Genomic DNA, 57,671 nt, shown 5'->3' with positions numbered 1-57,671 from the left:
TTTCATTATCGTCTTCCTTTTCGTCGCTTGCAACCTGCTTTTCTTTTAATTCATATTTGGATTTTTATAATTTATATTAATATTATATTCAATTTGTCTAATAATTTTATCATTTTTACTTTCATCACTAAATTTCCTATTTCTAAATAAGGTTACCGCTAATTAACAGTTCAAGTTCATGGTCACATTGTGCTACAGTATTAATATCATGTTTTAAAAAGGAGGCAACATTTATGGATTCAGTAACCGTCCAGTCCAGCTGGTGGTCAGATCTTTCTATTTTCTTTTTGGGGATGTGTGCTTTGTTAAACTTATACGCCACACAACCCGTGCTAGAACAGCTTGCCACACAGTATCGTGTGTCGATTAGTCTCGCAACCTTAACGATCAGTGCCACCACATTTGGCGTGGCAATCACCGCACCCTTTGCCGGTTCAATATCCGATCGCTACGGTCGCCGGAAATTAATGTTGTGGGCCATTTTAGCAATGGCACTAGCAACCGTTATTTGCATGTTCAGTCCTAATTTTACCTTGCTTCTGTTAGGACGCTTACTGCAAGGCATTGCGACTCCCTTTGTGTTCGCGGTTGCTGTGGCTTACATTACAGAAACTTTTGCACCCAAGGATGCTGTTCGTCTAAATAGCCTCTACGTTGCCGGAACTGCCTTTGGCGGTTTCTCTGGCCGGTTCTTTGCAGGACTTTTCTTTGATACTTTTCATTCAATTCCCGCTATTTTTCTACCAATGGTCATCATTTTAGTTCTGGCTTACCTCATGACCCTGCGCTGGTTACCGCAAGACGACCAATTCGTTCCCAGTGACTCTGTCTGGCAGAGTATTGCCGGTATTGGCAGTCACCTGCTCGACTGGCGCCTGCTATTGACCTGTTTTGTGGGGATGAGCTTGCTTTTTCAGCAAGTGGCAACCTTTACCTACGGCTCACTGCGTCTGCAAGCTGCCCCCATTAATTTAAGTACTATGGCTGTTGGCTTCGTGTTCATCGTCTTCTTAGTCCCTTCGATACTGACGCCATTTATTGGCCGGTTAATTTTAAAGGTAGGCGTCAACACAACGTTTCTTTTGACCTGTACCCTCGGTATTCTCGGCCTATTGGTGGCGCTGATTCCTAATCTATGGACAATGATCTTGGGCTTAACCTGTTCCTGCGTCTCGGTTTTTGCCGGCCAATCCTGCACCTTAGAATTCGTCGGTCAGCACGTTAAGCAAAATAAATCGGCAGCTATCGGCTTATACCTCATGTCTTACTATTTAGGGGGTACGTTAGGCGGTATCGTGCCAGGCCCAGCCTACGCCCATTTTGGCTGGATCAGTACGGTAGGCATCATCTGTGTGATCTCATTGATTGCGCTAGTCGGCGCCCAATTAAGTTGGCACGGTAAGCCTAATCAATAAAAAAGCGCCCATTGCTTTACTATTCCTTAACGATTACTTTAGAAAGTAGCATGGAAAAATTCACATTTTTATCACAATTTTTGTTTATGATTTGAACATAGTCAATTAGAAATTAGTTGGCTTCCCTTTAAAACAGATAACGATATTTTGATTTTTCCTCCTCCCCAAATCAGGATAAACCACAGATTAATACGCTATCACTCCCCTCGACCTCACCACACCCCCTAATGTGGTGGGGTCATTTTTTGTAAACAGAGTGTAAAAGCCAGCGTTTAGATAGTGGAGTAGAAGCCCCGTTAACCCAATTTCCAAGTTCGGGAAATTGGGTTAACGGGGCTTCTATGCAACTATCTGCTGGCTTGAACACATTTCAGCTATGTAAAATTATAATTATCCACAAAAAAATCCAGCCATCCACCGATGACCGGATTATTTATTGACATAAGAAAAGGCAGGCCCGCCGACCTTCTGAATGCACGAATGCACCGATCTTTGGAATCCCGCCATGGTTTGGCACCGCTTGATAGTATCGCATGGTTAGCGGGTTGTGTCAAGGTGTTTAGGAACTTAGTGGCTCATACAGTTTACATAGCCTAATCGGGCTACAGCAGACAGAGAGCTGTAGCTAAGGCCGGGAAATGTAAACCCCAAACCCAGGGTTTCCATTTCCCGGCCTTAGCTTTCGCTCTCTAACCGTCTGCTTACGCACCTTGGCTATTTGGATCCGCCCCATACGCAATCGATGAGAACTTGTTATACGATTTTACAAACAATAATTTAACCGTGCCTCGAGGGCCCGACCGGTTCTTTTCAATAATGACTTCAACTTCACCGACATCCTGTTCATCGTCGTTGCCGCCTCCACCGCTATCATCACTATCATCATCACGCTCATAATAGTCGTCCCGGTAAAGAAACGACACAATATCGGCATCTTGTTCGATTGAACCAGATTCACGGATATCTGATAGCACTGGCCGCTTATCTTGACGCTGTTCCACGCCACGCGACAATTGCGACAGCGCAATGACTGGTACATGCAGTTCCTTCGCCAGTTTTTTCAGCTGCCGCGAAATTGCGGAAACTTCTTGTTGCCGGTTTTCCGCACCGGTACTTTCCACCAGTTGCAGATAATCCACCACAACTAAGCCTAAATTACCGTTCTGCTCTTTAGACAGCCGCCGACATTTTGCCCGAATTTCAGACATTTTAATCCCAGCTGTGTCATCAATGAAAATTTTTGCTTTTGATAGACTGCCCATCGCAACGATTAAATTCTGCCATTCGCCTTCTTCAAGCTGGCCGGTCCTCAAGTGATTGGCATTAATACTACCTTCCGCACACAGCATCCGGTTAACCAGCGATTCGGCACTCATTTCGAGACTGAAGATTGCCACGGCCTTATCCGTTTTGGTTCCCACGTTTTGCGCAATATTTAAGGCAAAAGCCGTTTTACCAACCGCTGGGCGGGCAGCTAAAATCATCAGTTCATCGTCATGCAGACCCGTGGTCATCTTATCTAGATCCGGATACCCAGTGGATAAGCCGGTCACGGTATCGCCCTTCTGTGATAGCCGGTCGATCTCTTCAAAAGTCGAATTTAACACATCTTTGATCGCTTTAAATCCCGCCCGATTGCGAGACTCATTGACGTTCATGATAGACTGTTCAGCCTGATCTAACAGTTCATCAACTGGGGCATCTTCTGAATAGCCGTCCGTCACGATCTTAGTCGCTGTCTGAATCAGCCGGCGTAAAACAGCCTTTTGCGCTACGATCTTCGCATAGTAGCCAACGTTAGCTGCGGTTGGCACAGACGCCGCCAGCTCGGCAATATAGGGCATACCGCCAATGTCTTCCAGTTGATTTTGCCGCTTTAATTCATCCGACACTGTTACCACGTCAATGGCTTCATCCCGGTCATTTAAATTGACCATTGTCTGAAAAATCAGGCCATGTGCACGACGATAGAAATCATCCGCGGTCAGCTGTTCCATTGCGTCCACTAGGGCATCGCCGTTTAAAAAGATGGCCCCAAGTACCGCTTTTTCCGCCTCAATATTTTGTGGCGGCGTTTGATCTCTCAACCCTTCACTCATGATTCATTACTCCTTGCTATGATAAACGAAGGGGTCGGGGCAAACTCAATTTGCCGACGACCCCTAGAAAAAATGGACTTCAAATTACTTTTCTGAGATGTGAACCCGAATACGGGCAGTCACATCTTGATGTAATTTAACGGGCACGTTGACGAAGCCCATAACTTTAATTGGTTCGCGTAATTCGATCTTGCGCTTATCCAATTTGATACCGTACTGTTTGTCCAAAGCCTGGGCAATCTGCTTGCTAGGAATGGAACCAAACAACCGGCCGTCAGTACCGGCCTTCGCCGTTAATTGGACGATGGTTTCGTGATCTTCCAAAACTTTCTTAACGGACTCTGCTTCCTGGCGTTCTTCTTCTTCGCGCTTAGCTTCAGCTTTTTGTTGACCCTTAAGCTGACTCATTGCACTGGCTGTCGCAGGCTTGGCTTTCCCCTGCTTGATTAAAAAATTTTGGGCATAGCCGTCTGAAACATTCTTAATTTCGCCGCGATTACCTTTGCCGCGAACATCTTGCAAAAAGATAACTTTCACAATAAGTCCTCCTTATTCGGCACGCCGAGTAATTCCCGAAATGCCAAGCTTTATCGCTCCCATAAACGGGAACTTTCATTAAATAACTTTACCATAAATCGTGCCCTATTGGACATTTGTATTGCGATTTAATCTCTCATTACTGAATTTACGTAGCGGGAGTCGCTTCTTCGGCAGTCTGAGCGTTTAAAATATCGACCAGCTGCGCTTTAACTTCCGCTACCGTGCTATCAGCAATTTGTGTAGCACCGCTTGATAGATGACCGCCGCCACCCATCTTTTCCATAATGATCTGAACGTTAATTTCACCCATGCTGCGTGCTGAAATCCCGATCCGGCCATCATCACGTTTGGTGATCACAAATGAGGCATCCACACCGGACATATTGAGCAGATCATCCGCTGCCTGAGCTGCTGTCACTGAGTCATAAACTTCGTCTTCTTCACCGGCAATAATCGCTAAGTCTTCGTGGACAAACGTGACCAGCTCAATCAAGTGATTCCGTTGCAGGTAACTATCCACGTTTTCCTTCATAAACTGCTGCATCTGAACCGAATCGGCACCTGCTGAACGTAAGTAGCTGGCAGCGTCAAAGGTTCGTGAACCGGTCCGCAATGAGAATGACTTGGTATCAATAAAAATCCCCGTCAGCATCGCGGTAGCTTCGATTTTATTGATTGGTTCGCTTTCTTGAGACTGATACTCAAACATTTCGGTGATCAGCTCACACGTTGAACTAGCGTAGGGTTCAATGTAGACCAGCATCGGATTTTCAGGGAACTCCTCGCCACGACGGTGATGATCAATGATCATTACCCGGTTAGTCAGCTGATGATATAGTTCTGGTGAAATTGATAATGACGGTTTGGAATGATCCACCATCACTAACAAACTCTGCTTGGTGATTTTAGTCAATGCCTCTTCCGGTGTAATAATGGCATCGTTGATTTCAGGATAGTCTTTGATTGCATCTAGGAGTTTTTGGACATCGCTGTGAATATCGTGACGATCTAAAATAATGTAGCACTGCTTCTGGTTCATCTGCGCGATCCGCCGAATCCCCATACAAGCCCCAATCGAGTCCATATCAGGCTGTTGGTGTCCCTGAACGAAGATGGTATCTGACTGGTTCATTAACTCCTGTAGAGCCTGAGAGATCATCCGTGCCCGAACCCGTGTTCGTTTCTCCATTGGGTTGGTCTTGCCACCATAGAACCGGGCTTCTTCATCCTGTGCCCGGACAACTACCTGATCACCGCCACGGCCAAGTGCTAGGTCCAGATTACTCTGGGCCTGATCAGCTAATTTTGGTAGCTCAGCACCGCCATACGCGATCCCAATACTTAACGTCAGTGGGAAATTTTGCTTGGAAGTACTCTCACGAATCACATCCAAAATACTAAACTTATCATTTTCCACAGCCTGCATGGCTTGGGCGTACATAAAGACCAGATAGTGATCATCATCCAGCCGTTTGAGATACATTCCAAACCGCTGTGCCCAAGTTGACAGTTCGTTAGTCACGTAGTTTCTGAGGTTAGAAACTTCCTGATCCGTCATGGACTGCGTTACTTCATCGTAGTTATCCAAAAAGACCTGGCCAATGGCAATTCGTTCGTTTTCGTAGCGCTGTTCGATCTGAGTGAAATGAGTGACTTCGATCATGTAAACCGCCCGGAAATCTTTTTGAACTAAAAATGAAAATTGGCGACCATTCCAGGTCACCGTTTGCGGCTGTTTATCATTCACATGGTCTTGAATTAACTTTTCCAGCTCCGGATCAACATCGTTCATCCGCTTACTCAAGACAGCCTGATCACCAAAATATTGCTGTAAATACGGGTTGACCCATTCGATAGCATCATTGTCGCCAAAAATCATGACCCCCACTGGCATATCGATCAAAGCCTCTTGCTCACCACGATTAATGCGAAATGACAGGTCAGCAATGTAACGGTTCATATCCTCGCTAATTTCATTCATGGTATTAAACGCAAAGACTAAACTGGTGAGTACTGCCACTAACGCTAATAACCCTAAGATCCATGAGAACAAAAAGGCCAGAACGATCCCTGCAATTGATAGCGCGATCATGAATAGTGACAGACCGCGAAGACGTCTATTTCTTAAAAATTCGGGTAAATTAGCCCTTGAAAATAAACCGTTCATCTTCAAACTCCCCTACTTTTTGTCGACGATAATAGTAGTTATATTTTAGCACAAATAGGCATCAGGTGCGGTCATCAGTCTCATGAAGTCCGTTTAGTTTAGCTATACCCCTGATTTAACCGCTATTAAAATAAAAAATGACCATTTTAAAAAAATAACTTACGAAGCAGACTTTTTTCTGGTAATGTAACCCATTGTGCAAAAAAAGTTTTCTGAAAGCGAGGAATTTATTCAATGGAACAACAAGCAACAATGGCCGCTTCTCGGCCTCGAGTTACCGTCAAGCACCCAGCATTAGCCATGGTTAGTATGCTAATCGGTGCCTTTGTCGGTATGTTTAGTGAAACGTCGTTAAATATCGCATTACCTAGTCTGATGTCTAGTCTAGATGTTAATACCGCAACCGTGCAATGGTTAGTGACCAGCTACATGTTAGTGATTGGGGTCGTCTTACCGTTAAATAGTTTAATTACCAAGTGGTTCACCACGCGGCAAGTCGTTATTTTTGGCCTGTTAGATTTTCTAGTCGGTGCCATTATCGCAGCCTTAGCACCAAGTTTTCCGATCTTATTATTCGGTCGGATGATTCAAGGGATTGCCACTGGTTTGATCCTGCCGTTAATGTTCACGGTTGCCATGCAGGTCTTCTCACCAGCTAAAATTGGCGCTGCCATGGGTGCCTGCGCCATGGTCATCATGTTTGCGCCCGCTATCGGACCAACACTGACTGGCTTGATCTTAGCCAAACTTTCCTGGCACTGGATTTTCTGGGCCTTTGTACCTTTCTTAGTGATTGCTTTGATTTTTGCCCTGACATCCTTGGAAAACGTGGGTCAACTCAGCAAGCCCAAAATTGATGTCCTCTCCATTTTAACTAGTGTTGTAGGCTTTGCCAGTGTCGTTACAGCCGTTAGCTTCGCTAGTTCACGCGGCTGGGGATCACCGCTTGTTTTAGGCTTATTACTGTTAGGTATCATCGTTTTAGCAATTTATGCTTACCGTCAGGTTCATATTAAGGAACCTATCTTAAACCTGAAGATTTTCGCCAATCCGGCCTTTCGGGCTGGTGCACTGATGGTGATGTTGGACTTTGGGGTTATTCTTTCTGCCATGTATATTTTACCAATGTACCTGCAAAAAGGCTTGTTACTGCCCGTTGCCATGACCGGGATCATTATGTTGCCAGGTGGTATCGTCAATGCCTTAGTTTCGGCTTTTTCAGGTCGTTTATTTGATAATTTCGGTGCAAAATGGTTAACGCGGTTAGGTTTTCTTATCGCCATTATCGGTGCTGTCATGCTGCTCATGACCGGTATTCATACCGCCGTTGCATTCGTCATTGCCGCCCACGTCATCTTAATGATTGGCTGTCCCTTGGCAATGTCACCAGCGCAAACGCACGCTTTAAATGCCTTAGCTGGTCCAACCTCTGGTGATGGTAGTACTATCATGAACACCATGCAGCAAATTGTTGGTGCCATCTCCACAGCTTTAGCCACTAGTCTGTTAGGTATCGGCCAAGCTGCTAGTCATTTAGGCGCTCAGGGTGCCTTTACGGCTGGTGTGCACGTTGCCATCTACTTACCACTGGTTTTCGCCGTCATCGCGTTAATTATTGCGTTTACGACACGTTCTTTTAAGGCAGCTCGTTAATTAAATGAATCAGTTAGCAAAAAGACGTCTTCGTCAGGTCATTTTGACCAACGAAGACGTCTTTTTTAGTTTTTGAGCTATTTATTAATCCTGTTCGTGTTTGCGACGTGCAAGACCAAACCAACTTAAAATGCTCAATAATAAAGCCCCAATGAACGTTGGCTTTGCTGAAGAATCATCATTGGTTTGGGGTAATGTTACCGTAGCCGCCTGATTAGACTGTTTAGACTGTTTAGTCGTCATTGTTGGTTGGTAAATTTCGTGACTGGGTGTTGCAGCAATTGCCGCCGAGTTGTTGGCTTCTTTTTGCGCAACTGGTCCAGCTTGCTCACCCGTTTGAGCTGTTGCATGGCCTTTTTCAGTTGTTCTCTGCTGCTCAGCATCACCCTTATTCGCAGTTCCTTGATTCATAGTTGTAGTACTTGTCCGTGGCTGTTTTATACCATTCTCATGACCCAATGCCGTTGTGTCATTTGGGATGCTAGGTGTCACTATATTCGTAGTATGGTGTCTAGATAGTGTAGGTAATTTAGGTCCAATTGATGGTACTCCTGTAGTATCACTAGGCTGTGAAGGCTTAGTAACCGGTGGCACTGTTTCTATATTGGGATTGGACTGTGTGGGAATGTTAGGCGCAATCGGTGGCTCCACCGTACCTGTATTGTGATTAGGCTTTGTAGTTGTGTCGGGTTTCGTCGGTGTTGATTTAACAGTAAAAATCAATTCATTTGTTCCATATTTACCAGAACCATTTGAACTAAAACGAAAAACAATATTATGAGCTAATATCGGACCATCACGATTCGTTAAAGTATCTGTTGCGGCATTATAAAACCATACAGAATCAGTAAATGTTAATTTATCTCCTAGGTTAAAACCAGTAGTATTACCAGCTCTTAACGCTTGTTCAATCGCCGACTTAACATTTCGAATCTGGTTAACCTTTACATCTTTTGTATCTATTGGTACGTAAATGATAGCTTGCTGACCACTTAAATATTGGTCTGAAACCATTGACTTAGCACTTGTTATCTTACTGATATCATTGCCATCAAAGGCATACGATCCAATATTAGGGATATTTTGACCAAATATTAGTGCATTAATTCTATTATTTGCAAAAGCGTTCATACCAATGCTGGTAACCGAATCGGGAATATTAACAATACCACTAATATGGTTAAGTGAATTCGAATTCGTAAGCTTACGCGAAAAAGCATCCACCCCAATTGTTTGAACCTTATTTCCTAAGGTTAATCCACTAATATCATTATTTGCAAAAGCTCGGTCACCAATGTTGGTAACTGAATCGGGAATCTCAATAGTTCCCCTAATCTGATTGCCTGAAAAAGCATCAGTGCCAATTCTTTGAACACTTTTGCCTAAAGTTAAATCACTAATATTATTGTTTGCAAAAGCTCTCTCATCAATTCTAGTAACTGAATCTGGAATGATGATACTACTAATATGGTTAAATGAATTTTGATTTTTAAGGGCATCCGAGCTGTTGATACTTCTAAGATATTGAAATAACCTTTGATGTTCAAGATCATGTGCAAAAGCATCCTGACCAATTATTTTAACATTTTTACCTAAGGTTAAGTCACTAATATTATCGTCTGCGAAAGCTCTTATACCAATGTTGATAACTGAATCTGGAATAGCGACAAGACCGCTGATTGGATTAATTGAAAAGGCATCGTCACCAATTGTTTCAACTCCGCTACCAAGATCTAATTTCTGAATATTATTTTGCGTAAACGCCTTTTCACCAATACGAGTTACTGTATCAGGAATTGTGACCGTACCACTAATTCGATTAAGTGAAAAAGCATCTTGACCAATTATTTGAACTTTTTTACCAAGCTTGACTGCACTAATTTGGTTTTGCGTAAATGCATCGTTACCAATTGATGTAACTGTATCAGGAATAGTAACAGTACCACTGATATTAATATTTTTATTATTAAAGGCATAATTACCAATTGCCGTCACTGGTTTACCATTGTAAGTATTTGGCAAAGTAAGGTTATTTATTGTTCCAACCTTAAACGTAGGATCAAGATATTTTTGCAACTCACCGGTATATCCTGTAATGGTGTATGTTCCATTACCATTAGAATCATAGCTATAATCCGTTAACTGTGTGAATGTCAGTTTGCCATTTGAATCCGTACTTGGTATCCAATAATTACCAGCCGCATCTTTTGTAATTACTTTAGTATCATGATCAAAAGCATTCTGACCAATTGAATTGACATTTTGGCCAAGTATTGCTGTACTAATTTGGTTGTTTGCAAAAGCGTTCATACCGATACTGGTAACCGAATCGGGAATGGTGACAGTACCATTAATATGGTTATTTGAATTTGGCTTTTTCAGGTTACGTGAAAAAGCATCGTCACCAATGGTTTGAACGCTATTACCTAAGGTTAAGCCACTAATATTATTATTTGCAAAGGCTCTAGCACCTATATTAGTAACCGTATTCGGAATGACAACAGTACCACTAATTTGATTACCTGAAAAAGCATCTGCCCCAATCGTTGTAACACCTGTACCAAGCACTACTGTATTAATTTTATTGTTTGTAAAAGCATTTATACCAATACTGGTAACTGAATTAGGAATTACGACCGTACTAATTGCATTGTTTGAATTTGAATCATTGGGATTACGCGAAAAGGCATCATCACCAATGGTTTGAACACCTGTACCCAAATTTAACGTCGTAATAGCATTATTCGCAAAAGCATCATTATCAATATGGATAATTGAATTAGGAATTGTGACAGTCCCACTGATGTTATGACGATTAAAAGCATTAGCTCCAATTTCTGTAACTTTGCCATTCTTATGAGTACTTGGCAAGGTAATATCTTTTGAATCACCGCTATACCCTGAAATAGTATAGTTACCGTCGTTAGGAGTATAAGCATAACCTGCAGAGTCCACATCCTTTGGTACCTCTGCGGCTAGTGTCTCTACTGTCATTTTATCTCCTGTTTTTTTATCGGTTAGCTGCGTTTTTACAGCTAAATTACTTGCCAAACTCCGATTTAAAGCGGGGCTTTTTACATCAGTGGCCACCTGTTGAGGCTGCTGAGTCTCAGTAGATTTAATCTTTTCCTGATCAGCTGGTTTTGATGCATCAGCTACTGGTTTTGCTGACTTATTTAGCTGACTACTAGAATTACTTTCAGTAACATTTTTAGTATTGGTCATCGTTGGATCCCCATCTTGCGATTGATCAATGCCCTTTGTTACTTCCGGCGTAACTGCCTTACTAGCTTGCGTAGTTGGAACCGTTGACGATGCTGTAGTTGAAACTTGAGCACTGGCAACCGTCATACTGAAGGTGAGCCCCGTCATCACCGTCACAGTAACAATTCCCATGCGCACCCAACTCTTCTCGCTGTTGCACTTAAATTGACGTAGCTGTGGTGTTACTAACTTATTAATATCTTTCATAATATTTGTGATTTCTCCCTGTTAATTCTATAAAAGTGTCCTTCTTTTGGACATATTCCCCGCTTTATTGTACCACTCTCATTTTCTCCATCAATCCAGTAAATGAGATAAATTCAGGAAATTTATCTTAAACGAATACACACTTGTCCACTACGCTGTATTAATCTAATTATTTGATACCGCACGCCTTTTATAGCGAGGACTATGGTCTGCTTTTGTACTTTTAACCTTTAAATTAGTTAGTAAAAAGACGTCTTCGCTAGGTCATTTTGACCAACGAAGACGTCTTTTTTAACTTTTGAGGTTATTACTTAATCTTGTTCGTGTTTACGACGTGCAAGCCCAAACCAGCTTAAAATGCTCAATAGTAAAGCACCAATGAACGTTGGTTTTGCTGATGAATCATCATTAGTTTGTGGCAATGTTGCCGTAGCCGACTGATTAGCCTGTTTAGACTGCTTAGTCGTCATTGTCGATTGGTAAACTTCGTGACTGGGTGTTGCAGCTGTCGTCGCTGAGTTGTTGGTTTCTTTTTGCGCAACTGGTCCAGCTTGCTCACCTATTTGAGAAGAGGCTGCATGGTCGTTTTTAATTGTTCCCTGCTGCTCAGCATCAGCATCGCCTTGATTCGTAGTTATGGTACTTGTCTGGGACTGTTTTGTAGCACTAACGTGACCCAGTACTGTTGTGTCACTCGAAGAACTAAGTGGCACTATACTTGTAGTATGACGATATTGTGTGGGCATATTAGAAACAATAGTCGGAATTGCTGGCTGTTTAGGTGTACCAGAATCATTCGGCTGTACTGCATCTGTATCATTACCAGACTGTGTAGGTGTGTTAGGAGTAACTAGAGGTACCGTACCCGTATTGTTCTGTGTAGGTACATTAGGAGCAGCTGGTGGCACCGTACCCGTATTATTCTGCGTAGGTACATTAGGAGCAGCTGGTGGCACCGTACCCGTATTATTACCAGACTGCCCAGGGGTCGACGAATTTTCTGATTGATCAATCGTAAAGATCAAATTCTGCGCGCCATAGCTGCCTAACCCGTCTGAACTGAAAGTAAAGAGAATACCAACAGCTGATTTCTGACTATTAAGACCTGTCAGGGTATCTGTTGCGGCATCATAAGTCCACGTTTTATTATCATGATCAATAAATGTTAAATTATCTGATAGGTTAAAACTAGTGGTACCACCAACGCTTAACGCTTTTTCAATTGCTGCTTTAACATGCTGAATCTGATTACCACTTACATCAGTTGCATTTATTTGCACGTTAACGGTACCTTGTTGACCCCTTAAATATTGGTCTGAAACCATTGATTTAGCACCTGTTATATGACTAATGTCATTGCTATCAAAAGCGTAGAGTCCGATCGTACGGATGTTTTGACCAAGTACTAGTGTTTCAATTCGATTGTTCGCAAAGGCGTTTTCGCCGATACTAGTAACTGAATCTGGGATAACGACAATACCACTAATCTGATTACCCGAAAAAGCATCATCACTAATTGTTTGAACCTGATTACCCAAAGTCAATCCGCTAATATCATTATTCGCAAAAGACCGCGCACCAATGCTAGTAACTGAATCTGGGATAACGACAGTACCACTAATCTGATTGTTTGAGTCTGATTGTCTTTTATCACGTGCAAAGGCATCGTCACCAATCGTTTGAACACTATCACCCAGTTTTAATCCGGTAATTTGGTTTTCTGCAAAAGCCCTTGTACCAATGCTGATAACTGAATTTGGAATAGTGACAGCATTAATTTGGTTAATTGAAAAAGCGTCATCACCAATTACTTGAACTCCACTGCCAAGCTTTACTGTACTAATGTTATTTTGCGTAAATGCATCTTTACCAATCTGAATTACTGTATCAGGGATGGTGACAGCACCGCTAATTTTATTACCAACATAACCAGCAAAGGCAGCATCACCAATTGCTGTTACTGATTTACCATTATAAGTATCCGGCAAAGTAAGACCATTTATTGACCCATCCTTAGACGTAGTACCAAGATACTGCTGCAAACTACCAGTATAACCCGTAACAGTATATGTTCCATTATCATTAGAATCATAATTATAATCTGTTAACTGTGTAAATGTCAGCTTACCATTTGAATCCGTACTTGGTATCCAATAATTACCAGCAGCATCCTTTGCAACCACAGTCGTTTTAGAATCAAAACCATACTGACCAATTGATTCTACACTTTTGGGAATTGTGACAATGCCACTAATGTTATTGCCTGAAAAAGCGCCATTACCAATCGTTTCAATTTTGACGTTTGAATCTGATGCTGGATCACCAAATTGTAGCTGTGTAATGTTGTCATTCGCAAAAGCCCAAGTACCAATACTGGTCACTGAATCTGGAATGATAACTGTGCTAATATTATTGTGTGAATCTGTACTAATGTTACGTGAAAAGGCGTCATTGCCAATTGTTTGAACACCCTTGCCCAAATTTACCCCAGTAATATCATTATTCGCAAAAGCTCGGTCACCAATGCTGGTCACTGAACCTGGAATGGTCACAGTCCCGCTAATTTGATTACCCGAAAAAGCATCTGCTCCAATCGTTTCGACTTTTGAGTTTGAAACTGATGCTGAATCGCCAAATTGTAACTGTTTTATTTTGCTATTCACAAAAGCTCGGTCACCAATACTGGTTACAGTATCAGGAATTATAACAGTGCTAATACTATTCGTTGAATTTGAGTTATTTGCCGTACGTGAAAAGGCATCGTTTCCAATTGTTTTAACACCCTTACCCAAATTTATCGCGGAAAAATCATTATTCGCAAAAGCATTGTCACCAATAGTGATAATCGAATCAGGGATGGTTACAGTTCCACTGATATGCTTATCATTAAAGACACCAGCCCCAATTTCTGTCACTGAACCGCCATTATACTGACTGGGCAGGGTAATATTAGTTTGATTGCCGCTATACCCTGAAATAGTATAATTGGCGCCATTTTGGCTGTATTGATAATCCGTTGCCGGTGTCTCTGGTACTGGCGCCGCAGTCGGTGCTGGTACAGCCGGCGTTGCTGTAGAATCAGCTGGTTTTTGATCTGATTGACTTGCTGAACCATCTGTCGCTGGCTTTCCCGAATCATTCGGCTGACTGCTGGAATCACTTGTAGTATCAATTGATTTTGACGGATTATCACCGCTCGTTACCGCTGAATTTCCAGCTTGTGATTGACCAGAATCCGTCTTTGTATCCTGCTCAGACGTTGGTGTTCCAGATGATGCCGGAGCAACGCTAACGTCCGTCGGTTGATTTGTCGGTGTAACCGCGGTTTCTGTTTGGGCGCTAGCACTCGTAGCGGTGAGGGTAAAACCTGTTATTACCATCATGGAAATAACGCCCATACGTAACCAGCCTTTTTCTATATTGCACTGAAAGCGGTGAGCCTGTCCTATAAGTGGCTGATTTGATCCAGTCGTGTTTTTCATGTAATTAAAATACTCCCTAATTATTTACTTTTATATATAAGTGTCTATCTATTGAAGCAGACATCTGATTACTATACCACTTCTAACATTCACTTAAAGGGTTTTACGCAATTTATTTCGATATTTATTAGAAAAGACAATTGACGTGTACCCCCAAAGGTTGGAAATAACCTTGGGAGTACACGTCAATCTTGATGCTTCTAACTTTAAACCACAAAAACTCTCTCAAGTAGTTCACCTGCTTTGAGAGAGTTTTTATTAATCATGTTCATGTTTCCGCGAAATACCAAACCAACTCAAAATGCTTAACAGTAATGCACCAATCAACGTTGGCTTAGCTGACGAAGTCTCACTTGTTTGTGGCAAATGAGTTGTCGGCAAAGCTGTCTGCTGCTTCGTGGTTGGCTTGGTAGCAGTTAGCTTGTTAGCAGTTTGCTTAGTAGCTGTCACCTGCTTAGCCGAAAGTGGCGTCACTGTCGCTTTTTTAGCGATTTGATTACTCATAGCGGTTTTCCGAGGTGCAGTTGCCATTATGGCTTCCGTTGCGGATGCTGCTTTACCAGTTATCGTCTGTACAGCTTGATTACCCCGCACATCTTCAGCCGTCGAGGGTACACTATGAGCTTTATCTGTAGTGTTCTGCAGATCAGAATGACCCTTCTCATTTACGTTAACAACGGCTTTTCCAGGCTCTGTCGATGTTATAGCTGTACCGGGATCAGCGGTTGCATCCGTTTGCGGTTGCTCTGGATCAACAACTGGTACTGTAGTTTGAGTAGTTGGTTCACCAGTTGTCGCTGGGCCCACATTATCTGGCTGTGAAGACGTTGTTGTCGTGTCATCTTGACCAGCTAACGGAATGATGACCGTTTGATTCTTTGCTTGCGCTTTTAGTATTGGTAACTGATTCACCGGTACCGCCAAGTCATAATTCGTAGGAATATGATTCAAAATTTCAGACTGATTAAAAATGGTTCCTGGGTCTCCAGGATTGCCGATCAAGGTCACACTACCACGGGCTATACCATCCGGCGTCTGATAATCTAACGTCGTGGTGGTTGCCACTACAGCTGGACCCGTTTGCGACCTTTCAGCAGCGGTAGGAAACGTTAAATTCATAACTAAATCATTTGTGCCATAACTGCTACTACCATCTGAAGAAAACGTAAACGTAATCTGATAAGCTGGTATCTGACCAGTAGGATCCGTCAGCGTGTCTAATTTAGGATCATAAAGCCATTGAATACCATTGCCATCAATAAATTTTAAGTCGGTTGGCAGCATGACACCTGGGTGAATCCCATCACTTAGAGCCGCTTCAATTGCTTGTGAGGCATGGTCAATTTGAGTGGCTGTGGCAGTTGTCATTACGTTAACGACGGCGTTTTGACCCTCTAAATAATCAACTGAAGTAATTTGGGTCGCGGTTACTACCTTACTAATTTTATTTTGGGCAAACGCGTTAGTAGCAATCGTTTGAATCTGATCACTTAAGATATCTAATTCCGTAACTTCATTATTAAAGAAGGCCGACTTACCAATTGAAATAACTTTACTTGGTATCGTCAATGTACCCCCAATTAAGTTATTAACAAACGCGTTAGTCCCGATTGTTGTCACGTTATTACCTAACGTTACTGCAGTAATTTGGTTATTAGCAAAGGCATTATCACCAATATTAGTCACTGTATTAGGAATAGTGACCTTACCAATAAGATTATGTTCAAAAGCACCCGTATCGATTTCTTGAACATTATTACCTAACGTTACTGCAGTAATTTGGTTGTTAGTAAAGGCGTTATCACCAATATCAGTCACTGTATCTGGAATGGTGATCTTACCTATGAGATTGTGTTCAAAAGCTCCTGTACCGATTGTTTGAACGTTATTGCCTAACGTTACTGCAGTAATTTGGTTATTGGCAAAAGCACTTTCACCAATATTAGTCACTATATCAGGAATGGTGATCTTACCTATGAGATTGTGTTCAAAAGCTCCTGTATCGATTGTTTGAACGTTATTGCCTAACGTTACTGCAGTAATTTGGTTATTAGCAAAAGCATTAATTCCAATCTCAGTAACTGAATCGGGAATAACAACGGTTTTAATTTGATTATTCGCAAACGCACTTGTTCCAATCGTCGTTACAGCCGAACCTAAATTTAGCCCACTAATTTGGTTATTTTCAAACGCCTGATCACCAATACTTATCACGGAATTAGGGATGGTAATCGTGCCACTAAGATAACTGTTCGCAAAAGCTTTGGTCCCAATCGTTGTTACATTGTTACTAAGTACCAACGTGTTGAGGGGGTCGTTTGCAAACGCCTGATCACCCAGATTAGTCACTGTATCAGGTAGGTCAATGCTGCTGATTTGATCATCCGCAAAAGCAGCCGTCCCAATACTTGTTAACTTACTCTGCTTGCCGAAATTGACCGTTGTTAATGTTTTATTACCTTGAAATGCAGAATTATCGATCTGCCCAATTTGGTCTGGTAACGTTAACGTTGTTAATTGATTATTTGCAAACGTACCATTACCAATCACTGTCACACCTGTACCTAAATCAAGCTGGTTAATCTGGTTATTCGCAAACGTCCCGTGTCCAGTAAACCAAGTTCCTGATCCCAGTACAACACTCGGAATTTGATTATCCGCAAAAGCGTTATCACCAATTGCCCAAACTGTATTGGGAATAACCACTTGACCAGTTATCTGATTACCAGCAAAAGCTGATTGCCCAATTGTGTTAATGTTTTTGCCGAATGTAACTTGTGTTAAGGCTTTAACGATCTGCGGCTGGTTACGCCTTTCATTATCAAACGCATCCTCGGCAACCATCGTTACTGCATCACCATTATAAGTATCTGGCAGAGTAATTGCCGTCGCATACCCGTTTTCAGGGGTCACACCACCTGCAAGATACTTTTGTAACTCGCCGGTATATCCTGTAACACTGTACGTTGAACCATCGCTGTTTTTTTGGTAGCTATAATCCGTTAACTGCGTGTACGTGTTAGCACCCGTTATCTGACCATTTTTAGGATCTGTTGCTGGTATCTGCATCCAATAATTACCCGTCGTATCCTTTACAACCGGATCATTCGCCACTTGTTGAGACGCATTAGTCACTGTTGTTGTGGCTTTATCAGCTGTTGTTTTAGTTGCTGCGTCTTCATTTATTGCAGTTTTATCAGTTGATGTTTGATTATCTAATGTATCTAAATCAAGTTTATGGCCGTTAACGTCAGTTGCTGTCTGCTGAGTTGGTTTCGATTCAGTCTTTTGGGAACTGTCCTGACTTGATGAACTAGTCATTGATGAATCATTTGAACTGCTGGCTTGACTAGTAGAAGAACTGGAAACGCTTTCATTATTAGAGGATACACTACTAGAACTACTGTCATCAGGCCTAACACTGCTTGTTGATTGAGAAGACGCTGCTGTTGCACCCATTTGATCTGATGCATTGCCCGAAGTCGTAGCATCGCTACTGACTTTAGTTATCTGAGTAGCATCAGTAGTTGCTGTTGTTTGGGTTTGGGCACTAGCAAGCGTTGTACTAACAGTAAAACCCGTTACCAGCGTCAGCGTAATGATACCCATGTGTATCCAGCAGTTTCCCTTTTTGCACCTAACTTGGCATGACTGTGCCAAAGCCGAATTATTTAATCGGTTAGTTATTTTCATGTACTTTATGATTCCCCTTATCCTTGTGAATTTCTCTCTTTATAATTCATAAATAGCTATTACTCTTAAAGACAGTGATTACTATACCACTATTATACCGGTTTGAACTATCAAGCAATTAATTAATTGCTTTAAATACACTAATTTTATCTAAATAATTCACGAAACACTAACTTTTATAACTCAAATTCAATCACAGTGTCCAGAAAAGCCTTAACACTGGTAATCTGATAACACTACTCGAGAAATAGTTTTTTTGATTTTAGCCGGTTCTTAAAGCACAAAAAAACGTCAACCAGCAGTACTGGTTGACGCCTTTCAATCACTATACTAGATAGACTAATCAGCGACAACGAATGGCATTAAGCCCATGATCCGTGCACGCTTGATAGCAATCGTTAACTTACGTTGGTTCTTGGCACTAGTGCCAGTCACCCGACGTGGTAAAATCTTACCACGTTCTGAAACGAAACGTTCCAATAAGTTAGTATCTTTGTAGTCAATGTATTCGATATGGTTTGCGGCGATGAAGTCGACTTTACGACGACGACGGCCACCTCTTCTTTGTTGAGCCATGATTTTCCCTCCAATTCGATCCGTTTAGAACGGTAAATCATCATCGGAAATATCAATCGAATCGCCATTATTTGCAAATGGGTCAGCTTGGTTATTCCCGTTGTTTTGATTATTGTTAGCCGCTCCATTGGTTTTTGGATCACCAAACGGATTAGTGTTCTGAGGAGCATTGCCAGTGGGTGCATTATTGTTGCCGGAGTTGTTAGCGTTATTCGAATTCCCTGCGTTATTATTATTCGCTGAACGCGGTTCTAATAAAGCAAAGTTTTCAACCACAACTTCGGTAACGTAGACCCGTTGACCTTGTTGATTTTCGTAGTTTCTGGTTTGAATCCGGCCATCGATCCCCACTAACGCACCCTTGTGGGTAAAGTTAGCAAAGTTTTCAGCAGATTTCCGCCAAATAACACAGTTGATAAAGTCAGCTTCACGTTCGTTGTTTTGATTGGTAAATTGCCGATCAACAGCTAACGTAAAGTTCCCAACTGCTGCCCCGCTTGGGGTATACCGCAAATCAACATCTCTTGTCAAGCGTCCGGTAAGCACTGCCCGGTTGATCATACGACCCGCTCCTCTCAGTCATTAAATGTCAAAAATTAGTCTTCACGTTTTACGATCATGTGACGAAGAATATCGTCATTGATCTTTGAAAGACGGTCGAATTCGTTTAAAGCAGTATCGTTATCAGTAGTTAAGTTAATAACGTGGTATTGACCTTCGTTATAGCCACCGATTTCGTATGCGAAACGAAGCTTCTTCCAATCTTTTGAATCGATTAAATCTGCACCATTATCAGTCAAAATCTTGTCGAAACGGTCGACCAATGCGGTCTTTGATGCATCGTCAAGATCTGGACGAATGATGTAGGTAATTTCATACTTCATGAAATTTGCACCTCCTTATGGACTTCAGGCCCTCTTCATTGAGTTTTAAGAGAGCAAGGAGAGTTATCCGAATGGATTACTCACAGAATATTATTCTACCAAAGTTCAAGCCAAAGTGCAATGTTATTTTAAAATTAGCCTGCTAGCAGTTCACTTTTCACCCCATTTAACTGCCGCATGCCTCAAGTGATGAATCCCAGTTAAGCCTAACCTGGCAAGAGATGATGGTTATAGGATTAACTACGAAAAAAAGGACGGCACTAATTGCCGTCCTTTTTAAATTCTTGTGTTTAATTAATCGTTATCAGGATTGTCACTATCAGTCGATGAATCAGAATCATCCGTCGCCCGATCGACTAAGCGGTCTAACGACGTATCGCCATCATTATCGGTAGCATCTGCAGTTGCGTCATCGGACTCATCTTCAGGTGCTTCCTTCTCGACCACCGCCATGGTGGCAACTTTAGCGTCATCATCTAAGCGAATCAGGTGAACCCCTAAGGTTGCCCGACCAGTTTGTGAGACGTTCTCCACACCAAACCGGATCATGACACCTTTATCAGTAATCAGCATAATATCTTCTTCACCGGTCACCGTGGTCAAGCCAGCAAGCGGGCCGTTCTTTTCGGTCACGTTAATGGTTTTAATACCCTTACCACCACGACCTTTAATCGCGTACTCGCTAGCTGGTGTCTGTTTGCCGTAGCCCTTTTCAGAAATGACGAATACGTTATCGTTGGGACCTAAAATGGCTGAACCAACCACGTAATCATCGTCACGAAGCCGAACCCCACGAACACCAGTAGCGGAACGACCCATTGAGCGAACATCACTGGCTTTAAAGCTGACCGCATAGCCAGAATGTGTCCCAATGATCATGCACTGTTCGTTATCCACGATGGAGACGTTGATCAATTGGTCATCGTCTTTTAGACTCAAAGCTTTGAGCCCGTTGGAACGAATGTTAGAAAAGTCACTCACTGGTGTCCGCTTAACGGTCCCGTGCAGGGTGGTAAAGAACAGGTATTTCTGTTGGTCACCAGCAGCATCGGACACGTTGATCACGGCTTGAATGCTCTCACCCGCCTCAATGTTCAACAGATTAATGACTGGAATCCCCTTAGCGGAACGTCCGTATTCAGGAATTTCATAGCCCTTCATCCGATAAACTTTACCGGCATTAGTGAAGAACAAGAGCACATCATGCGTTGAAGTCGAAACGAGGTGCTCGATGAAGTCATCATCGTGAATTCCCATACCTTGAATACCACGACCGCCACGATTTTGCGCCTTAAATTCAGACGTTGGTAACCGCTTGATGTAGCCATTATGGGTCAAGGAGATCATGACGTTTTCTTCTTCGATCAGATCTTCGTCTTCAAGACTCAAAACTTCGCCGACCATCAGTTCAGTCCGGCGCTTATCGCCGAATTTATTCTGAATATCCAGCAGTTCTTGGTAGATGATTTGGTTTTGCTTGTCTTTGCTGGCCAAAATTGCTTGGTACTCAGCAATGGACTTTTGCAGTTCTGCATATTCTTTTTCAACCTTATCACGTTCCAGACCAGTCAAACGAACCAGCCGCATATCCAAAATAGCTTGCGCTTGTTTCTCAGAAAGTGAGTAACGGTTGATCAACTCATTCTTAGCAACTTCAGCCGTTTGCGAATTACGGATGATCGAGATGATCTCATCAATGTGATCAAGGGCAATTTGCAAGCCTTCCAGAATATGAGCCCGCGCTTTCGCTTTTTTAAGCTCAAATTCAGTCCGCCGCCGAATAACTTCCAGCTGGTGAGCCAGGTAATACTGCAAAATTTCTTTTAAGCTCAAAATTTTGGGCGAACCGTTAACAATGGCCAACATATTGAACCCAAAGGAGGTCTGCATCATGGTCATCTTGTACAGATTGTTCAAAATGACTTCGGCACTGGCATCCCGGCGGACATCAACGACGATCCGCATCCCTTCACGGTCAGACTCATCGTTAACATCCGTGATGCCTTCGATGCGTTTATCCCGCGCCAGATCAGCAATCCGCTCGATTAGACGGGCTTTGTTGACCATGTAAGGAATCTCAGTGGCCACGATCTTTTGCTTGCCGCTCTTATCTTCTTCAATTTCAACTTTAGCCCGTAAGGTAATGGTTCCCTTACCGGTTTCATAAGCTTTCCGGATACCGGATTTACCCATGACAACACCACCGGTTGGAAAATCAGGTCCAGGTAGTGCCTCCATCAAGTCAGCCGTTGTGGCATCCGGATTCTTCATCAAGATATGCAGCGCACTAATGACTTCCGCCAAATTATGCGGCGGAATATTAGTGGCCATCCCAACGGCAATCCCAGAAGCCCCGTTGACCAGTAAGTTTGGAAAGCGGGCCGGCAGAACAACAGGTTCTTTTTCAGTCCCATCGTAGTTCGGCTGGTAATCAATGGTGTCCTTGTTGATATCGCGCAGCATTTCCATGGCAACCTTGCTCAAACGTGCTTCGGTATACCGCATAGCAGCGGCACCGTCACCATCGACTGAACCAAAGTTCCCATGGCCGTCAACTAACATATACCGGTAACTGAAGTCCTGTGCCATTCGGACCATGGCTTCGTAAATTGCGGCGTCACCATGGGGGTGAAACTTCCCCATGACATCCCCAACAATTCTAGCCGATTTCTTGTACGGTTTATCAGGCGTTACCCCTAATTCACTCATCCCGTAAAGAATCCGGCGGTGAACTGGTTTCAGGCCATCACGAACATCTGGCAGTGCCCGAGCGACAATCACACTCATAGCATAGTCCAAAAATGAAGTCCGCATGGTTTTCGCTAAATCGACATCCGTGATGCGACTTGGCAGTTCTTCATTCGCCAAATTTAGTACCTCCCAGCTAATATGGCGCGGGTAATCACTACCCGCCAATCAATGATCCCCAGTGAATCAACAAACCAATTCACACTAGACATCCAAGTTTTCAACATACTTTGCATTCGTTTCAATAAAGTCGCGCCGTGGTTCGACTTTGTCACCCATCAACGTGGTAAAGACTTCGTTCGCTTCCGCCGCGTCGCTAGGATCGACCCGTAAGAGCCGGCGCTTTTCTGGATCCATCGTGGTTTCCCACAGTTGACTGGCATCCATTTCACCAAGTCCCTTATACCGTTGGATCACTGGTTTTGGTGACGGTGGTAACTGACCCATAATGGTGTTTAATTCTTCGTCGGAATCGATGTAACGTCGCATCTTACCCTGACGGACTTGATACAGCGGTGGCTGAGCGATGTAAACGAACCCAGCGTCGAGTAACGGCCGCATATAGCGGTAGATCAGTGTTAATAGCAGAGTTCGAATATGCGCGCCATCCACATCGGCATCGGTCATGATGATCAATTTGTGGTAATTGACCTTAGAGACATCAAAATCATCCCCAAAGCCAGTCCCCATGGCAGTGAACAAGGAGCGAATTTCTTCGTTAGCTAAGATCTTGTCCATGCTGGCTTTTTCAACGTTTAAAATCTTCCCACGAATCGGCAAGATTGCCTGCGTCAACCGTGAACGGCCCTGTTTAGCAGAACCACCGGCTGAATCACCTTCGACAATGAACAATTCCGAAATAGCTGGATCTTTGCTGGTGTTATCAGCTAATTTACCGGGTAAATTACTGATTTCCAGGCCGCTCTTCTTCCGGGTCACTTCACGGGCTCGTTTGGCAGCTACCCGCGCTTTAGAAGCCAGCGTCCCTTTATCAACGACCTTTCGAGCAGTCGTTGGGTTCTCCATCAAGAACTTCATGAAGTGTTCACTGAAAATGTGATCAACGGCGGTTCTGGCATCGGAGTTTCCCAGCTTGGTCTTGGTTTGACCTTCAAACTGTGGGTCCGGATGCTTCACGGAGACGACGGCCGTCATCCCTTCACGCACATCTTCACCGCTCAGGTTAGCTTCGTTATCCTTCATCATGTTATTCTTGCGGGCATAGTCGTTAACGATTCGCGTCAGCGCCCGTTTGAACCCTTCTTCGTGGGTCCCGCCTTCGTAGGTGTGAATATTGTTGGTAAACGTCAGCAGATTAGAATGGTAGCCATCCGTATACTGCAGGGCAACTTCCACCGTAATGCCGTTTTCCTGGCCTTCAACGTAGATTGGGTCATCAAACAGCACATCAGTATTCTTATCCAAATACTCCACGTAATGTTTGATACCGCCTTCATACATGAAGGATTCTTCCGTTGGCTTTTCTGGCCGTTCATCACGAATCGTGATCCGCAAGCCTTTATTTAAGAAGGCTAATTCCCGAATCCGCGTGGTCAGCGTTTTAATATCAAACGTGGTCGTTTCACGGAAAATATCGGAATCTGGTAAGAAGTGAACCGTGGTGCCGTGAACGTTTTCCGGCAGACCAGTATCGATCACCTTGATCGGCGTGGTGACCCGGCCATAGGCAAAGTCCATGTAGTAACGCTTGCCACCACGAGCCACTTTAACATCGAGTTCAGAGGACAGCGCATTCACAACTGAAGCGCCCACACCGTGCAGGCCACCGGAAACTTTGTAGCCGCCACCGCCGAATTTACCGCCGGCATGCAGGATCGTAAATACCGTCTCCAACGCCGACTTACCGGTTTTCTTCTGGGTATCAACTGGGATACCACGACCATTATCCACCACCGTAATACTATTATCTTTATGAACCGTCACGTGAATCGCATCGGCGAAACCAGCTAAGGCTTCATCGATCCCGTTATCAATGATTTCCCAGACCAGATGGTGCAGTCCTTGTGAACTGGTCGAGCCAATGTACATGCCGGGCCGTTTCCGAACTGCTTCAAGCCCTTCCAGAACTTGAATCTGACTGGCATCGTATTCGCGAGCACGTTCCTGTTTAGTTTCTTTTTCTTCAGCCAAGTGTGATCCTCCTCACTCTAACTCCTGAGACAACTAGTCATCAGCCTGGATTTCACCATTGCTGATTCGAAATACTTTTGGTTGATGTATCAATTTTTGCGCTACGCCGCTTAAACTCGTCGTGGTTAAGAAGGTTTGTACCTTATCTTGAATTGCAGTCAATAAATGCGTCTGCCGGCTGTCATCCAATTCTGACAGCACGTCATCCAGCAGTAAAACCGGATACTCACCGGTCTGTTCGTGCATCAGATCAATTTCAGCTAACTTAACGCTTAGTGCGGTGGTCCGTTGCTGGCCTTGAGAGCCAAAACTGGAGACGTCTTTATCGTTCACCAGGAATTTTAAGTCATCCCGGTGCGGTCCGATAAGCGTCGTCCGCCGAAAGAGTTCTTTATCACGGTGCTGCTGATACAGCAGTTTGAGTGCATCATAAATATGCTGGGTATCGATCAGATCATCATCTTTAACACTGGTAACGTAGTGAAATGATAATGTTTCGCGCTGCTGAGAAATTTCTTGGTGTACCTGAGCTGCCCAGACTTCTAGCCGTTTTAATAACGTCACGCGGGCGCTAATGATCTCTGAACCGTATGCTGCCAGCTGATCAGATAACACGTCTAACAGCACCAGATCTGACTGCTGTTTACTGCCTAATTCTTTGAGGTAGCGGTTGCGTTGTCTTAAGATCGTCCGATATTGCGCCGTATTGTACAAATAACGGTGACTCATCTGCCCGAATTCCATATCCATGAAACGACGCCGACCCTGCGGTGACCCCTTAACGAGACTGAGATCCTCGGGGGCAAATAAAATCACGTTTAACTGCCCCACATACCCGGATAGCTTCGCCTGTTCCAAATGGTTCACTTTGGCTTTTTTGCCGTGCTTAGAAAGGTCTAATTCCAGTGGGGTTTGGCCACTGTGTTTTTGAACCCGCCCAAAAACTTGCGCGTTTTCGGCCTGCCAGCTGATCAATTCACGGTCATTGCTGGTCCGATGGCTTCGAGCTAAAGCCAAAAAATAGATGGCTTCCAGCAAATTTGTTTTGCCCTGAGCATTTTCACCCAGCAACACGTTGACGCCCGGACCAAAGGTAACTGTCAGATCTTGGTAGTTACGAAAATGTCGCAACCTTAATTCTTCTAGTTTCATAAGCTTATTCAGCCTGATTTAAGCGAATAAAAAATAGCCCGACATCTTTGACATCGACCGTATCTCCTGGATATAGTTTTCGTCCGCGCCGATTATCCGGCTCATCGTTCACATCAACCGCATGTTCCTTCAAATACCACTTGGCTTGACCACCTGAGCCAACGATTGCTTCTTCTTTAAGCAACTGGCCTAAGGTGATAAAGGGTGGTTCAATGAAAACTTCCTTTTTCACGGCTTCACCCACCTTCATTTTCTCTTATAATTATACGCTTTTTGGGGGTAAAAGTATAGTTTCTGTTTCATTTCACGGTATTTAAGCGGTTTTTTATATTCGTAAGGTAATTTGTCATAATTAAGCTAAAAACGCTTAGAGCTTAAAAATAGCGTTTTACGTGTAAAACGATGTTAAACAGATTTAAAACCGTCTTTTTTTAAGACAAACGCACGAAAAAACACCATTTTAGCCGCAAATTATGACAGCTTTTATAACAGTTCTTGTTAACTAACACACCGTTAGGGACAAAAAAACACCGCTTCGGGTTAAAAACCGAAGCGGTGTTTTGAGTGATTTTTACTGTTAGAAAGTCCGGACTGGCGTGATCAGCTGGATAAAGTTCTCTTTATCTTCAGTTGGCACCAGCGTAAATGGCCGCAAAGGCGACGTAAAGGCAATCGTGATCACTGCTGCTCCAAATGACCGCAGTGCATCCTTCATGTAATCGGGGTTAAAGGAAATCTCTAGCTCATCGCCAGTCATTTCACTGGGTGCTAAGGCTTCTTCAACGTTCCCAACGTCAGGTGAATTCCCAAAGATCTTGGCCTGGTTATTTGCCGGATCTAGGGTCAGCTTAACAACGTTGTTCCGTGATTCATGGGATAGCAGTGAAGCCCGTTCGATGGCTGCCAATAACCCTTTAGCATCAAATTCAGCACTCGTCGTCGAGTCATTGGGAATCAGACGAGAAGTGTCCGGGTAGTTGCCTTCCAGTAACCGGGAATAAAACAGGGTGTCACCGATCGTGAATAACACTTGGTTTTCGGATAGCCGCATTTCAACGTCAGGATTATCATCGCCAATCATGCGGGCCAGTTCCGTCAGACTCTTACCGGGAATGATGACGTCATAGGTTGCGGATGCTGCGGATGGCAATTCAATTTTGCGCTGGCTCAACCGATGACTGTCGGTGGCAACGGCTAATAGCTGGTTATCAACCAACGTAAAGTGGACCCCAGTTAAAATGGGCCGGCTTTCCTGATTAGAAACGGCAATAACGGTCTGGTTGATCAGTTCCCGGAAAACGTCACCCGTTAAGGTGATGGCATCGGTGGCGTCGATTTCTGGTAAGTGCGGATAGTTGTTGGCGTCTAACCCATTAATGGTAAAGGAAGCCGAACCGGAAGTAATTTCCGTCTGAAAACCTTCAGTCACATCTAACGTCATGTTGTCTTCTGGCAGCCGTTTAACAATGTCACTGAAAAAACGGGCAGGCAACACAATGGCACCTGGACTTTGAATGGCCAGTTGATTATCTGGATTATCAGCATGAATTAACGTTTCGATTGAAATGTCAGCATCTGAACCGGTTAGTGTTAAACCACTATCGTCAGCCACTAATTTTAAACCGGTTAAGATCGGAATCGTGGTTTTGGAAGAAATGGCGCGTTGGACAGTGTTGAGTTCTTTGATGAACGCTGCGCGATTAATTGTAAATTTCATAGTGAGTACTCCTTATAATCCATAATATAAATAAAAAGAATAGTAATAGTAGGGCGGTGGATACTGTGGATAAGTTTGCGAAACACGCAGTAACGATAAGTTATGCACATGTGGATAACTTGTGCATAACTTTTTAAGTTTTCCACAGCAGCCGTGTCGAAGTCTTATCTATAATAGCCTATTCGGACCAGTAAAAAAAGTAGCCGACTTGAAACTTGAATCAAATCGATTACTTTTTTACTGTCTAGGGCTATCTTTCAATTTCAGTCTTAAGATTCGTAATTTCGGCCTGTAAATCACTGTCCGTTTTGAGCGCGTCCGCGATTTTATCGTAAGCGTGAATGACGGTGGTGTGGTCTTTGCCACCAAATTCATTGCCAATTTTTGGCAGCGAACTGTCAGTAAGTTCCCGGGACAAGTACATCGCAATTTGCCGGGGTACGACAATGGTTTTGATTCGTTTCTTGCCCTTTAGATCAGTCAAAGAAACGTGATAATATTTGGCAACCTTTTCTTGAATCAACGGAATCGTGAGTTCACTGGAACGGCGATCAAGTTTGAGGCTCTTCAGTGAGCTAGCAACTAATTCAGTCGTGATCGGCTGATGGACCATCTTGGAATACGCATGGACACGGGCTAGGGCGCCTTCCAGTTCACGCACGTTGGAATCAATCCGGCTGGCAATGTAACTTAGGGTTTCATCCGGAATGGCAATGTTATCGGCTTCCGCCTTATTACGTAAAATAGCGATCCGGGTTTCCAGATCGGGTGGCGTAATATCGACTGAGAGGCCCCAAGCGAAGCGCGATACTAAACGATCTTGCAGCTTGGGAATTTCATTTGGTAGTCGGTCTGACGTTAAAACGATCTGCTTACCGTCGTCGTGAAGATCATTAAAGGTATGGAAGAACTCTTCTTGAGTCCCTTCCTTATCAGCGAAGAATTGAATATCGTCTACTAACAGTAAGTCAACGCTGCGATACTCTTCGCGAAATTGATCCTGAGTTTTTGATTGAATTGCAGTAATAAAGTCGTTCGTAAACGCCTCACTAGTGACATACTTAACTTTAGCGTTTGGATCATCGGCTAACATCTTGTTACCAATGGCATGCATTAAATGGGTTTTACCTAAACCGACACCACCATAGAAAAATAGTGGGTTATACATCACGCCAGGTTCCTCGGAAACAACCAGCGCAGCAGCGTGGGCCATCTGATTTCCCTTACCAATGACGAAGGTGTCAAAGGTATATTTTGGATTCAGCTTAGCGCTCTGACTAAATGGCGCAGAGGCTGTTGCGGGGTGTTCAAGTGTGGATACCTGGGAGTTTTCAGTGTTATCAGCAACAATAAAAACTGGCTGAATATCCTCTTGGGCGTATTCATAGGCCAGTTCAACTAACGGCTGCGTTAAGTTGCGTTGCCAGTAATCACGGTGTAGCTCCGATGGTAGCTTGATTGTCAGACGATTGTTAGTTAACTTAACGGGCTCGGCAGATGCGATCCACGTTTTAAAAGCAGTTGGGGCGATTTTCTGTTGGAAACCGTCTTTGATTTCACCCCAAAGAGTGTCTAAATCAAGCACTTTTCTTCCTCCCCATATTAAATTGATAAATTCAGTTTAGCATGCCACAAAAAAGTTTTCCACAGCCTTTTGAACTTGTGGATAATTGTTTCACAGGCAGGTATAAAGTTTTCCACAGGGCTGTCGATAACTTTATTAAAAGCTCTGTGAAACATTTTTATCCACAGGCGGTTGTGTAAAACAAATGCTGTAATATCAGGTGTTTCACAAGTTTGTCCCCAAAATTAACAGGGCAATTTGATTGAGAAACCACAGGCTGTGGACTAGTGGATAACTCAGTTAAAAAACGCTCTCTTCAATTCTAAAATTAACCAGTTATCCACACCCCTAAATCATGAAACAAATTTTTTTAAAGCGAAAAAAAAGCGCTTTTTTTAAATTTAGCCTTTGATGTTGGCGCTAGATATGCTATTATATTTTAGAAATGCATTTAGAGATGTAAATAATGGCTTCATGCCTGAAGATCAGGAGGTGTAAGTTTATGAAGCGCACATATCAACCAAAGAGACGTCACCGTTCACGCGTACACGGTTTCCGCAAGCGTATGAGCACGAGCAACGGCCGTAAGGTTTTAGCACGTCGACGTCAAAAAGGTAGAAAAGTATTGTCTGCATAGACCACTGACCAATCAGTGGTCTTTTATTTTTATCTTTGCAAAATAAATAAAAATAAAAGTTAGCAGACATTTTGGAGATGCAATATGCGAAAATCTTACCGCGTAAAGAAAGAAGCGGAATTTCAAGAGGTTTTTGAAACACGGCAGTCCGTTGCAAACCGTCAGTTTGTGGTTTACCGGATGGACCGGCCAAATCAGCCCCATTTTCGGGTAGGAATTTCAGTGGGTAAAAAAATCGGTAACGCGGTTCACCGCAATTGGGTCAAACGCCGAATTCGGCAATCACTGACCGAACTGAAACCCTATTTAAAGCAGGACGTTGATTTTTTGGTGATTGCTAGACCGTCAACCTCAGAAATGCCGATGCCGGAGATCAAGACGCACTTGACGCACGTCTTGAAACTTGCGAAATTGCTTGATAATGATTATAGCGAGGAAGACCAGTGAAAAAATTAAAACGATTTATAACTATGTTTGGAATCGTTGGCCTGTCCGTTTTATTGACGGCTTGTGGTAATCAGCCAATCACTGAACATAGCACAGGACTTTGGGATGGCGTTATCCTGTTAAACTTCTCCCGAGCCATTATTTGGCTAGCTCACATTTTTGGTGGGTATGGTATGGGGATCATCGTCTTCACCATCATCGTGCGGATCATCATCTTACCATTGATGGTTTTCCAAACCCGCAGTATGCGTAAGACCCAAGAGATTCAGCCCCAGTTAAAGGCGCTGCAACAGAAGTATTCATCCCGTGATCAAGAGACCATGGCGAAACTGCGTGAAGAGCAGCAAAAGCTCTATAGCGAAGCGGGTGTCAATCCGGTTGCTGGGTGTTTACCAATGATTGTGCAACTGCCAATTATCTGGGCTTTGTACCAAGCTATTTTTAGGACCGACGTTTTACGGTCTGGTCATTTCTTATGGTTGCAACTAGGAGCAAAAGATCCATATATGATCTTACCAATTCTAGCTGCAGTCTTTACCTTCTTAAGTTCATGGCTCATGATGAAAGGGCAACCTGAGTCTAATACCATGACAACTATGATGACGTTCACTACACCCGTGATTATCTTCATCACCGCGTTAAACTTGCCAAGTGCGCTGTCACTTTACTGGGTAATTACCAACGCGTTCCAAGTGGGTCAAACCTTGGTGATTCAAAATCCTTGGAAGATTCGCCGCGAACGTGAAGAGAAAAACCAGAAAGAAAAAGCACGTGAACGACAAGTTAGAAAAGCTATTCGGCGGGCTAAGAAAAGTCGTCGCAAGTAACTGAACAGCAATTTTTTAAAGCAAATAATTAATCTCAGAGTGGTCATAACCTGCTCTGAGATTTTTTTTGGCGTTTTTAGCAGCTATTTGGCTGGTAATAAATAACAAGTTGAAATTTGTAATATTACCATTTGCAAAAGCTATCAAATGAGGGTCCCTCACATGCTATACTGTATATTAAGTAGTTTATCGAAGGGAGAAAAGCAGTCATGACTTTATACACAAGCGAGACCGTTGACGGTGCCGTTAAACAAGCACTTCAACAACTTCAGCTCGACAGATCTCAAGTGGAGGTGGCCGTACTAACGAAACCGCGTAAAGGCTTCTTTGGTATTGGCGCCCGAAAGGCTAGGGTTGATATTAAGCCGGCTGTTACCGTTAATTCAAAACAACCAGAAAAGACAGAAAAACCAGTCACTAAAACAACAGACGAGTCAGCTACTGAACCAAAATCAGCGTCAGCATCTAAACCAGTGACGACACCAACGGATCAGACCGTAGCAACCACTGAAGGGCCAACGGTTAACCGGCAGGCGGAATACCAGCAGGTAGCGGCTGAATTAAATCAGTATTTAAGTACGATCATCAGTCAGTTAGGGATTGATGCGACTAGCACGGTTGAAGTGAAGCACCGGCACATTAATATGAATTTTAAAACGGAGCAGGAAGGTCTTTTGATCGGCAAACATGGCCGCACGATCAATGCCTTGCAGAGTCTGGCGCAGGTCTTTTTAAACCATAAACGATTCTCCAAATTAGAAGTGACATTGGACGTAGCCAATTATCGTGAACGGCGAGTGGAGACTTTGACGCGTTTGGCCGAAAACATGGCTAGAGAAGTCGTCGCAACTGGAAAGCCGGTCTATCTGGACCCCATGCCATCGTTTGAACGGAAACAGATTCATAGCGTTCTAGCGGATAATGAACACGTCATGACCTATTCGGCAGGAACGGAGCCGAAGCGGGCGGTGGTGATTACGCTGAAGTAGGTGCGGAGAAAAGCGGTTAGGGAGTGGCGTGTAAGGGAGAAACGGTGTAAACCGTGGGCTTGGGTTTACACCGTTTCTCCCTTACACATAACTCCCTGCTTTTCGGAGCCAGTTTTGGCTAGATAACAGGGGAGAGCTGTGAGTAAATCACGGGCTTGGATTTAAACTGCTCGCCCCTTACACATAACTCCCTGCTTTTTGGAGCCAGTTTCGGCTAGATAACAGGGAAGAGCTGGAAATAAACCGTGGGCTTGGATTTACACCGTTTCTCCCTTACGCATAACTCCCTGCTTTTCGGAGCCAGTTTCGGCTGAATAACAGGGGAAAGTTATGAATAAACATGGAGTTAGGTGCTTTCCTGTCCTTGAGCCTAATCGGGCATCAACGAGCAGATAGCTACATGTAAGCCAGGGAAAGTAAAGGCACACCAAAGGTCGGCGTACCTTCACTTTCCCTGGCTTACACACCGCTATCTAACCGCTCGTTTCTGCACCTTTTTTCTCTTGACACGCTTCTGATTCCAGTCTATTATGATAACTAATCATTCTTATCTTAAATAGATAAAGTAGTCAAAGTGCTTTATCCATGCTGTTAGGGGCATGGAGTGGGCACTTTTTTTGTGCGTGAAAATATGAACAATTAATCAATGGAGGGATAGACATGACGACAACAAGTGAATTTGATACGATTGCGGCCGTTGCAACACCGCCTGGTGAGGGTGGCATCTCAATTATTCGAGTGAGCGGCGACCACGCTTTTGAAGCAGTTATGCCGTTATTTAAAGGCAAAGCGTTGGACAAAGTGAAAAGTCACACAATCAATTATGGTCATATCATTGATCCTGAAACGCAGTCAGAAGTGGATGAAGTGATGGTTTCCGTTATGCGGGCGCCTAAGACGTACACCCGTGAAGACGTGCTTGAGATCAACTGTCACGGCGGTTTAGTTGCCACCAACGACATTTTGCAGCTTGTTATCAGTCAAGGTGCTCGACTGGCTGAGCCCGGTGAGTTTACCAAGCGTGCTTTCCTCAACGGCCGCATTGATTTAAGTCAGGCTGAAGCGGTCATGGATCTGATTCGGGCGAAAACGGACCGGTCAATGAAAGTTGCTTTAAACCAGCTTGACGGCAGTTTATCGCGATTGATCAAAAACCTGCGTCAGGATATTTTGGAAGTTTTGGCACAAGTCGAGGTCAATATTGATTATCCGGAATACGATGACGTGGAAACTATGACGACGAAGTTACTGCTGGAAAAGGCCAAAGAAGTCAAGGCTTCGATTCAGCAACTACTTAAAACTGCTAAGCAGGGTAAAGTGCTGCGTGATGGTCTGGCAACTGCAATTGTTGGTCGGCCTAACGTGGGTAAGTCCAGTTTACTAAACGAACTGCTGCATGAAGATAAAGCCATCGTGACCGATGTTGCGGGGACGACCAGAGATGTGATCGAAGAATACGTCAACGTCGGCGGTGTCCCGTTAAAATTAGTTGATACAGCCGGTATTCATCATACGGATGATAAGGTTGAAAAGATCGGTGTTGAACGGTCTAAAAAAGCCATTGCAGCGGCTGATCTAGTCATTCTGGTCCTGGATGCTAGCGAACCATTAACCGCGGAAGATCGGCAACTATTAGCTGATACGGCGGATGAAAAGCGAATTATTATTTTAAATAAAACTGATTTGCCACTGAAACTGGAAATGCCCGAATTAGAGCAATTAGCTGGTGACACGAAGATTATTAAAGCCTCTATGACTCAAAATCAGGGGGTCGATCAGCTGGAAAGCGAGATCAGCCACCTCTTCTTTGATGAAGGTATCGAAACTGGCCGGGGTAACGTGATGGTCACTAACGCCCGTCATATTGGGCTGTTAAAACAAGCCAGTTCGGCGTTAGATGATGTCATGAGTGGGATCGCAGCTGGTATGCCAGTTGATCTGGTTCAAATCGATATGACCAGATGCTGGAATAAGCTGGGTGAAATCACTGGTGATAGCTATCAAGATGAGTTATTAGACCAGCTGTTCAGTCAATTTTGTGTTGGTAAGTAAACGAGAGAACTTATTTAGGAGGAAACAACATGCCTGAGATTCAACCCTATCAGGGTCAGGACTATGATGTGATTATCGTAGGTGCCGGTCATGCCGGTGTAGAAGCAGCGTTGGCAGCTGCGCGGATGGGCAACCAGACGTTATTAATGACGATCAACTTGGATATGGTGGCCTTTATGCCATGTAACCCATCGGTTGGTGGCCCGGCCAAGGGAATCGTCGTGCGTGAAATTGACGCATTGGGTGGTGAAATGGGCCGTAACATTGATAAAACTTACGTCCAGATGCGGATGCTCAATACGGGTAAGGGACCAGCTGTTCGGGCGTTACGGGCCCAAGCCGATAAGCACGCTTATCATGCTGAGATGAAACACACCCTGGAAAAGGAACCGAATTTGACCTTACGTCAGGGCATCGTCGACGATCTGATCGTTGAAGACGGGGTCTGCAAGGGGGTCATTACCAATACCGGCGCGCACTATAACGCTAAAACGGTGGTGATCGCTGCTGGGACGGCCGCACGGGGCAAAATTATCGTCGGAGAGCTCATGTACTCATCGGGGCCTAACAACTCCCAGCCAGCCATGAAACTCACTAAGAACCTCGAAAAATACGGTTTAAAGCTGGAACGGTTTAAGACTGGAACACCGCCACGAGTGGACGGTAATACGATCAACTATGACGAAACTGAAGAACAGCCTGGTGATAAAGAACCGAACCACTTTAGTTTTGAAACGCCGGATGAAAATTATTTGGCACTTAAAAACCAACTTTCATGCTGGCTGACCTACACCAACGAAACAACCCATAAGATCATTCGGGCCAACCTTGACCGCGCACCCATGTTTACCGGTGTGATCGAAGGGGTTGGACCCCGTTACTGCCCTTCAATTGAGGACAAGATCGTGCGGTTTGCGGACAAGAGCCGCCATCAGCTGTTCTTGGAACCAGAAGGCCGCAAGACGGATGAATGGTACGTTCAAGGACTGTCGACGTCTATGCCAGAAGAAGTTCAGCAAAAGATCCTTCATTCAATCAAAGGGTTGGAAAAAGCCGAGTTGATGCGTCCGGGTTACGCCATTGAATACGATGTGGTTTCCCCTTATCAACTGCGGCCGACCCTTGAAACGAAGCTGATCAAGAACCTGTATACAGCTGGTCAGACCAACGGAACTTCGGGTTATGAAGAAGCTGCTGGTCAAGGCATTATGGCGGGAATCAACGCCGGTTTGCGGGCGTTAGGCAAGGAACCTTACGTCATGAAACGGTCCGAAGGCTACATTGGCGTTATGATCGATGATCTGGTGACTAAGGGGACTAACGAACCTTACCGCTTGCTAACTAGTCGTGCGGAATACCGCCTGATTTTACGGCACGATAATGCTGACCTGCGTTTGACGCCTAAGGGCCATGAACTGGGGCTGATCTCCGATGACCGCTACAACGCCTTTTTGGCGAAGCGCCAAGCCATCAAAGATGAACTTGCCCGCTTAAATACGGTGCGGGTCAAGCCATCGCCGGAAGTGAATGCTTACGTTGAATCACGTCACGAAAAGCCACTGAAAGACGGTGTGCTAGCGTCTGAATTTCTTCGGCGGCCACGGGTGACCTATGCCGACTTACTCCGGTTTATTCCGGCACCTGAAAAGCCGCTGGATCGCCGCGTCATTGAGGAGATCGAAATTCGCATCAAGTATGCCGGCTACATCAAAAAGGCCGAAGAGAGCGTGGCTAAGATGAAGAAGATGGAAGCTAAAAAGATTCCTGACAACATCGATTTTGATGCCATTGACGGTCTCGCCACCGAAGCTCATCAAAAGCTCGATAAGATCCGTCCGGAAACCATTGCCCAGGCAACGCGGATCAGTGGGGTCAACCCAGCTGATATTGCAATCTTGAGCATCTATATCGAACGGGGTAAAATTGCTAAGATTCACGCATAATCAAAAAGACTAAATCTTCGCTGAACTGCGAGGATTTAGTCTTTTTTGATTTAACTGAGATTTAAATGTTTGAATAAGCCCTTTTGATAATCACGGTCTGCCTTACGCTGCACTAACCGGTCAGCGTAGCCGCTGCAGAGAAATTTTTCTTCATCCGTTTCCGGCACGATTTTAGGCAACGGCGGATTGGCTGGATTGGCCACCGTGACGAAGGTAACAAAACAGGTGAAGCCCACAAACCGCTCGCCGGTCAGCAGGTGTTCGCCCAGTCCTTTAACGAAGACTTCCAGTGAACGGTGGCTGGTACCGGTGACGTAGGATTCGATCAGCATGGCATCTTGCATCACAAATGGGGCAATGAAGGCCATGTGATCCATTGTTGCCGTGACCTGAACTTGATGGATAGCGCGCGAGGCCGCAATTGAGCTCGTATCATCAACTAATGACAGAATTCGACCACCAAACACAGTGTTGTGTTCATTTAAGTCCGCGCTGAATACCCGGTGATTTGAAATCGCTATTGTTTCGTGACAGGTTAACTGATTTGTACTCATAACTGTGACCTCCAGTGATCCATAATTAGGGCTATTCTAACATAGATTTAAAAGGGGTATTGAAACGGTTACATTTAAAATGAGTGAGTAAGAATCATATTAATTGTATTACGGGCAGACAACTTTCATAATGAAGTCAAAATTAATGAAAGAAGCGATCAAAATGACACGACATTTAACGTTATCACCAGAGGCCATTGCTAAGATCAAGCCACAGCTAACGGAGCATGCCCGGATCTTACTGAGTTATGACGACGGTGTTGGTCCCTATTCGCACCATGGACTAGTTGCGTTGCAGGTCTCATTTCAGCTGGTACTGATCAACGATAGCCAGCCCTATGATGATTATGATGAAGAAATCGAAACTAATCTGCAGCCAATGTATATTAAATCCTATTCTGGCCGTTTTCTAAGTGATCAAATGACCTTAAAACTGCAGCCGAAGTATCAGACATTGGTGTTAGCAGATGAAGGCGGCGAAATTGATCAAAACGTGGAAGTCGTCAGTGAACGCAATTAGGCATTAAAGAGCAGTGACTGTTGAACAGTGACCGCTTTTTTGATGAAAAGAGTGTTGTGAAATCATTAACTTACAAAAAGTAAGCAAATCCTGTGACTTTTCGAGATTGCAGTCTTATACTTTTTAACGTTAAACAATTTAAGTATTTGTCGTTTTAATTGTGATGAAGAATTAATGGAGGAGTGCGATACGATGACAAAGATGATGGCAGGACAAGCATTAGTTAAAGTATTGGAAGATTGGGACGTTGACCATCTTTATGGAATTCCTGGGGGCTCAATTAACCATACTGTTGAAGGCCTATATCTCGAACAAGATAAGGTAAAATACATTCAGGTTCGCCATGAGGAGGTCGGTGCAATTGCCGCTTCTGCTGACGCTAAGTTCACGGGTAAGATCGGGGTCGCTTTTGGTTCCGCGGGTCCTGGTGCTACTCACCTGTTCAATGGCCTGTACGATGCCAAGATGGACCATGTACCTGTGCTGGCGATTGTGGGCCAAGTTGCTCAGCCAGTGATGAACACCAACTTCTTCCAGGAAATGGATGAAGGCCCGATGTTTGATGATGTTTCAGTTTATAACCGGACCGTCACCACGGCGGAACAAATTCCCTATGTCATTAACGAAGCCATTCGCGAAGCCTATCGTCAAAGTGGCGTGGCAGTGGTCATTTTACCTGAAGATCTAACCCAAAAAGAAATTGATTATGAACCATCAAAGACGCCTAAAGAAGTTACGAATAACTACAGCCAAACAGTTGATCCAAAGGCTATCCAGGACAGCCTTAAGATGATCAAGGAAGCTAAGCACCCACTGATCTATGCTGGTCGCGGTTTGCTGGGTGCCCGTGATGTGTTGACGAAGTTCTCCGAGCAGTTCAACATTCCAGTAATGAACACCGTACCGGCAACGGGGGTTATTTCAACTGATCATCCAAACTTCATTGGGACCTTTGGCCGGCTAGGAACTAAGTCAGGTTTTGAAGCGTTACAACACGCTGATTTGATTCTCTTCTTGGCTTCTGAATTCCCGTTTGCGAACTTCTGGCCAAAGAATTTGAAAATTATTCAAGTTAACACGAACCCATTTGATATTGGGAAGACGGTGGACGTTGATTATTCAGTGATTGCGGATGCTAAGAGCTATCTGAACGATATGATCGCCACCGGTGAAACCCGTCCAGCAGATACTTGGCTGAAAGCGAACCAGGAGAATAAGGCGAACTGGAACAAGTGGCTGGATGAACAGGCTGAAGATGAGAGCCGCGGCTTGAACCCTGAAGCAGTCACCAAGAAGATTGCTGAACTGGCAGGGCCTAACGACACTTACGCGGTTGATACCGGGAACGTTTCTGAATGGGGCGCTCGCGGGTTACCGATGAACAAGAACCAGCGTTTTGCCATTTCGGGTTTATTTGCAACCATGGGCTTTGGCCTACCCGGTGGGATCGCTGGTGCGCTGAGTGTGCCGGATGCGCAGGCTTGGTCACTATCAGGTGATGGCGGTTTTGCCATGGTGGCACCGGACATTATTACCGAAGCTCGTTATGAACTGCCAGTGATTAATGTCGTCTTCACCAACCACCGCTTCGGTTTTATCTACTACGAACAAGCTGAATCCAAGCAGCATTTCTACGGGGTCGATCTAACGGATGCTGACTGGGCAAAGGTGGCTGAAGGACTTGGTGGAATTGGCTTTACCGTTAAGAATAAGGCTGATCTCGATAATGTCTTCACTAAGGTCAAGGACTTACAGGCCAACGGCAACAAGAAACCAATTGTCATCAACGCCTACATTAATCCCGATGATCCAATTGCGACGGCCTTTATGCCATTAGACGAAAAGCTCTATGGAAAAGATACTGTTAAAGCGTACTCAGAGAAGTACCACATTGATCCAAAGACGCAGCCATCATTAGGTGAACTGCTTCGTGCTCAAGGCGATGATAAGTAGTTTTAAGTTTTAAAAATTGAATCTAAACGTGAAAAGCTCAGTACAATCTGATTATTGTACTGAGTTTTTGTTGTTTATCTGTAATAGATAATCTGTCACTGTACAAAATTACTAGTAATTAACGCCAACATCAGCAAATCTGGTATCATACAAGTATATACCTATCTTGGGGGAGGAATAAACGATGGCAAAATGGTTTAGTGGCAGACGGTCAAAACAGCCGGTATTAGGGGGCACCAATAATGATCATGAGATCGATTATGGTGAATTGTACGCAGTGTATGCCAAGACAAAGCAGAATAATATGTCTCGGCAGCGACACCAAGCAGAGAAAATGGCCAGTCAAATCAAAAAAGATCAGCAACGAAATTCATGATAATTAAAAAGACTAGTGCGAAATCAGCTCGCACTAGTCTTTTTGTGTGTTATTCATAACCTAAGCCATTTACGTTAGCTCGTTCAGTTTTATTACCAGCCCAGAATGGCACTTTGACCACACCGGCAACCTTACTCTTTTTCACAAAGCCCCAATAGCGGCCATCGTTGGAAACGCTACGGTGATCACCTAAGACGAAGTATTCACCCTTGGGTACTACGGTAACGTGTTTGCCCCAGCCATACTGTTTGGCTAATGACTGTAACGTCCAGTTGTGGGAACCAGTCCCCGTCGTTGCCTCATCTTTACTGATAAAGTGCTGATTGACCACTTTATCGTTGACGTAGAGTTTGTCGTTCACAAAGGAAACGGTGTCGCCAGGTAGCCCGATGACCCGCTTGACGTAATCCGTTCCTGGGGCGGCTTCGGGATCAGCACCATGGGCGTCAAAAACAATGACGCTAAGGTGTTTGATCTGGGCTTGTTTAAACATCCAGACACGTTCGTTATTCGTTAAGTTGGGTTCCATTGATGGTCCATCTACCCGAACTGGTGACAGGACTAAGCTTTTTAAGCCGAATGCCAGCAGCAGGCCGATGACGACCGGCACCACGATTTCTTTGAAGAATTTCATTGCATTGTTATCCCTTCCAGCGCCTGCAGCACAGACGCTGTTATCTTAGTTAAATACACTTCATACTACTCTTTTTTTCTTAAAAGGCACAATAGATGATGGTGATTTATAACAATATTAATTAGCCAACAAATGATTTCACTAGTATTTTTAACAGAATTCCGTATCATTATAGGTATGATACTTTTTTAGGGGGGTGGACTGATAACATGTCTGAGCAACAGCACCGGCTGCGTTTTGTTTTAATTTTAGGGACGTTAAGTGCTACGGGGCCATTGTCCATTGATTTATACTTACCTGCATTACCGCAAATGATGCGCCAGTTCCAAACGTCAGCATCGCTGATCCAATTGAGTTTGACCGCCTGTCTTTTAGGACTCGCGTTTGGTCAGTTGATTGCGGGGCCCTTAAGTGACCATTATGGCCGTAAAAGACCATTGATCATCGGCTTCTTGGTCTTTGCGTTGGCTTCGTTGCTGATCGCGATGGCCCATTCGATCACCATGCTGATCGTCATGCGGTTTATTCAGGGCCTTGCCGGAGCCAGTGGGCAGGTCCTTTCTCGAGCGGTGGCCCGGGATCTCTTTAGCGGTCACGCACTGACTAATTTTTACGCGATTTTAAATGCTGTGAACGGGGTCTTCCCCATCATTGCGCCGATCATTGGCGGCTATATGATTCGGTTTGTCCCCTGGGAGGCAGTGTTTATTCTTTTAGGCGTAATTGGGGTAGTGCTTACTGGCTTGATCGTGATCGGTATTCCAGAAACGTTAGCACCTGAAAAGCGGTTAACGGGACCGGTGTTCGCAACGTTTAAGTCCTTTGGTACGTTGATTGAACTGCCAGGGTTTCTGCGTAACATTGTGATCACTGGACTGGTCTATGGTTGTTTATTTAGTTATATTTCGGCTTCAACCTTTATCTATCAGCAACTATTCCATTTGTCGGCACAAGCCTTTAGTTTGTTCTACGCCATAAATGGTCTGGGAATCGTGATTGGCAGCGGCTTACCCAGTCGGGTGAACCGGCTATCAGAACGCGTTCAAATGAAGATCGGGATGGTGCTGGTCTTACTAGACAGCATGATCTTGTTACTAGGTTCGTGGCTGCATTTTTCGCTCATTGCAGTGGCTGTCCTGCTGTGGTGCTTAGTGGTGTTTGTGGGCATGCTACTCACGCTGACCACCGCGATCATCATGAATCAGACGCCGCAAAATGCCGGCAGTGCTTCAGCGTTGATTGGCTTGTCACAAAACGCATTTGTCGGAATTTCTTCACCGTTAGTTGGGTTATTCGGTACAGCTAGTTACGCTCCAATGGCGGGATTGATTCTCATCTATAGTCTGGGTGCGTTAGGATTGTCTTATAAGAAACGAGTTTAGAAGTATGATTAGGAGGCTTATACATGGCTGAAAAACTGTCAGCATTAACAGCAAGTGATTTTAAACAATACCATCGAGATCTCAAACAACGGCCGGACGCAGACGTGATCAGCCGCGCCGTCATGACGAACGGTGTGAACGCCGCGGCGACTGATCCAGCGGCAAAGGTTCGTCTGCACCGGGAATTTTCCGTGGAACTCGATACTGGCACTGTGACCAATCAAAAACAGAGTGGCCGCTGCTGGGAATTTTCATTACTGAATACGTTACGGCACCGCTTTGAACAGACCCACCACGTGAAAAACTTTGAATTATCTCAGAACTACTTATTCTTCTGGGATAGAGTTGAACGGGCGAATATGTTCTACCAGCAAATTTTAGCGACGGCCGATAAGGGTCCCAATGACCGAGAAGTCGCTTTTTATCTCAAGATGGCGGGTGGTGATGGCGGTCAATGGCCAATGGTTGCGGCACTGGTCGAAAAATACGGTGTCATGCCAGCCTATGCCATGCCAGAAACCTACAATACCGACCATACTAATGCGTTTGCGTCAACCTTAGCGCTTAAAATGCGGCGGGATGCGGTGATTTTACGGGACCTCGTTCATGAAGGTGCCAGTGCTGATCAGCTGGATGAAAAGCGCCGGCAGATGGTGGGCGAAGTGTACCGCATGGCGGCCTATTCCTTTGGTGAACCACCGACTACCTTTGATTTAGAGTACCGTGATAACGATAAAAAGTGGCACCGGCAAGCCGATGTGACACCGACTGACTTTTTCAAACAGGAATTTGACGTTGATCTGGAAGATTACGTGGTGGTCACCAACTCACCAGATAAACCGCTAAATGAGTTGTATCGTTTGGCCAGCCAGGAAAACATTGCTGGCGGCAAGCAGATTCAGTTTTTAAACGTTGATATGGATGTCCTTAAAAAAACGGCAATTGCCCAACTGCAGGATGGTGAAACGGTCTGGTTTGGTAACGATGTGCTGCAGCAGATGAGCCGTGAACAGGGCTTCTTAGATGCTAAACTCTACCGGCGTGCGGAATTATTTGGCATCGATCTGACGTTAAATAAAGCCCAGCGCTTCGCTTATCACGAAGCTGAAGTGACCCATGCCATGACCTTAACCGGGGTTAATCTAGTGGACGGCACGCCTAACCGCTGGAAAGTGGAAAATTCGTGGGGCGAGAAAAACGGTGAAAAGGGCTATTTCGTGATGACGGATGACTGGATGGATCAGTTCGTCTATGAAGTCGTTGTCCATAAGAAGTATCTGACGGCTGAACAGCGGGCAATCTTAGCGCATCAGCCAGTTGAATTAGCACCGTGGGATCCGTTGATGTAAAGTGTGTGAAAAAACTCGGTAGATTCCAGAATACAGTAAAAGCGCAGATGGGTTTCCTAAACTTGGAAACTGATCTGCGCTTTTACTGTATTTGAAGTTACAAAACCTTATATGCTGCCAGTAACGACATGGTGTTGATCGCCATTAACTGTTGTTTTAAATCATGTAATTGAACTTTTGACATCTCGTGAGTAATGATCACGACGCGCGCCGTTTGACCATCCGTGTTAGTTTGGACAATTCGGCTAAAGCTGGCACCAATCTGGGTCATAATTTGCGTGAATTTTAGCATCTGACCCGGAACGTCCAGCATATTTAAGGAGAGGTAATAGGGATAGATGACATCGTTTAGGTCAACTTTGCCGACCTTGCTTTGGTAGTTATTAAAGGAGTTGCCGGTAGTCCCCAGAACGATGTTTTTAGTGACGGAGACAATGTCGCTTAACACGCTATTGGCGGTTGGCAGGCCACCGGCACCACGGCCATAGAATAGGGTTTCACCAACGGCTTGGCCCGTGACCATTACCGCGTTGTTTTCGTTATTGATCGTTGCCAGCGGATGATCTTTAGGCACCAGCACCGGTCCAACTTCGGCAAATACACCATCATTGATTCGCCGGGAGATCCCCAGTAATTTGATGGTGTAACCAAACGCATCCGCTTGCTGAACGTCAGATTGCTGAATGGTTGAAATGCCTTCTACCGACATATTGGCGAGCTTAAGATGGGTACCATACGAGAACTGACTTAAAATAATCATCTTGTAAGCTGCGTCGATACCTTCCACATCGTTAGTGGGATCAGATTCAGCAAAGCCTAACTCCTGTGCCTTTACCAGCGCATGATCATATGACCAGTTCTTACGCTGCATCTGGGTCAAAATGTAGTTGGTCGTCCCGTTAACGATCCCTTTGACCTCAGTGATATAGTCGGCTGCAAAACTGGTCACAATGGTTCTTAAAATGGGGATACCACCGGCAACGCTGGCTTCATACATGAGATCACAGTGATTGTTTTTAGCAATAGCGGCCAATTCTTCACCAGCGGAGGCAATTAAATCCTTGTTGGCGGTAACCACGTGTTTTTTAGCGTTTAACAGTTTCGTGATGACTTCCTTAGCTGGATGAACGCCACCCATTACCTCTACCGCAATTTTGATTTCGGGATCATTGATGATCGCGTTTAGATCAGTCGTGACAGTGACTCCTGCTGGGACTTGATTTTGGTGTTTAGCGACGTCTCTGATCACAACGGTTTTAACGCTCAGACTGCGGCCCGTGATGTTTTGGACCTTATCGGAATTTTCAGTAATCATTTTAAGAACGCTGCTGCCAACGGTTCCAAGGCCTACCAGCCCAATTTTAATTTTATCCATATATATGGCGCTCCTTGTTTGATGTTTACCTGACAGTATAGCAAATATAATGAGAACTTTGTGAAAATTAAGGATGAATTCTCATAAAAACTGATTCAAGCTTAAAAAAGACTCACCTAAGCCGTTTAGCTTAGGTGAGTCTTGAATCAATAAATCCATTTAAAAAACGTGTGAAAAGCTTTTGCCAATACCGGCAAATAGGCGACTAAACCAGTTGGTACCACTGGTGTTGCCCTGTTTGGCAACTGGTTTACGTACCGTTTGCGCAGCTGTATCAGTCTGCGTGGTGGCAGCTGGTAAGCCGGTATTATTAAAGGTCGTAGTCGTTACCTGCTGACCCTTTTTAACCGGTAGTTCAGTGGCAGTCAGGCGATTAGCGATTTTGATCTTCTTCGGATCTTGACCTACGCGATACCAGACTTGCGTGTGTGATTCGGCGGGATCAGCTGTTACCTGCTGGCCTTGAATCCGGTATTTCTGGGGTGTTTCCGTTATGGACTTGCTTCTCACCGTTTTATCTAGGTGAGTAATCAGGCCGTTCATCGCGGAAAAGGTGCTCTTACTGCCAAGGATAGTGGCGATCAATTCGCGGCCATGCCGCCAGTAAGTGACCGTTAAGCACAGACCGGCAGTTTCAGTATAGCCGGTTTTAAGGCCGGTTAAATGATTGCTGGCGCGGTAGTAAAAGCCGGGCTTTAACATGGAGTTAGCGTTAACTAGTGTCTGGCCATTCAACTTGGCATTGGGTTTAGTACTCCATTGCGTGATCTGAGGAAACGCCTTGATCAGATGCTGGGCCACGATACTGATGGCCTTGGCACTGACCATGTTTTGAGCTTTGGCAGACGTTCCATGCAATTGGTAGCCGTAGTGTTTAAGGTCAGTGTTATCCAATCCGGAGCTGCTGACAAAGTTCGCATCGATGCCCCAGTCCTTTGCCTGATGATTCATCATGGCAATAAACTTGGCATTGTTGCCGCCAGCGACCGCTCGACCAAGGGCAATGGCGGCTGAATTAGAAGACGCGATCAAGGCAGCTTGGTAAAGGTCCTTGACGGTATATTGATTGGAATGATTAATTTTAAAGGATCCCAAACTGTAAGACTTACTCATTTTAACCAATTGAGGATCAACGGAAACTTTATCGTTCCAATGGAGCTGATGATGGTTGATAGCCTGAGTGGTTAAATAAAGGGTCATCATCTTGGACAGACTAGCAATTGGTAACTGCCGGTCAGCGTGGTTTTGATAGAGCGTCTGGCCACTTTTAGCATCCATAACATAGGCTGATTTAACTTTCGTGTAATCTGACATTTGGCCGTTCTTTTTACTTTTAGCGAAACTAGGACTAGCTGGTGAAAACACCAGTAGCATACAAATAAGCGCGATCAATAAACGCGATACGCGCTGTTTTGTGTGATTTAAAATAATATACACCTCCGCAGCACAAAAACTGTCATTAGTATAACAGAAAACAACCTTAAAAATCGTCAAAGAAAGTGTTAAGTTCTCGTAAAATGAATTTAAACGATAACTTTGGCGATAAACTATTGGTTACGTCGTTTTTAGCAGATTGTTACTAACTATTAATGCTATAATTTTTTATGTGTCATTTAAGGAGGAAGCTAAATGATAGTCCGGCCAATGAAACCAACTGAGCGAGAAGCAGTCGCAGTAATTTATTTACGTGATCGGCAGCGTTATTTTCCGTGGGTCGCCCATCCTGAACTAACAGACTTTGACCACGATTCACGTGGCGAGGCGCTATTTGTGGCGGAGATCGATGGCCAGATCGCTGGTTTTGCCAGTTTACTGCGCGTCATGGATTTTATTCACCTGTTATTTGTGGCACCCGAATTTCAGCACCAAGGGGTTGGCCACGCGCTGATTCAAAAAATGCGGCAAAAAGCAGTGGGAACGTTAACCTTGAAATGTGTGATTGAAAATGAACCGGCACTAAAATTTTACGCCAGCGAGGGGTTTGTAATTCGCCGCGAAGATCGCATTGCAGTGCCAGCCAATTACACACTGATTGATACAATTAAGCAGTAACTGATCGTAGAGTACCAAGTCAATTGTTAATGCCTTTTGAAGAAATGTCTTATTTTGATTGAAAATAGTAGAATGGCTGACCTATGATGAGGCTAGCAATGATATTTTGAAACAGGAAAGGGAAAATTTTGAAACGGTTTATTGTTATTTTAACCAGTTTAATGTCATGTTTAGCGCTATATCAGCCAATTGGAGCGGCAGCTAAAGTACATAATCAGCATTCATCAGCCCTAATTAGTCATCCCTCGCAAATGCGAACGGTCAATGATTCAAGGGTTCACTTTGTTAACAAACCCAGAAGATATACCCATATGAGATTAAATAATCAGTCCAATCGGGTGCACGCAGTTGCGGGTAAAAAAATGACGTTTAAGACGCGATTGTTATTGCCTGATCCTGGCAAGGATAATCAAAAGTGGGAGAATCCCCAAGCGATTGCATTTACCAAGAACAACATGATGTATATCGTCTATTGTCCCAAAGCCTATCATAACCAGGGAAGAATCGTCCGGTATGATTTAACGCAGCTGCAACAATTAGGCGTCTATAAGCATCCCAGAGAATTACGAAACATCTACGTGAAGCATCATGGTAAATTCTCTAATCAGCAACGAAAGATTCAAAAAGCCGTTAAGGTCGGCGGCATCATTAATACTGGTCACGGTCAGACGCTCGCCTATAATCCCAAAGATAACGGATTATACATGTGGCGGGATAATCGCAATAGTTCAGATCTTCAAACCAGTATCCACGCTGAGATTCAGCAGATCAATCCGAATTCTTTAAAACCTGAACACGCAATTCGGTTTTATCTCAAAGCACATAGAACGGCGATTATCGGTGGCGGTACTTTGACATTTGATCAGAATGGTAATGCTTATTACTGGGCTAAATCGGGTATGGGTGCCTACATCTATAAGGGCAATGTCTCGATGCAAAACGTTAAATTTCGACGGACTGATCAATTTCTGAAAAGGGCGCCGGGAGCCTGTGAACAAAGTATGGGCTATAATCCTAAACGCGATCGGCTATATTTGATTTCTGATGATTCCATCGCCAGTTTTCCAGCTAAGCAGCTAAATGGTCACGGGTCATTGAACAGTAAGTCCTTTGAATGGTCACGCCTGTCACCGAAACGTGAAACTGAGGGGCTGACTTTTGATAATTCCGGTCATGGTTACTTGTTGATGAACCATAATCCAGAGGTTCTTCGATCGACTGGCGTCTATTAAAACCATTTCAAGTTACAAATTGATGCTGAGGTGGTGATTCAGTTAGTATTCAAGTCATAAAATAGCGATTGATTTCCTAAATGTTGGAAGTCAATCGCTATTTTTAATTGCTGATTGAAGTGAATACTGAGTTTACAGCTGTCTAGGTGCTGTTGGTTTAAAATCGTGGTAGCCACCATGGTGCTTAGAATGGTGGCGACCATGACCCTGCGGACGGTCACTTTGAAGCTGCAGTGCCAATTGCTTGGTCTTTTCACGTTCGATTTGGAGTTTCTTTTTATAGATGTTAGTTTTGACATGACCATAAACCAACAGTGCCAGTGGAATCATGTGAACGGATAGACCAACCGGGATCAACCACGGATTTTCCTTAATAAATGCCGCGTGCTGGCTAGCCAGTTTTTCGAAATCAACAGTAACTGTTTTCTTTGCCATAAAAACCACACTCCTTTTGCCCTAATCATACCGTAAAATTTATTGAAATACAGTCGAAAAGGTTAAAAAGTTAAGCGCTATCATGGTACTGGCTTATCCTTGATACTGCATTGCCAGCTGCCGGTAATAATTTAGCGATTGCGGGTCGAGTCTCAGTTTATCGCTGAGCTGCTGGTCACTTAATTTAGGATGCTGCAAGAGATAATCCAAGATAGCACTTTGATATAACCGAGTGGGCGTTAACGCGAAGCCTAACAGCTTTTCGTCAGGTTTTAAGTACTTATGCAGCCCCGCAGCGGTGAGGTGGGGATCCCCGTCTAATCGCTGCTTTAAAAACAGATCCTGACTATGCTGGCGCGCTTGTAACGGGGTGATGAATTGCTGATAATCTTGCCAGAAAGTCCGTTCATCTGGATTAAAGTTCCGCGGGTGTAATTGCTGATAAAAGCCGGGAGTCAAAAACTCCGAGATGGTGTAATAGTGGCTGGTCAAAAGCATTGTTAGCCGGGTGTAAATGGCTAGTTGCTGATTGGCTAAAATGGCTGGCATTAAGTGCAGCCATTTAGTTGTTGGTGTTTTTAAATCATCGTGTGATTTACCCTTTAGCGTGAGGGTGGGGTAATGCGTGATCAAATCGTGCGTGAACAGGTATTTAAAGTAAATATTGATGTGTGACAGCATCTTATTGTAAGTACCGTTAGTGACTTGACGCTGGTTGACCAGCATTGCCAGGTACTGCTCGACGTCCCGGTCTAATAGCGTTGCCACCCGGTGATCGGCTTGGTAACCGGCGTTGAAGTTACTCAAAAAGTTGAATAGATCAGCTAGGACCGAACGATATTCAGCAATAGTGGGTTGTGCCAGTTCTTGACGATTGAGATAACGTTCAAAAACCTCTTGGTATGGATAAGCATTGGCATGCGACAAGTGAACGCCCCCTTTGAATCATAATTAAGTTTATTATACGTTAAAAACCTGCGCTATGGCGAATGAGTCACCATAACGCAGGTTTTTAAATGCTTAAATTGGTTGCAGTTTAAGTGGTTTCTACAAAGACGACATTGGTTTTATCCATATCGACATCGCGGACTGCATGATACCCGCTTAAGTGCAGTTTAGTCGCTTTATTAGTACCCTTAGTTGAGTCTTTAACGGTCACGGTCTGGGTCATATCGATTCCGGATAACTTACCGGATAATTTGATCATTGTTTGATCTTTTTTATCCTTAGTAAAGGTATACTTAACGGTTCCTTCCTTGTTCAAAGCCTTGGCCCTTTTGGCAGCGCTGTAAGATTTGTAGAATTTGTCAACGTTGTACATCGTGGCCTTACCAGTCTTTTTGTCAAATGCAATAGCTTCAATGCCAGAATTACTCTTGTGGTTGATCTTGCCAGCTAAGTACCAGAAACCGTCGCCCGATAAGATACTGGACTTAACGTCGGCGTGTTTAGTGGTGGTCGGTTCGTTTTTAAAACTAGCCTGCTCATGGGAGTTGGACTTATTGGCAGTACTGCTGCCGCAAGCGGTTAGAAAAATGGCGAGAACTGCGACCAGACTCAGTAACAGTGCCTTTGTTCGGGATGTTTTCATTTTAATCACCTCATTATTATGTGAATCGAGTATAGCAGTGGAAGCAGGGGCAACGCAAGCATTTGAAATAAAGTTAAAGTTTTCTCATGCAATTGAATACTACCATCATTATTTTAACTGATAATGGGATACAACGCAGGAAACATTACCATTTTTTTTAATAATTATTGAAAAAATGAGAAACATCTCATAGTCAAATTATTGTATAATGTTGGCGTGAGTTGGGGAAACAGCATGAGTAGACGGAATAGTTAATCACATTAACCATTCCTGAGTAGCATTTATGGGGATCTAATTGAATCGAAGGGGAGGATCTTTAATGAGTCATTGTATTGATTTAACTCATCAGCGGTTTGGCCGATTAGTGGTCGAAAAACGGGCTGATACCGTGGCACGAAATGGAAACGTTTGCTGGTTATGCCTGTGTGACTGCGGCCAACGGGTAGTAGTTGAAGGCTATGCGCTGAGAAAGGGAATTACCCGCAGTTGCGGCTGTTTACGCCGGGAAGTATCACGGCATAATGCGCAGCACAACGAAAGTTTTATTAATGCTCAGGGCGGTGCGTTAGTGGATCAAAATGGTATCGGGTATTCCTCGTTGATCCGTTCCAAGCGGAATCGTTCAGGTGTGATCGGGGTTTCTTTTGATAAGAAATCGGGAACTTACGTAGCGCGGCTGATGTATCATGGCCGCTACGTGTTAAATCGGGCGACCCACTCCTTTGAAGAAGCCGTAGAATTACGCCGGCAAGCAGAACAGCAGTATTTTAAAGCGCAGGAATTGCAGAATTAATAAAATACTCATTATATCAGCGACTGATATGATGAGTATTTTTGGGTCACTAGACCGAACATACGTTTATTGGTAAACTAAACCTATTAAACTTTTAGGGGGATTATAAAATGCCAAGACGACGGCGTAAGCGTAATAGTAATTCGTTTTTTACCTGGCTGGTGATCGCGGTAGCACTGATCGCAGGGATTTCTAGTACAACGGGTAACCAGCGTTCAAAGACGAACACGGCAAGCTCAGCTAGTAGTCAAACGACGCTGCAGAGTAAGGCGAGTTCGGTCATTCAGAACTTTAAGGGTCACCAGTCTACTAGTACTACGAGTCAGCCGCGTGCGACTGGTCACACTCAGGCTAATAGTACGGCACAGCTCGCAGACCTTAACTATCATGGCCAGCAGGTGGTGAAAGTCAATCAGGGCGTACCGACTTTTACGAAAGCTCAGCTCAGTACCGCTAAAGGGCCGTGGCAAGAATATCATCCGTTAGACAGCCTTAACCGGGTGACGGGGGCCGATGCATTACTGGCTAAATCACTTATGCCTCACGCCCAGCGCGAACCACTGTACGTTAGTCCTACAGGATGGCATAACAAGCGGTTTACTTACCAGGGTAAAACGGACTGGTTATATAACCGCAGTCATTTGATCGGTTATCAATTTACTGGCCAGAACAATAACCCGAAAAATTTAATGACGGGGACTAGGTCGCTGAACTCGCCCGGAATGGAAAACTACGAAACTGAGGTCGCAACCTACCTTAAATTAAACGCGGCAAATGAGGTGCGGTATCGAGTGACGCCAGTCTTTCGGCATAGTGAACTGTTAGCCCGGGGCGTTCAAATGCAGGCCCAGTCGATTGGCAGCAATACGATTCACTTTAACGTCTACATTTTTAATGTTCAGCCAGGGGCTAAGATTGACTACGCGACTGGACAATCGGTAGTTACTGGCCGTAATTAAGATGCGCCTGACCGCCGTAAAAATTCTTAAAAACATTTAAGCTATTATTGAGATAAGCAGTGTTTTTGCCTTATGATAAAGATATATTTTAAAATTTGTCTTACTTTTAGGGGGAAACCAGCTTGAAACGGTTTATTTTAGGGGTGATGAGTTGTGTAACTTGTTTTGTTTTGGGACAAGCGGTTACAGCAAATGCCTCAGTTAAGGTCTATAACCAGCGGTCTACGGCGTTAATTAACCACCCATCACGAGCCCGGACGCTCAATAATTCGAACGTTAAATATGTAAAAGTACCCAAAAACTATACTCATATGAAAGCGACTAGTCAGTTTAATGAAGTAAAAGCGGTCAGCGGGAAAAAAGTGACGTTCAAGACGCACTTTCTACTACCATATCCCGGTAAGGATAATCAGCATTGGGGTAATCCGCAATCGATAGCAGTTTCTAAGAGCGGCTATATGTACATCGTTTATTGCCCAACTAACACCAGAAACGAAGGGCGGATCATTCGGCTGGATATGAAACGACTCACGCAATTGGGTGTTACTAAAGAACCCAAGTTGCTGCAGTCGGCGTATATTAAAAAGCATGGTAAGTATTCAGATAAACAAAAGGATGTTCAACGCGCTGTTAAAGTCGGTGGTATGTTTGATACCGGTCACGGTCAATCTTTGGCCTATAATTTGAAGAGTCACGCCCTTTATATGTGGCGGGATAATGAAACTAAATCAGGCGCGCCAACTTCTACCGGCGGCTATATTCAACATATTAGTACAGCAACTTTGAAACCTGATCGGGCAATCAGCTTCCACTTAGTTTCTCATGGCTTCATTCATGGCGGGCACACGTTAACCTTTGATAAATATGGCAGTGCTTATTTTTGGAGTAACCCGGGCAATGGTGCGAATATCTATAAGGGAAACATTTCCACGCACCACGTTATTTTTAGGAGAACAGATCAAGTTCTAAAACATCAGCCAGGGACCCACATTCAAAGTATGGGTTATAATGCCAAACGTGGTCGACTGTATTTAATTTCGGATGATTCGATTGCTAGTTTTCCAGCCAATAAATTAAATGGGCATGGCTCACTAACGAATAGTTCATTTGAATGGTCAGGACTAACCCCTAAGCGTGAAACTGAAGGGCTGACTTTTGATTCAACTGGTCATGGTTACTTATTGTGTAACCATAGTCCAGAAGTCTTGCTTTCAACAACGGTTTATTAGCAGTTAAAAGGGTAACGCGTTCGATCGCCTTCGAACGCGTTACCCTCTATTTATCTTAATGACGGTTATTATAGCGGTAAATACTGTACAGAATGATGGCTAACAAGAAGCCAAACCCGATGACGGGATTTTCACGAAATAACCAGTGAAAAACGCGGATGGTACCGACGCCATGAATACCGAAAATTGCGGGAACGATTGTAGAAAACATGCGGGACTTCCTTTCTCGAAGTAGCAATGTTGCGTGTGCTATAATTTTCCCCATAGTATCATAATCGAAGTGCTAAGAGGGAGATTATATGGAAATTACCATGACAATGATTGGTGAAGGCATTTATCTCATCAATATTATTTTAGCAATTATCATTATCTTTAGACAGCGACGCGACATTGTAGCGATTTGGGCCTGGTTACTGGTGCTTTTTCTACTGCCGGTAATCGGGTTCTTGATCTATGCTTTTCTCGGCCGTCAATTACCCAAAGATAAACTGTTTAAGGCAAAGAGTGACGTTCAGCTTCAGTTTAACGAATTGCTGGCTAAACAGCGCAAAGCATTAGGCAGTGAAAGTCTGCCGGCGGATGAGGCATCGGATTCCGTTAAATCATTGGTCACGATGTTTCAAACCGCTAACCAGGCCTTTTTAGCCCGGAAGAACCGGGTGCGTATTATTGCGAATGGCAAGCAGCTGTTTCACGCCATGATTGAAGATATGGAACGGGCGCAGGATAGTATTCACGTTGAGTTTTACTCCTTTTATAATGATAATATTGGCAAACAGATTCGTGATCTGCTGGTGCGTAAAGCACGTTCTGGTGTAGAAGTCCGGGTAATCTATGACCCCTTTGGTTCATTCGGTGCATTTCACTCGTTTTTTAAACCCTTAATTAGGGCTGGCGGTTATGCGGAACCGTTTTTGACCCGTTCAGCGCTAACTGATTTTCGGTTGAACTTTCGGGATCACCGTAAAATCGTTGTGGTTGATGGTAGGATCGGTTACGTTGGCGGGTTTAACATTGGTGATCAGTACTTGGGGCGGCATAAAAAATTCGGCTATTGGCGGGACACTCATTTACGGGTGACTGGTTCTGCAGTATTTGGGCTGCAGGGCCGGTTTATTTTGGATTGGAACGCGACGGCTTCTAAGGGACTCTTACCGGCCGATCACGTGGTAGCTCGTTATTTTCCGTTAGCTCACGTTAAAGGCGATACCAATATGCAGATCGTCAGTAGCGGACCGGATTCTGACTTGCAGCAGATCAAAATGGGGTACATTAAATTAATTCAAACGGCTAAGCGGCGGGTCTGGATTCAAACGCCGTACTTGATTCCAGATGATAGCGTTATGGATGCCATTAGAATTGCAGTGATGGCAGGAGTGGACGTCCGCATTATGATCCCCCATATGCCGGATCATCCCTTTGTGTATCGCGCCACGCAATACTATGCACATGAACTGGCTAAAGATGGCGTCAAAATTTACTACTATGAACAGGGATTCATGCATGCGAAAACCATGGTCGTGGATGATCGGCTAGCCTCAGTGGGGTCCGCTAATATGGATTGCCGCAGTTTTAAACTAAACTTTGAAGTGAATGCCTTTCTCTACGATGAAAAATTAGTGGCTCAATTAGCGGCATTATTTGAAGCGGACCAGCGCGGCAGCCGGTTGATCACAGCTGAGGCGTTTGATAAGCAGTCTTTATACCTGCGATTTAAGCAAAGCTTTTGCCGGTTATTGTCACCAATTTTGTAGTTAAATTTAGGCTAAAAAAAGTAGGCCATATTTCTTGTAATCGGTTACATTATCAGGTATTATAATGTTGGAAGGTTAGATAAGACCAATTAGTTTTGAAAGTAGTATCGTTGCTGTGAAGCAACAAGAGTTCGATGCTTAGTGTTGCTAGACCAATCGAACTTTGCGTAGAGTCAAATGGGTAATAGGCTGTTTCCTTGCTAGGCTGCTAAAATGAGAATTGAGGCATCGAGTAACAGGAGATGGAATCGGTATTCGGTGGTAACCCTCGAGCCGACAAGAGTACGAACCCCAGCGGTTAAGATCCAAGATTTACGAAAAATTGGTCGATAACCTTCTACAGGTACGAAAGGGTCGCGCAGTTTGCGACCGGTTTAGATACGGAAGCTGTTCTCCTGATAACGATATTGGGGGGCGGCTTTTTTGGGTAGAGTGTGAAAGCAGGCGCTAAGATAGCGTAATGTAAGGCAGGCCACCAATAACCCTGGGCTTGGGGTTGTTGGTGGCCTGCCTTACATGCAGCTATCTGCCTGCTTGAACACGTTTCGGCAATGTAAAAGGAAAGCAGGAAATTTCATGGGTTTGGGATTAGTAACCGTCCCTTGCATACAGCTATCTGCTTACCAGAACACGTTTTGGCCATATGAAAGGAAAGCAGGAAACCCATGAGTTTGAGGTTAGTATCGGCTCTACATCAAAATAATTTTAGCATTGAATCTGTTGACAGATAACAGCGCTTAATCTATTATCAGAATAAGTCAAAATATAAAGAAGGAATAATCATGCTAACCGATAAATTTCACGCTGTCTTAGACTACGAAGGGGTCGTTTCCGTTGTTACTTGGACGCCCGTTGAACCACACATTACGAATACTTGGAACTCTTATTTAACGGTCACTGATGATGAACGAATCTTAATTCCGGCTGCTGGGTTTACCCACGCGGAAAAAGATCTGGCCCAAAATAATCAGGTTCTGCTCACGGTAGGCGCTCGCGATGTCGAAGGGCGTGATGGCTATCAGGGAACGGGATTTCGGTTAACGGGAACCGCTAAGTTCGTTGATAGCGGGGCAGAATTTGAACAAGTCAAAGCAAAGTATCCCTTTATTCGCAAAGTTTTGGAAGTTACGCCAACTTCAGCTAAACAATTACTATGAATTAAAATAAGACGGTTCACACTGATATTTTCGGTGTGGGCCGTCTTATTGGTTATTTCAGGGGCTGCTTGGTGAGTACGCCATCCCTGATTTCGTATAAATGATCTGCAAACGCCATTAAACGGGGATCGTGGGTCACAATGACCACGGCTTTATGATGGTCAGTTGCCAAGTGTTTAAATAAACTACCAACGACTTTGACGCGGGGGCTGTCCAACGCGGCGGTGGGTTCGTCAGCTAGAATAATCGTGGGATCGGGATAAAGCGCCCGGGCAATAGCCACTCGTTGCTGCTGACCGCTGGATAATTCGTTGGGGTATTTGTGCAGCAGGTTTTCAATGCCTAAGGTATCTAGGACCTGTGTAAGTTGTTCTTTGGATAGGCTTCCTTTGGGCTTCACTTTATCCACCAAGGTAAATTGGTCGGCAACGGTCAAGTAGGGTAATAGATCATAGTGCTGCAAAACAAACCCGATTTCATCCAAGCGTAAGGCATCACGCTGTCTTTTTGACCGCTGATTATAGTTGACACCGTTTACCGTGACGGTGCCGCTAGTCGGCGTTCGCAAGCCACCGATGATCGTTAAGAGGGTGGTTTTTCCTGAACCGGAAGGCCCCATGAGTAAACTTAAGGTACCGGGTTCAGCTTCAAAATTAATATCATGGAGGACGTGGACTTTAGCGGTCCCGGAACCGAAGATTTGATTGACATTTTTAACGGTAAAAGAACTCATCGCGCTAACCTCCAATCACTGACACGGGATCGACCTTCAAGACGGTTCGAACCGGTATTAAGCTGCCAATTAAAGCCATAATGAGAATTCCTAAACCAACCGCAGTCAAAATTGGCATATCAAATGCCATTGGGACTTGTGCCGGAATGATGAGACCAGTAATGGCAGTTAGGACGGTTCCAATAACTAAACCGCTGGCTACCAGTATCAGCGATTGGCTGATAGTTGCACTGACGAGCACTTTGCTAGGGATACCCTGTGCACGAAGGACCGCGTAATTTGGCAGTTTCTGCATGGTGAGAATATAGAGGAAGACGGCAATGATAATCAGGGAAATGATCATTAAGAACCCGATCATGAGTACAAAAGTCAAGATTTGGGCCTGATAGCCGGGGAGTTTATTAATGATCTGCTGACGGGTATAGGTTTTGGTCCCTGACCTTGGGTTATGATACTGGCTGTTCTTGGAGGCCACGACGCTGGCAACGGGTCCCATGGTGATTCCACGAAGTTTTCGCCACGTTGCCAACTGACCATAAAGGACCGGTGTGACGTTTAACTTGGCGTTTTTGGTGAAACCAACGATCGTAAATTTGGTTTTGTCATCGGCTAATTTGAATTTATCACCTAATTTATACCCCTTTAATTTTAATGAGGTATCTGCGACAACCTCATGGGAATGTTTAATCCAGTGACCAGACTCAAGCTTAATGTTGCGCGCAATAAACTGATTCGCTTTTAGCCCCACAAAGAGTGCGGACTGCTGCTGATGGCCTTTTGCTTCAGCTACCACAGGAGTTTCTCCTAGGTAGGCCTCGTTTTTGGTTAGCGTACCGGTTTGTTTGCTGGTTAAAAATGACTGCCGCAGATCTACGTTAGCAGTGGAGCTAAGCGTCATCTTTTCAACGCCCCAGGAATTAATGGCATCGGTGTTTTCCCGGGCCAACCCCAGTGCGAGACTGGTAAGGATGAAGATCAGGTAGCTGATTAGCACGATCATGACAATAATCAGTCCAGAGCGAAACTTCTCTTTTTTGATTTCTTTCAAAGCTAAAAACATGGCACCTTCCTCCCTTCAGGTGTAGAGCCGATTAATAATTGATGTCACCATAATGCAATGTAAGCACACTATAACCGGACGTATTGAAACACAAAACGGACTTCCTCATATTTGAGTTAGGGTTCTACAATATCTGTTGTTGGTAATAGATTTTTATCTATTACTGATGACAGATTTTTTGTTTATCATTAGAATAAAAAAGCGGACATCTCCCGTCCGTTAACTTACTCCCACCACAGAATTAAGTCAAGAAAGGAAATGCCCTATGTCAAATGATACTACGAAAATGTTGTTAGGAATAGATGATGAACACTTAATAATTGAGG

Annotated in this window: 45 protein-coding genes; 20 read left to right on the top strand and 25 right to left on the bottom strand. The window is 44.2% G+C overall.

Annotated features, from left to right (window positions below; all coding sequences use genetic code 11):
- Positions 1-233 precede the first annotated feature (233 nt).
- Complete coding sequence (locus tag FFM73_RS04480) at positions 234-1,415, top strand: MFS transporter (RefSeq protein WP_137630586.1); 1,182 nt, start codon at positions 234-236, stop codon at positions 1,413-1,415.
- 701 nt (positions 1,416-2,116) lie between these two features.
- Here FFM73_RS04480 and dnaB read toward each other — a convergent pair.
- From dnaB to FFM73_RS04465, 3 genes are all read right to left on the bottom strand, one after another.
- Positions 2,117-3,514: a replicative DNA helicase gene (gene dnaB / locus FFM73_RS04475; protein WP_137630585.1), complete on the bottom strand. Its 1,398-nt coding sequence runs from the start codon at positions 3,512-3,514 to the stop codon at positions 2,117-2,119.
- Positions 3,515-3,598: 84 nt separating this feature from the next.
- Positions 3,599-4,051, bottom strand: coding sequence for a 50S ribosomal protein L9 (rplI, locus tag FFM73_RS04470; protein ID WP_137630584.1), 453 nt, complete (start codon positions 4,049-4,051; stop codon positions 3,599-3,601).
- A 148-nt stretch (positions 4,052-4,199) separates the two neighbouring features.
- Complete coding sequence (locus FFM73_RS04465; protein ID WP_137630583.1) at positions 4,200-6,221, bottom strand: DHH family phosphoesterase; 2,022 nt, start codon at positions 6,219-6,221, stop codon at positions 4,200-4,202.
- A 234-nt stretch (positions 6,222-6,455) separates the two neighbouring features.
- Here FFM73_RS04465 and FFM73_RS04460 point away from each other — a divergent pair, with 234 nt between their 5' ends.
- Positions 6,456-7,874 carry a DHA2 family efflux MFS transporter permease subunit gene (locus FFM73_RS04460; protein ID WP_137630582.1) on the top strand — a complete coding sequence of 473 codons (1,419 nt, stop codon included), beginning with the start codon at positions 6,456-6,458 and terminating at the stop codon, positions 7,872-7,874.
- Between the two features lie 84 nt (positions 7,875-7,958).
- On the opposite strand, the gene FFM73_RS04455 is transcribed toward FFM73_RS04460, so the two are convergent.
- The 12 genes from FFM73_RS04455 to dnaA form a co-directional block, all read right to left on the bottom strand.
- A complete protein-coding gene (locus FFM73_RS04455; RefSeq protein ID WP_137630581.1) occupies positions 7,959-11,345 on the bottom strand; it encodes a leucine-rich repeat protein in 3,387 nt (1,128 codons plus the stop codon).
- A 311-nt stretch (positions 11,346-11,656) separates the two neighbouring features.
- Complete coding sequence (locus tag FFM73_RS04450) at positions 11,657-14,728, bottom strand: leucine-rich repeat protein (protein WP_171001203.1); 3,072 nt, start codon at positions 14,726-14,728, stop codon at positions 11,657-11,659.
- 357 nt (positions 14,729-15,085) lie between these two features.
- Positions 15,086-18,436 (bottom strand): leucine-rich repeat protein, encoded by a 3,351-nt coding sequence (locus tag FFM73_RS04445; protein WP_171001202.1) that lies wholly within the window; start codon positions 18,434-18,436, stop codon positions 15,086-15,088.
- A 423-nt stretch (positions 18,437-18,859) separates the two neighbouring features.
- Positions 18,860-19,096, bottom strand: a complete 237-nt coding sequence (gene rpsR / locus FFM73_RS04440) for a 30S ribosomal protein S18 (RefSeq protein WP_054655617.1) — start codon at positions 19,094-19,096, stop codon at positions 18,860-18,862.
- 24 nt (positions 19,097-19,120) lie between these two features.
- Positions 19,121-19,657, bottom strand: a complete 537-nt coding sequence (gene ssb / locus FFM73_RS04435) for a single-stranded DNA-binding protein (RefSeq protein ID WP_137630578.1) — start codon at positions 19,655-19,657, stop codon at positions 19,121-19,123.
- Between the two features lie 35 nt (positions 19,658-19,692).
- Entirely contained in the window at positions 19,693-19,980 is a 288-nt protein-coding gene (gene rpsF, locus FFM73_RS04430) for a 30S ribosomal protein S6 (RefSeq protein WP_054655621.1), read from the bottom strand.
- Between the two features lie 294 nt (positions 19,981-20,274).
- Positions 20,275-22,794 (bottom strand): DNA gyrase subunit A, encoded by a 2,520-nt coding sequence (gene gyrA / locus FFM73_RS04425; RefSeq protein WP_235874454.1) that lies wholly within the window; start codon positions 22,792-22,794, stop codon positions 20,275-20,277.
- A 138-nt stretch (positions 22,795-22,932) separates the two neighbouring features.
- Entirely contained in the window at positions 22,933-24,879 is a 1,947-nt protein-coding gene (gyrB, locus tag FFM73_RS04420) for a DNA topoisomerase (ATP-hydrolyzing) subunit B (RefSeq protein ID WP_137630576.1), read from the bottom strand.
- Positions 24,880-24,912: 33 nt separating this feature from the next.
- The gene (gene recF, locus FFM73_RS04415; protein WP_137630575.1) at positions 24,913-26,031 is read right to left on the bottom strand and encodes a DNA replication/repair protein RecF; all 1,119 of its coding nucleotides are present in this window, start codon (positions 26,029-26,031) and stop codon (positions 24,913-24,915) included.
- Between the two features lie 4 nt (positions 26,032-26,035).
- Positions 26,036-26,281, bottom strand: a complete 246-nt coding sequence (gene yaaA / locus FFM73_RS04410; protein WP_170173453.1) for a S4 domain-containing protein YaaA — start codon at positions 26,279-26,281, stop codon at positions 26,036-26,038.
- A gap of 327 nt (positions 26,282-26,608) precedes the next feature.
- Entirely contained in the window at positions 26,609-27,748 is a 1,140-nt protein-coding gene (gene dnaN / locus FFM73_RS04405; protein ID WP_137630574.1) for a DNA polymerase III subunit beta, read from the bottom strand.
- A gap of 250 nt (positions 27,749-27,998) precedes the next feature.
- Positions 27,999-29,333 carry a chromosomal replication initiator protein DnaA gene (dnaA, locus tag FFM73_RS04400; protein ID WP_137630573.1) on the bottom strand — a complete coding sequence of 445 codons (1,335 nt, stop codon included), beginning with the start codon at positions 29,331-29,333 and terminating at the stop codon, positions 27,999-28,001.
- A gap of 481 nt (positions 29,334-29,814) precedes the next feature.
- On the opposite strand from dnaA, the gene rpmH reads away from it, so the two are divergent.
- From rpmH to mnmG, 6 genes are all read left to right on the top strand, one after another.
- A complete protein-coding gene (gene rpmH / locus FFM73_RS04395) occupies positions 29,815-29,949 on the top strand; it encodes a 50S ribosomal protein L34 (RefSeq protein WP_137630572.1) in 135 nt (44 codons plus the stop codon).
- A gap of 84 nt (positions 29,950-30,033) precedes the next feature.
- Positions 30,034-30,396: a ribonuclease P protein component gene (rnpA, locus tag FFM73_RS04390; RefSeq protein ID WP_137630571.1), complete on the top strand. Its 363-nt coding sequence runs from the start codon at positions 30,034-30,036 to the stop codon at positions 30,394-30,396.
- 23 nt (positions 30,397-30,419) lie between these two features.
- A complete protein-coding gene (gene yidC / locus FFM73_RS04385; RefSeq protein WP_137630593.1) occupies positions 30,420-31,223 on the top strand; it encodes a membrane protein insertase YidC in 804 nt (267 codons plus the stop codon).
- 209 nt (positions 31,224-31,432) lie between these two features.
- Complete coding sequence (jag, locus tag FFM73_RS04380) at positions 31,433-32,212, top strand: RNA-binding cell elongation regulator Jag/EloR (protein WP_137630570.1); 780 nt, start codon at positions 31,433-31,435, stop codon at positions 32,210-32,212.
- A gap of 660 nt (positions 32,213-32,872) precedes the next feature.
- The gene (gene mnmE, locus FFM73_RS04375; RefSeq protein WP_137630569.1) at positions 32,873-34,264 is read left to right on the top strand and encodes a tRNA uridine-5-carboxymethylaminomethyl(34) synthesis GTPase MnmE; all 1,392 of its coding nucleotides are present in this window, start codon (positions 32,873-32,875) and stop codon (positions 34,262-34,264) included.
- Between the two features lie 29 nt (positions 34,265-34,293).
- Positions 34,294-36,207, top strand: a complete 1,914-nt coding sequence (gene mnmG, locus FFM73_RS04370; protein WP_137630568.1) for a tRNA uridine-5-carboxymethylaminomethyl(34) synthesis enzyme MnmG — start codon at positions 34,294-34,296, stop codon at positions 36,205-36,207.
- 50 nt (positions 36,208-36,257) lie between these two features.
- On the opposite strand, the gene FFM73_RS04365 is transcribed toward mnmG, so the two are convergent.
- On the bottom strand, positions 36,258-36,761 hold the full coding sequence (locus tag FFM73_RS04365) for an acyl-CoA thioesterase (protein WP_137630567.1): 504 nt from the start codon (positions 36,759-36,761) through the stop codon (positions 36,258-36,260).
- Between the two features lie 163 nt (positions 36,762-36,924).
- Between FFM73_RS04365 and FFM73_RS04360 the strand changes: the two genes are divergently transcribed.
- The 3 genes from FFM73_RS04360 (at position 36,925) to FFM73_RS04350 (ending at position 39,610) form a co-directional block, all read left to right on the top strand.
- On the top strand, positions 36,925-37,281 hold the full coding sequence (locus FFM73_RS04360; RefSeq protein ID WP_171001201.1) for an iron-sulfur cluster biosynthesis family protein: 357 nt from the start codon (positions 36,925-36,927) through the stop codon (positions 37,279-37,281).
- Positions 37,282-37,473: 192 nt separating this feature from the next.
- A complete protein-coding gene (spxB, locus tag FFM73_RS04355; protein ID WP_137630565.1) occupies positions 37,474-39,234 on the top strand; it encodes a pyruvate oxidase in 1,761 nt (586 codons plus the stop codon).
- A gap of 184 nt (positions 39,235-39,418) precedes the next feature.
- Complete coding sequence (locus tag FFM73_RS04350; RefSeq protein ID WP_137630564.1) at positions 39,419-39,610, top strand: hypothetical protein; 192 nt, start codon at positions 39,419-39,421, stop codon at positions 39,608-39,610.
- Between the two features lie 49 nt (positions 39,611-39,659).
- Here FFM73_RS04350 and lepB read toward each other — a convergent pair whose 3' ends face one another.
- Positions 39,660-40,244: a signal peptidase I gene (gene lepB, locus FFM73_RS04345; protein ID WP_137630563.1), complete on the bottom strand. Its 585-nt coding sequence runs from the start codon at positions 40,242-40,244 to the stop codon at positions 39,660-39,662.
- Between the two features lie 209 nt (positions 40,245-40,453).
- On the opposite strand from lepB, the gene FFM73_RS04340 reads away from it, so the two are divergent.
- Positions 40,454-41,626, top strand: coding sequence for a multidrug effflux MFS transporter (locus FFM73_RS04340; protein WP_137630562.1), 1,173 nt, complete (start codon positions 40,454-40,456; stop codon positions 41,624-41,626).
- A 23-nt stretch (positions 41,627-41,649) separates the two neighbouring features.
- Entirely contained in the window at positions 41,650-42,975 is a 1,326-nt protein-coding gene (locus tag FFM73_RS04335; protein ID WP_137630561.1) for a C1 family peptidase, read from the top strand.
- Positions 42,976-43,072: 97 nt separating this feature from the next.
- Here FFM73_RS04335 and FFM73_RS04330 read toward each other — a convergent pair whose 3' ends face one another.
- On the bottom strand, positions 43,073-44,350 hold the full coding sequence (locus FFM73_RS04330; RefSeq protein WP_137630560.1) for a homoserine dehydrogenase: 1,278 nt from the start codon (positions 44,348-44,350) through the stop codon (positions 43,073-43,075).
- Positions 44,351-44,509: 159 nt separating this feature from the next.
- Positions 44,510-45,664 (bottom strand): D-alanyl-D-alanine carboxypeptidase family protein, encoded by a 1,155-nt coding sequence (locus tag FFM73_RS04325; RefSeq protein WP_171001200.1) that lies wholly within the window; start codon positions 45,662-45,664, stop codon positions 44,510-44,512.
- Positions 45,665-45,979: 315 nt separating this feature from the next.
- Between FFM73_RS04325 and FFM73_RS04320 the strand changes: the two genes are divergently transcribed.
- Positions 45,980-46,402 carry a GNAT family N-acetyltransferase gene (locus FFM73_RS04320; RefSeq protein WP_137630558.1) on the top strand — a complete coding sequence of 141 codons (423 nt, stop codon included), beginning with the start codon at positions 45,980-45,982 and terminating at the stop codon, positions 46,400-46,402.
- A 311-nt stretch (positions 46,403-46,713) separates the two neighbouring features.
- Positions 46,714-47,634, top strand: coding sequence for a hypothetical protein (locus FFM73_RS04315; protein ID WP_235874452.1), 921 nt, complete (start codon positions 46,714-46,716; stop codon positions 47,632-47,634).
- Between the two features lie 132 nt (positions 47,635-47,766).
- Here FFM73_RS04315 and FFM73_RS04310 read toward each other — a convergent pair whose 3' ends face one another.
- From FFM73_RS04310 to FFM73_RS04300, 3 genes are all read right to left on the bottom strand, one after another.
- Complete coding sequence (locus FFM73_RS04310; RefSeq protein ID WP_137630557.1) at positions 47,767-48,069, bottom strand: transposase; 303 nt, start codon at positions 48,067-48,069, stop codon at positions 47,767-47,769.
- Positions 48,070-48,162: 93 nt separating this feature from the next.
- Positions 48,163-48,996 carry a phage integrase N-terminal SAM-like domain-containing protein gene (locus FFM73_RS04305; protein WP_137630556.1) on the bottom strand — a complete coding sequence of 278 codons (834 nt, stop codon included), beginning with the start codon at positions 48,994-48,996 and terminating at the stop codon, positions 48,163-48,165.
- A 109-nt stretch (positions 48,997-49,105) separates the two neighbouring features.
- On the bottom strand, positions 49,106-49,660 hold the full coding sequence (locus FFM73_RS04300) for a hypothetical protein (RefSeq protein ID WP_137630555.1): 555 nt from the start codon (positions 49,658-49,660) through the stop codon (positions 49,106-49,108).
- A gap of 319 nt (positions 49,661-49,979) precedes the next feature.
- On the opposite strand from FFM73_RS04300, the gene FFM73_RS04295 reads away from it, so the two are divergent.
- The 3 genes from FFM73_RS04295 to FFM73_RS04285 all read left to right on the top strand — a co-directional run bounded on the left by FFM73_RS04295 (position 49,980) and on the right by FFM73_RS04285 (position 52,641).
- Positions 49,980-50,453, top strand: a complete 474-nt coding sequence (locus FFM73_RS04295; protein ID WP_137630554.1) for an AP2 domain-containing protein — start codon at positions 49,980-49,982, stop codon at positions 50,451-50,453.
- 110 nt (positions 50,454-50,563) lie between these two features.
- A complete protein-coding gene (locus FFM73_RS04290) occupies positions 50,564-51,412 on the top strand; it encodes a DNA/RNA non-specific endonuclease (protein WP_137630553.1) in 849 nt (282 codons plus the stop codon).
- A 122-nt stretch (positions 51,413-51,534) separates the two neighbouring features.
- Positions 51,535-52,641, top strand: coding sequence for a hypothetical protein (locus tag FFM73_RS04285; protein WP_235874451.1), 1,107 nt, complete (start codon positions 51,535-51,537; stop codon positions 52,639-52,641).
- A gap of 55 nt (positions 52,642-52,696) precedes the next feature.
- Here FFM73_RS04285 and FFM73_RS12745 read toward each other — a convergent pair whose 3' ends face one another.
- Positions 52,697-52,852, bottom strand: a complete 156-nt coding sequence (locus tag FFM73_RS12745) for a hypothetical protein (RefSeq protein ID WP_171001199.1) — start codon at positions 52,850-52,852, stop codon at positions 52,697-52,699.
- Positions 52,853-52,940: 88 nt separating this feature from the next.
- Here FFM73_RS12745 and cls point away from each other — a divergent pair, with 88 nt between their 5' ends.
- Both cls and FFM73_RS04275 read left to right on the top strand, forming a co-directional pair.
- Positions 52,941-54,395 (top strand): cardiolipin synthase, encoded by a 1,455-nt coding sequence (cls, locus tag FFM73_RS04280; RefSeq protein ID WP_137630552.1) that lies wholly within the window; start codon positions 52,941-52,943, stop codon positions 54,393-54,395.
- Between the two features lie 782 nt (positions 54,396-55,177).
- Positions 55,178-55,552 (top strand): pyridoxamine 5'-phosphate oxidase family protein, encoded by a 375-nt coding sequence (locus FFM73_RS04275; RefSeq protein WP_137630551.1) that lies wholly within the window; start codon positions 55,178-55,180, stop codon positions 55,550-55,552.
- 52 nt (positions 55,553-55,604) lie between these two features.
- Here FFM73_RS04275 and FFM73_RS04270 read toward each other — a convergent pair whose 3' ends face one another.
- Both FFM73_RS04270 and FFM73_RS04265 read right to left on the bottom strand, forming a co-directional pair.
- On the bottom strand, positions 55,605-56,285 hold the full coding sequence (locus tag FFM73_RS04270; protein WP_137630550.1) for an ABC transporter ATP-binding protein: 681 nt from the start codon (positions 56,283-56,285) through the stop codon (positions 55,605-55,607).
- Positions 56,286-56,289: 4 nt separating this feature from the next.
- Positions 56,290-57,345, bottom strand: coding sequence for an ABC transporter permease (locus FFM73_RS04265; protein ID WP_137630549.1), 1,056 nt, complete (start codon positions 57,343-57,345; stop codon positions 56,290-56,292).
- Positions 57,346-57,671 lie beyond the last annotated feature (326 nt).

The sequence above is a fragment of the Secundilactobacillus hailunensis genome, assembly GCF_005405185.1.
Taxonomy (GTDB): domain Bacteria; phylum Bacillota; class Bacilli; order Lactobacillales; family Lactobacillaceae; genus Secundilactobacillus; species Secundilactobacillus hailunensis.
This window is presented reverse-complemented; position numbering and strand designations above follow the sequence as displayed.

Bases quoted from the DNA above. Each gene is read 5' to 3' on its own strand.
- yaaA (WP_170173453.1), bottom strand. From the start codon at position 26,281: ATGAAGGTGGGTGAAGCCGTGAAAAAGGAAGTTTTCATTGAACCACCC.
- FFM73_RS04290 (WP_137630553.1), top strand. From the start codon at position 50,564: ATGCCAAGACGACGGCGTAAGCGTAATAGTAATTCGTTTTTTACCTGG.
- FFM73_RS04315 (WP_235874452.1), top strand. From the start codon at position 46,714: ATGAGATTAAATAATCAGTCCAATCGGGTGCACGCAGTTGCGGGTAAA.
- dnaB (WP_137630585.1), bottom strand. From the start codon at position 3,514: ATGAGTGAAGGGTTGAGAGATCAAACGCCGCCACAAAATATTGAGGCG.
- FFM73_RS04460 (WP_137630582.1), top strand. From the start codon at position 6,456: ATGGAACAACAAGCAACAATGGCCGCTTCTCGGCCTCGAGTTACCGTC.
- cls (WP_137630552.1), top strand. From the start codon at position 52,941: ATGGAAATTACCATGACAATGATTGGTGAAGGCATTTATCTCATCAAT.
- FFM73_RS04270 (WP_137630550.1), bottom strand. From the start codon at position 56,285: ATGAGTTCTTTTACCGTTAAAAATGTCAATCAAATCTTCGGTTCCGGG.
- rpsF (WP_054655621.1), bottom strand. From the start codon at position 19,980: ATGAAGTATGAAATTACCTACATCATTCGTCCAGATCTTGACGATGCA.
- lepB (WP_137630563.1), bottom strand. From the start codon at position 40,244: ATGAAATTCTTCAAAGAAATCGTGGTGCCGGTCGTCATCGGCCTGCTG.
- recF (WP_137630575.1), bottom strand. From the start codon at position 26,031: ATGAAACTAGAAGAATTAAGGTTGCGACATTTTCGTAACTACCAAGAT.
- FFM73_RS04450 (WP_171001203.1), bottom strand. From the start codon at position 14,728: ATGATGGTAATAACAGGTTTTACCCTCACCGCTACGAGTGCTAGCGCC.
- FFM73_RS04330 (WP_137630560.1), bottom strand. From the start codon at position 44,350: ATGGATAAAATTAAAATTGGGCTGGTAGGCCTTGGAACCGTTGGCAGC.
- rpsR (WP_054655617.1), bottom strand. From the start codon at position 19,096: ATGGCTCAACAAAGAAGAGGTGGCCGTCGTCGTCGTAAAGTCGACTTC.
- gyrA (WP_235874454.1), bottom strand. From the start codon at position 22,794: ATGCGGACTTCATTTTTGGACTATGCTATGAGTGTGATTGTCGCTCGG.
- FFM73_RS04265 (WP_137630549.1), bottom strand. From the start codon at position 57,345: ATGTTTTTAGCTTTGAAAGAAATCAAAAAAGAGAAGTTTCGCTCTGGA.
- FFM73_RS04455 (WP_137630581.1), bottom strand. From the start codon at position 11,345: ATGAAAGATATTAATAAGTTAGTAACACCACAGCTACGTCAATTTAAG.
- FFM73_RS04275 (WP_137630551.1), top strand. From the start codon at position 55,178: ATGCTAACCGATAAATTTCACGCTGTCTTAGACTACGAAGGGGTCGTT.
- FFM73_RS04335 (WP_137630561.1), top strand. From the start codon at position 41,650: ATGGCTGAAAAACTGTCAGCATTAACAGCAAGTGATTTTAAACAATAC.
- FFM73_RS04365 (WP_137630567.1), bottom strand. From the start codon at position 36,761: ATGAGTACAAATCAGTTAACCTGTCACGAAACAATAGCGATTTCAAAT.
- FFM73_RS04340 (WP_137630562.1), top strand. From the start codon at position 40,454: ATGTCTGAGCAACAGCACCGGCTGCGTTTTGTTTTAATTTTAGGGACG.
- FFM73_RS04300 (WP_137630555.1), bottom strand. From the start codon at position 49,660: ATGAAAACATCCCGAACAAAGGCACTGTTACTGAGTCTGGTCGCAGTT.
- yidC (WP_137630593.1), top strand. From the start codon at position 30,420: ATGTTTGGAATCGTTGGCCTGTCCGTTTTATTGACGGCTTGTGGTAAT.
- FFM73_RS12745 (WP_171001199.1), bottom strand. From the start codon at position 52,852: ATGTTTTCTACAATCGTTCCCGCAATTTTCGGTATTCATGGCGTCGGT.
- ssb (WP_137630578.1), bottom strand. From the start codon at position 19,657: ATGATCAACCGGGCAGTGCTTACCGGACGCTTGACAAGAGATGTTGAT.
- FFM73_RS04295 (WP_137630554.1), top strand. From the start codon at position 49,980: ATGAGTCATTGTATTGATTTAACTCATCAGCGGTTTGGCCGATTAGTG.
- rpmH (WP_137630572.1), top strand. From the start codon at position 29,815: ATGAAGCGCACATATCAACCAAAGAGACGTCACCGTTCACGCGTACAC.
- jag (WP_137630570.1), top strand. From the start codon at position 31,433: ATGACTTTATACACAAGCGAGACCGTTGACGGTGCCGTTAAACAAGCA.
- rnpA (WP_137630571.1), top strand. From the start codon at position 30,034: ATGCGAAAATCTTACCGCGTAAAGAAAGAAGCGGAATTTCAAGAGGTT.
- FFM73_RS04325 (WP_171001200.1), bottom strand. From the start codon at position 45,664: ATGTCAGATTACACGAAAGTTAAATCAGCCTATGTTATGGATGCTAAA.
- FFM73_RS04445 (WP_171001202.1), bottom strand. From the start codon at position 18,436: ATGGGTATCATTACGCTGACGCTGGTAACGGGTTTTACTGTTAGTACA.
- FFM73_RS04360 (WP_171001201.1), top strand. From the start codon at position 36,925: ATGACACGACATTTAACGTTATCACCAGAGGCCATTGCTAAGATCAAG.
- mnmG (WP_137630568.1), top strand. From the start codon at position 34,294: ATGCCTGAGATTCAACCCTATCAGGGTCAGGACTATGATGTGATTATC.
- mnmE (WP_137630569.1), top strand. From the start codon at position 32,873: ATGACGACAACAAGTGAATTTGATACGATTGCGGCCGTTGCAACACCG.
- FFM73_RS04350 (WP_137630564.1), top strand. From the start codon at position 39,419: ATGGCAAAATGGTTTAGTGGCAGACGGTCAAAACAGCCGGTATTAGGG.
- dnaN (WP_137630574.1), bottom strand. From the start codon at position 27,748: ATGAAATTTACAATTAATCGCGCAGCGTTCATCAAAGAACTCAACACT.
- FFM73_RS04480 (WP_137630586.1), top strand. From the start codon at position 234: ATGGATTCAGTAACCGTCCAGTCCAGCTGGTGGTCAGATCTTTCTATT.
- FFM73_RS04320 (WP_137630558.1), top strand. From the start codon at position 45,980: ATGATAGTCCGGCCAATGAAACCAACTGAGCGAGAAGCAGTCGCAGTA.
- spxB (WP_137630565.1), top strand. From the start codon at position 37,474: ATGACAAAGATGATGGCAGGACAAGCATTAGTTAAAGTATTGGAAGAT.
- FFM73_RS04465 (WP_137630583.1), bottom strand. From the start codon at position 6,221: ATGAACGGTTTATTTTCAAGGGCTAATTTACCCGAATTTTTAAGAAAT.
- FFM73_RS04310 (WP_137630557.1), bottom strand. From the start codon at position 48,069: ATGGCAAAGAAAACAGTTACTGTTGATTTCGAAAAACTGGCTAGCCAG.